The sequence below is a fragment of the Ruegeria sp. SATB045 genome (assembly GCF_059613525.1).
This window is the reverse complement of the sequence record NZ_JBXWSR010000019.1, coordinates 1-56,485: the sequence shown is the minus strand read 5'-3', so window position 1 is coordinate 56,485 and position 56,485 is coordinate 1. Positions and strand designations below refer to the sequence as shown.

At 58.0% G+C, this 56,485-nt stretch carries 56 protein-coding genes and 1 pseudogene (1 of these 57 cut by a window edge); 33 read left to right on the top strand and 24 right to left on the bottom strand.

Annotated features, from left to right (window positions below):
• The 3 genes from AC2FNR_RS05750 to AC2FNR_RS05740 all read left to right on the top strand — a co-directional run.
• On the top strand, positions 1–804 hold the 3' portion of the coding sequence (locus tag AC2FNR_RS05750; protein WP_496848373.1) for a hypothetical protein. The gene continues 606 nt to the left of window position 1, outside the view; only the last 804 of its 1,410 coding nucleotides appear in the window; its start codon lies off the left edge, out of view; the stop codon is at positions 802–804.
• A 170-nt stretch (positions 805–974) separates the two neighbouring features.
• Positions 975–1,577: a YrbL family protein gene (locus AC2FNR_RS05745; protein ID WP_170353040.1), complete on the top strand. Its 603-nt coding sequence runs from the start codon at positions 975–977 to the stop codon at positions 1,575–1,577.
• A 68-nt stretch (positions 1,578–1,645) separates the two neighbouring features.
• Complete coding sequence (locus AC2FNR_RS05740) at positions 1,646–2,650, top strand: GlxA family transcriptional regulator (protein ID WP_496848372.1); 1,005 nt, start codon at positions 1,646–1,648, stop codon at positions 2,648–2,650.
• Here AC2FNR_RS05740 and AC2FNR_RS05735 read toward each other — a convergent pair.
• From AC2FNR_RS05735 to AC2FNR_RS05715, 5 genes are all read right to left on the bottom strand, one after another.
• Entirely contained in the window at positions 2,647–3,207 is a 561-nt protein-coding gene (locus AC2FNR_RS05735) for a sarcosine oxidase subunit gamma (protein WP_496848371.1), read from the bottom strand. The genes AC2FNR_RS05740 and AC2FNR_RS05735 overlap by 4 nt on opposite strands.
• The gene (locus AC2FNR_RS05730) at positions 3,200–6,142 is read right to left on the bottom strand and encodes a sarcosine oxidase subunit alpha family protein (protein WP_496848370.1); all 2,943 of its coding nucleotides are present in this window, start codon (positions 6,140–6,142) and stop codon (positions 3,200–3,202) included. Before AC2FNR_RS05730 ends, AC2FNR_RS05735 begins: the two co-directional genes overlap by 8 nt.
• A complete protein-coding gene (locus AC2FNR_RS05725) occupies positions 6,139–6,426 on the bottom strand; it encodes a sarcosine oxidase subunit delta (RefSeq protein ID WP_480549901.1) in 288 nt (95 codons plus the stop codon). Before AC2FNR_RS05725 ends, AC2FNR_RS05730 begins: the two co-directional genes overlap by 4 nt.
• Before the next feature lie 14 nt (positions 6,427–6,440).
• Positions 6,441–7,691 (bottom strand): sarcosine oxidase subunit beta family protein, encoded by a 1,251-nt coding sequence (locus tag AC2FNR_RS05720; RefSeq protein WP_496848369.1) that lies wholly within the window; start codon positions 7,689–7,691, stop codon positions 6,441–6,443.
• A 77-nt stretch (positions 7,692–7,768) separates the two neighbouring features.
• Positions 7,769–8,608 (bottom strand): LysR family transcriptional regulator, encoded by an 840-nt coding sequence (locus AC2FNR_RS05715; RefSeq protein WP_496848368.1) that lies wholly within the window; start codon positions 8,606–8,608, stop codon positions 7,769–7,771.
• Positions 8,609–8,713: 105 nt separating this feature from the next.
• Here AC2FNR_RS05715 and AC2FNR_RS05710 point away from each other — a divergent pair, with 105 nt between their 5' ends.
• Genes AC2FNR_RS05710 through AC2FNR_RS05685 form a run of 6 tightly spaced genes read left to right on the top strand, consistent with a single transcriptional unit; the run spans position 8,714 to position 14,390 of the window.
• The gene (locus AC2FNR_RS05710) at positions 8,714–9,313 is read left to right on the top strand and encodes an amino acid synthesis family protein (RefSeq protein ID WP_496848367.1); all 600 of its coding nucleotides are present in this window, start codon (positions 8,714–8,716) and stop codon (positions 9,311–9,313) included.
• A complete protein-coding gene (locus tag AC2FNR_RS05705; protein ID WP_496848366.1) occupies positions 9,285–10,058 on the top strand; it encodes an alpha/beta fold hydrolase in 774 nt (257 codons plus the stop codon). The genes AC2FNR_RS05710 and AC2FNR_RS05705 overlap by 29 nt, the downstream gene beginning before the upstream one ends.
• Positions 10,058–10,975: a flavin reductase family protein gene (locus AC2FNR_RS05700; RefSeq protein ID WP_496848365.1), complete on the top strand. Its 918-nt coding sequence runs from the start codon at positions 10,058–10,060 to the stop codon at positions 10,973–10,975. The genes AC2FNR_RS05705 and AC2FNR_RS05700 overlap by 1 nt, the downstream gene beginning before the upstream one ends.
• A complete protein-coding gene (locus tag AC2FNR_RS05695; protein WP_496848364.1) occupies positions 10,975–12,009 on the top strand; it encodes an LLM class flavin-dependent oxidoreductase in 1,035 nt (344 codons plus the stop codon). Before AC2FNR_RS05700 ends, AC2FNR_RS05695 begins: the two co-directional genes overlap by 1 nt.
• Before the next feature lie 8 nt (positions 12,010–12,017).
• Positions 12,018–13,496, top strand: coding sequence for an aldehyde dehydrogenase (locus AC2FNR_RS05690; RefSeq protein WP_496848363.1), 1,479 nt, complete (start codon positions 12,018–12,020; stop codon positions 13,494–13,496).
• A gap of 27 nt (positions 13,497–13,523) precedes the next feature.
• On the top strand, positions 13,524–14,390 hold the full coding sequence (locus AC2FNR_RS05685; protein WP_496848362.1) for an urea carboxylase-associated family protein: 867 nt from the start codon (positions 13,524–13,526) through the stop codon (positions 14,388–14,390).
• On the opposite strand, the gene argE is transcribed toward AC2FNR_RS05685, so the two are convergent.
• Both argE and AC2FNR_RS05675 read right to left on the bottom strand, forming a co-directional pair.
• Positions 14,387–15,577: an acetylornithine deacetylase gene (gene argE, locus AC2FNR_RS05680; protein WP_496848564.1), complete on the bottom strand. Its 1,191-nt coding sequence runs from the start codon at positions 15,575–15,577 to the stop codon at positions 14,387–14,389. The genes AC2FNR_RS05685 and argE overlap by 4 nt on opposite strands.
• Entirely contained in the window at positions 15,541–16,725 is a 1,185-nt protein-coding gene (locus tag AC2FNR_RS05675) for a M24 family metallopeptidase (protein ID WP_496848361.1), read from the bottom strand. Before AC2FNR_RS05675 ends, argE begins: the two co-directional genes overlap by 37 nt.
• Positions 16,726–16,809: 84 nt before the next feature.
• Here AC2FNR_RS05675 and AC2FNR_RS05670 point away from each other — a divergent pair, with 84 nt between their 5' ends.
• From AC2FNR_RS05670 to AC2FNR_RS05635, 8 genes are all read left to right on the top strand, one after another.
• On the top strand, positions 16,810–17,853 hold the full coding sequence (locus AC2FNR_RS05670; protein ID WP_496848360.1) for a pyridoxal-phosphate dependent enzyme: 1,044 nt from the start codon (positions 16,810–16,812) through the stop codon (positions 17,851–17,853).
• Entirely contained in the window at positions 17,850–18,995 is a 1,146-nt protein-coding gene (locus tag AC2FNR_RS05665; protein WP_496848359.1) for a M24 family metallopeptidase, read from the top strand. Before AC2FNR_RS05670 ends, AC2FNR_RS05665 begins: the two co-directional genes overlap by 4 nt.
• Positions 18,992–19,699 carry a maleate cis-trans isomerase family protein gene (locus AC2FNR_RS05660; protein WP_496848358.1) on the top strand — a complete coding sequence of 236 codons (708 nt, stop codon included), beginning with the start codon at positions 18,992–18,994 and terminating at the stop codon, positions 19,697–19,699. The genes AC2FNR_RS05665 and AC2FNR_RS05660 overlap by 4 nt, the downstream gene beginning before the upstream one ends.
• Positions 19,700–19,847: 148 nt before the next feature.
• The gene (locus tag AC2FNR_RS05655) at positions 19,848–20,939 is read left to right on the top strand and encodes an ABC transporter ATP-binding protein (protein WP_170750912.1); all 1,092 of its coding nucleotides are present in this window, start codon (positions 19,848–19,850) and stop codon (positions 20,937–20,939) included.
• Between the two features lie 99 nt (positions 20,940–21,038).
• Positions 21,039–22,127 carry an extracellular solute-binding protein gene (locus tag AC2FNR_RS05650; RefSeq protein ID WP_170353070.1) on the top strand — a complete coding sequence of 363 codons (1,089 nt, stop codon included), beginning with the start codon at positions 21,039–21,041 and terminating at the stop codon, positions 22,125–22,127.
• 65 nt (positions 22,128–22,192) lie between these two features.
• A complete protein-coding gene (locus tag AC2FNR_RS05645) occupies positions 22,193–23,464 on the top strand; it encodes an ABC transporter permease (RefSeq protein ID WP_496848357.1) in 1,272 nt (423 codons plus the stop codon).
• A gap of 5 nt (positions 23,465–23,469) precedes the next feature.
• On the top strand, positions 23,470–24,681 hold the full coding sequence (locus AC2FNR_RS05640) for an ABC transporter permease (protein ID WP_209196442.1): 1,212 nt from the start codon (positions 23,470–23,472) through the stop codon (positions 24,679–24,681).
• A 162-nt stretch (positions 24,682–24,843) separates the two neighbouring features.
• A complete protein-coding gene (locus AC2FNR_RS05635; RefSeq protein WP_496848356.1) occupies positions 24,844–26,061 on the top strand; it encodes an aminopeptidase P family protein in 1,218 nt (405 codons plus the stop codon).
• Positions 26,062–26,082: 21 nt separating this feature from the next.
• On the opposite strand, the gene speB is transcribed toward AC2FNR_RS05635, so the two are convergent.
• On the bottom strand, positions 26,083–27,057 hold the full coding sequence (speB, locus tag AC2FNR_RS05630; RefSeq protein WP_496848355.1) for an agmatinase: 975 nt from the start codon (positions 27,055–27,057) through the stop codon (positions 26,083–26,085).
• A gap of 140 nt (positions 27,058–27,197) precedes the next feature.
• Here speB and AC2FNR_RS05625 point away from each other — a divergent pair, with 140 nt between their 5' ends.
• The 3 genes from AC2FNR_RS05625 (at position 27,198) to AC2FNR_RS05615 (ending at position 29,585) form a co-directional block, all read left to right on the top strand.
• A complete protein-coding gene (locus AC2FNR_RS05625; RefSeq protein WP_496848354.1) occupies positions 27,198–28,040 on the top strand; it encodes a glycosyltransferase family 25 protein in 843 nt (280 codons plus the stop codon).
• Between the two features lie 121 nt (positions 28,041–28,161).
• Complete coding sequence (locus tag AC2FNR_RS05620; RefSeq protein ID WP_170750924.1) at positions 28,162–28,530, top strand: group I truncated hemoglobin; 369 nt, start codon at positions 28,162–28,164, stop codon at positions 28,528–28,530.
• Positions 28,527–29,585 (top strand): adenylate/guanylate cyclase domain-containing protein, encoded by a 1,059-nt coding sequence (locus tag AC2FNR_RS05615; protein WP_170353077.1) that lies wholly within the window; start codon positions 28,527–28,529, stop codon positions 29,583–29,585. The genes AC2FNR_RS05620 and AC2FNR_RS05615 overlap by 4 nt, the downstream gene beginning before the upstream one ends.
• 6 nt (positions 29,586–29,591) lie before the next feature.
• On the opposite strand, the gene AC2FNR_RS05610 is transcribed toward AC2FNR_RS05615, so the two are convergent.
• From AC2FNR_RS05610 to guaA, 9 genes are all read right to left on the bottom strand, one after another.
• Positions 29,592–30,206, bottom strand: a complete 615-nt coding sequence (locus AC2FNR_RS05610; protein ID WP_353392948.1) for a TetR/AcrR family transcriptional regulator — start codon at positions 30,204–30,206, stop codon at positions 29,592–29,594.
• Between the two features lie 89 nt (positions 30,207–30,295).
• Positions 30,296–31,165, bottom strand: coding sequence for a polyphosphate kinase 2 (ppk2, locus tag AC2FNR_RS05605; protein WP_496848353.1), 870 nt, complete (start codon positions 31,163–31,165; stop codon positions 30,296–30,298).
• A 49-nt stretch (positions 31,166–31,214) separates the two neighbouring features.
• Complete coding sequence (locus AC2FNR_RS05600) at positions 31,215–32,168, bottom strand: alpha/beta fold hydrolase (RefSeq protein ID WP_496848352.1); 954 nt, start codon at positions 32,166–32,168, stop codon at positions 31,215–31,217.
• Positions 32,158–33,075, bottom strand: coding sequence for a homoserine O-acetyltransferase MetA (gene metA, locus AC2FNR_RS05595; protein ID WP_170353081.1), 918 nt, complete (start codon positions 33,073–33,075; stop codon positions 32,158–32,160). The genes AC2FNR_RS05600 and metA overlap by 11 nt, the downstream gene beginning before the upstream one ends.
• A 38-nt stretch (positions 33,076–33,113) precedes the next feature.
• Complete coding sequence (locus tag AC2FNR_RS05590; RefSeq protein ID WP_496848351.1) at positions 33,114–33,986, bottom strand: ATPase; 873 nt, start codon at positions 33,984–33,986, stop codon at positions 33,114–33,116.
• 49 nt (positions 33,987–34,035) lie between these two features.
• Positions 34,036–34,932 carry a DMT family transporter gene (locus tag AC2FNR_RS05585; RefSeq protein WP_496848350.1) on the bottom strand — a complete coding sequence of 299 codons (897 nt, stop codon included), beginning with the start codon at positions 34,930–34,932 and terminating at the stop codon, positions 34,036–34,038.
• A 99-nt stretch (positions 34,933–35,031) separates the two neighbouring features.
• The gene (locus AC2FNR_RS05580) at positions 35,032–36,162 is read right to left on the bottom strand and encodes an OmpP1/FadL family transporter (RefSeq protein WP_496848349.1); all 1,131 of its coding nucleotides are present in this window, start codon (positions 36,160–36,162) and stop codon (positions 35,032–35,034) included.
• Between the two features lie 128 nt (positions 36,163–36,290).
• Positions 36,291–37,196 (bottom strand): DMT family transporter, encoded by a 906-nt coding sequence (locus tag AC2FNR_RS05575; protein WP_496848348.1) that lies wholly within the window; start codon positions 37,194–37,196, stop codon positions 36,291–36,293.
• A gap of 98 nt (positions 37,197–37,294) precedes the next feature.
• The gene (gene guaA / locus AC2FNR_RS05570; protein WP_496848347.1) at positions 37,295–38,854 is read right to left on the bottom strand and encodes a glutamine-hydrolyzing GMP synthase; all 1,560 of its coding nucleotides are present in this window, start codon (positions 38,852–38,854) and stop codon (positions 37,295–37,297) included.
• Positions 38,855–38,935: 81 nt separating this feature from the next.
• On the opposite strand from guaA, the gene AC2FNR_RS05565 reads away from it, so the two are divergent.
• Positions 38,936–39,382, top strand: coding sequence for a GNAT family N-acetyltransferase (locus tag AC2FNR_RS05565; protein ID WP_496848346.1), 447 nt, complete (start codon positions 38,936–38,938; stop codon positions 39,380–39,382).
• Here AC2FNR_RS05565 and AC2FNR_RS05560 read toward each other — a convergent pair.
• Positions 39,379–40,080, bottom strand: coding sequence for a DUF2270 domain-containing protein (locus AC2FNR_RS05560; RefSeq protein WP_170353088.1), 702 nt, complete (start codon positions 40,078–40,080; stop codon positions 39,379–39,381). The genes AC2FNR_RS05565 and AC2FNR_RS05560 overlap by 4 nt on opposite strands.
• Positions 40,081–40,235: 155 nt before the next feature.
• On the opposite strand from AC2FNR_RS05560, the gene AC2FNR_RS05555 reads away from it, so the two are divergent.
• Complete coding sequence (locus tag AC2FNR_RS05555; RefSeq protein ID WP_496848345.1) at positions 40,236–41,780, top strand: trimethylamine methyltransferase family protein; 1,545 nt, start codon at positions 40,236–40,238, stop codon at positions 41,778–41,780.
• Here AC2FNR_RS05555 and AC2FNR_RS05550 read toward each other — a convergent pair whose 3' ends face one another.
• The gene (locus tag AC2FNR_RS05550; protein WP_496848344.1) at positions 41,781–42,080 is read right to left on the bottom strand and encodes a DUF6477 family protein; all 300 of its coding nucleotides are present in this window, start codon (positions 42,078–42,080) and stop codon (positions 41,781–41,783) included.
• A 242-nt stretch (positions 42,081–42,322) separates the two neighbouring features.
• Between AC2FNR_RS05550 and AC2FNR_RS05545 the strand changes: the two genes are divergently transcribed.
• Complete coding sequence (locus AC2FNR_RS05545) at positions 42,323–43,429, top strand: DUF6456 domain-containing protein (protein ID WP_496848343.1); 1,107 nt, start codon at positions 42,323–42,325, stop codon at positions 43,427–43,429.
• 49 nt (positions 43,430–43,478) lie between these two features.
• Positions 43,479–44,402 (top strand): hydrogen peroxide-inducible genes activator, encoded by a 924-nt coding sequence (locus AC2FNR_RS05540; protein ID WP_496848342.1) that lies wholly within the window; start codon positions 43,479–43,481, stop codon positions 44,400–44,402.
• Between the two features lie 48 nt (positions 44,403–44,450).
• Here AC2FNR_RS05540 and AC2FNR_RS05535 read toward each other — a convergent pair whose 3' ends face one another.
• Positions 44,451–44,999 carry a peroxiredoxin gene (locus tag AC2FNR_RS05535; protein WP_496848341.1) on the bottom strand — a complete coding sequence of 183 codons (549 nt, stop codon included), beginning with the start codon at positions 44,997–44,999 and terminating at the stop codon, positions 44,451–44,453.
• A gap of 264 nt (positions 45,000–45,263) precedes the next feature.
• Between AC2FNR_RS05535 and lipA the strand changes: the two genes are divergently transcribed.
• Positions 45,264–46,214: a lipoyl synthase gene (gene lipA / locus AC2FNR_RS05530; RefSeq protein ID WP_170353094.1), complete on the top strand. Its 951-nt coding sequence runs from the start codon at positions 45,264–45,266 to the stop codon at positions 46,212–46,214.
• Positions 46,211–47,353, top strand: coding sequence for an amidohydrolase (locus AC2FNR_RS05525; protein WP_496848340.1), 1,143 nt, complete (start codon positions 46,211–46,213; stop codon positions 47,351–47,353). Before lipA ends, AC2FNR_RS05525 begins: the two co-directional genes overlap by 4 nt.
• A gap of 4 nt (positions 47,354–47,357) precedes the next feature.
• Here AC2FNR_RS05525 and AC2FNR_RS05520 read toward each other — a convergent pair whose 3' ends face one another.
• Both AC2FNR_RS05520 and hpt read right to left on the bottom strand, forming a co-directional pair.
• Positions 47,358–47,717: a hypothetical protein gene (locus AC2FNR_RS05520; RefSeq protein WP_170353096.1), complete on the bottom strand. Its 360-nt coding sequence runs from the start codon at positions 47,715–47,717 to the stop codon at positions 47,358–47,360.
• A gap of 133 nt (positions 47,718–47,850) precedes the next feature.
• Positions 47,851–48,393 carry a hypoxanthine phosphoribosyltransferase gene (gene hpt / locus AC2FNR_RS05515; protein WP_170353097.1) on the bottom strand — a complete coding sequence of 181 codons (543 nt, stop codon included), beginning with the start codon at positions 48,391–48,393 and terminating at the stop codon, positions 47,851–47,853.
• Between the two features lie 73 nt (positions 48,394–48,466).
• Between hpt and AC2FNR_RS05510 the strand changes: the two genes are divergently transcribed.
• Both AC2FNR_RS05510 and AC2FNR_RS05505 read left to right on the top strand, forming a co-directional pair.
• Positions 48,467–48,913, top strand: a complete 447-nt coding sequence (locus AC2FNR_RS05510; protein ID WP_170353098.1) for a type II toxin-antitoxin system RatA family toxin — start codon at positions 48,467–48,469, stop codon at positions 48,911–48,913.
• A gap of 38 nt (positions 48,914–48,951) precedes the next feature.
• Entirely contained in the window at positions 48,952–50,247 is a 1,296-nt protein-coding gene (locus AC2FNR_RS05505; protein ID WP_496848339.1) for an MmgE/PrpD family protein, read from the top strand.
• Here the strand turns inward: AC2FNR_RS05505 and pyrC are convergent.
• Positions 50,244–51,281: a dihydroorotase gene (pyrC, locus tag AC2FNR_RS05500; RefSeq protein ID WP_496848338.1), complete on the bottom strand. Its 1,038-nt coding sequence runs from the start codon at positions 51,279–51,281 to the stop codon at positions 50,244–50,246. The two genes, AC2FNR_RS05505 and pyrC, sit on opposite strands and share 4 nt — an antisense overlap.
• 152 nt (positions 51,282–51,433) lie before the next feature.
• Here pyrC and AC2FNR_RS05495 point away from each other — a divergent pair, with 152 nt between their 5' ends.
• A complete protein-coding gene (locus tag AC2FNR_RS05495; RefSeq protein ID WP_480502907.1) occupies positions 51,434–52,342 on the top strand; it encodes an AAA family ATPase in 909 nt (302 codons plus the stop codon).
• On the top strand, positions 52,342–53,598 hold the full coding sequence (locus AC2FNR_RS05490) for a vWA domain-containing protein (RefSeq protein ID WP_496848337.1): 1,257 nt from the start codon (positions 52,342–52,344) through the stop codon (positions 53,596–53,598). The genes AC2FNR_RS05495 and AC2FNR_RS05490 overlap by 1 nt, the downstream gene beginning before the upstream one ends.
• Positions 53,599–53,600: 2 nt before the next feature.
• Here AC2FNR_RS05490 and AC2FNR_RS05485 read toward each other — a convergent pair whose 3' ends face one another.
• Positions 53,601–54,101: a hypothetical protein gene (locus tag AC2FNR_RS05485; RefSeq protein ID WP_170353103.1), complete on the bottom strand. Its 501-nt coding sequence runs from the start codon at positions 54,099–54,101 to the stop codon at positions 53,601–53,603.
• A 224-nt stretch (positions 54,102–54,325) separates the two neighbouring features.
• On the opposite strand from AC2FNR_RS05485, the gene AC2FNR_RS05480 reads away from it, so the two are divergent.
• The 3 genes and pseudogenes from AC2FNR_RS05480 to AC2FNR_RS05470 all read left to right on the top strand — a co-directional run.
• A complete protein-coding gene (locus AC2FNR_RS05480) occupies positions 54,326–55,294 on the top strand; it encodes an XdhC family protein (protein ID WP_496848336.1) in 969 nt (322 codons plus the stop codon).
• Positions 55,291–56,292, top strand: a complete 1,002-nt coding sequence (locus tag AC2FNR_RS05475) for a molybdopterin-binding protein (RefSeq protein WP_496848335.1) — start codon at positions 55,291–55,293, stop codon at positions 56,290–56,292. The genes AC2FNR_RS05480 and AC2FNR_RS05475 overlap by 4 nt, the downstream gene beginning before the upstream one ends.
• Before the next feature lie 109 nt (positions 56,293–56,401).
• Positions 56,402–56,485 (top strand): annotated as a pseudogene (locus AC2FNR_RS05470) ((2Fe-2S)-binding protein); the annotation flags it as partial.

Below are 56,485 nucleotides of genomic sequence, written 5' to 3'. Positions count from 1 at the left end.
GCGGTCGTGTCGGTTTACTCGCTCAATTATCTCTACCACGGGGTTTTCGGTATCCCCATAGCCGAGTGGCGGGCTCCGACAGAAGCCAAAACGCTGGATGACCTGATAGTAAATCTGGGCAAGCTAAAAAGGTTTCTAGTGATGACCGTCCGCCAATTCGGGGGTGGGACTGCAGGAACCGGAGCTGTGCTGTTGCTGTTTTTCGGTGGGGCATGGGTTTGCTTGTTTCGATGGCAACGGTTCACTGCCATAGCCGTTTTGGCCGCGGCGCTGGCCGGTCTTGCACCTTTGTTCGCAAAGACACTGATGTCTGGCGTGTTGGTGCCTGTGCGCGCCTATGGCTGGATTTGGATCCTCATCGGATTTACCTTTACCGCAGCAACCTTGCACATGGCCAAAACGCCAGGCAGGTGGGCGAGTATCGCGCGGATTACAATAATGTATGTGCTGTTGATCAAGTTGATCCTATTTGGACGCGCGACTTACCTTCAAATTCCGGAATGGCAAAAAACCACCCGCGATTTGGCAGCGTCCATTCCTGAAGGCACGAGCGCGATCCATATTTATGGTGAATTTCTTGGCTTGAACGGCGCGCGTTCGGCTGGAATCCAGTTTTCGCGTGGGCTGCAACTGCGCTTGGCTTATCTAACCGGGGCCGAGGTTTTCATCTGTCATAAGCAACCTGAAGATTGCGAAAAGGAAACGCCTCCTTTCGACCCTAGGGATTGGACACATGTTCCGGTAGTTGAAAGCCGGGGCGAGGTCAGCTTTCTTCTGTTGCCTTCGCCTCCGGTCGGGCCGTAACAGGACGGTATGAACTAACTACGCCCCGTATTTCCCGACGGGGCGTTTTTCATTTGGTGTGGGCAAAAGTCATTTGTAACAATTCTAAGAAGGTTTTATTAAGCCAATTCCGGTTTGACACTTTATTCCGAATGACGCGACCGTCGTCTTCTATCATAGGGCAACACTAAATGATTGATCTCAGTGGGCGTAAGCCTTTGCGAGAAAGTCGCAACTACCTGATTTTCGAGCACCCCGATCACGAAGACGCGCTGCTAAAGGTCAGAGCGGACATTCCTGTCAGAAATCACGCTGTCCAGCGCTATGCCGAAAGACGATACGGCAATTTACGCCAATGGAACCGCGAGGCTAACGAATACCTCGCCGCGCTGCACAGGGGGTGTCCAGAAATTGAGCGCCTTGCGCTGTTTATGGGTTATGCACCAACCTCATTAGGGCCAGCCATGGCCGTAGAAAAACTGACAGGTCCCGATGGCGGGTTGGCGCCGACGGTTTACAGTGAGTGGCTGTTGGTCAAAGACGATCCCGTTGGTCTGAAGCGTTTGCACGATGATTTCGCCGAGCTAATGGACGATCTGGAACGTGGACGGATCATCGTCGGAGACATGAGCCATGAAAACGTAGTGCGCGCTCAAGAGCGTGGCGGAAAGTTGACTGTCATCGACGGCGTCGGTGAGAGGGTTCTGCTTCCGCTGGCTCTGGTCAGTGATTTAGCTTTTCGCAAGTCGATACAACGTCGACGTGAGAGGATGCTTGGCATGCTGCGCCCATAATTCGTCAGGGTTATTTCCGTTCGTGAAGAATATGTTCACGGATGCGGACTTTCGGCCAGGATAATCCAATGTGCAGAGATGACAGAATCGAGATTGGTTTTCTGCTGTTTGATGGCTTTCCGATGGCTTGCCTGACTTCGGTTATCGAACCTTTGCGTGCCGCCAACGAGATCGCAGGGCAGGAGACCTTTTGTTGGACGTTACTGTCCGAGCGCGGACAAAAGGTACGTTCTAGCGCCGAGGTGGGATTTGACGCAATGCGTGGCTTGCTGGATCACGGTGAATTCGACATTCTGTTCCTGCTAAGTAGCCCGACCTCGAGGTTTGAAAACGCCAGCGCAGGAAATGCCGCTCTGCGCAGCCTCGGGCGACACGGTACAATTCTGGGTGGGATCAGCGGTGGTGTGTTCCCGCTTGTTCGCTCGGGCACGATGCAAGGGCAACCGGTCTCGGTCCATTGGTGCTATGAAGCGGCGTTCGAGGCCGAGTTTCCCGATTTTGATGCCCGGAGTGAAGTCATCGTCAGAACCGCAACGCGCTACACCGCCGCCGGGGCCGCAGCAGGGTTTGATCTGGCATTGCATCTGATTCAGGATCGTCTTGGAGCGGAAATAGCGCATGAGGTTGCGTGTTGGTTTCAGCACCCCATGATGCGTGGAGCCGGGGTGCGCCAACAGGTGCCCAGTGCCACACAACCGGAAACGGGCGACAGTCTTCCGCCGCTTGTCGCGCGTTGCGTTACGCTGTTTGGGCAGGATATGAGCGAACCAGTCTCGATCGCCGACGTCGCGCGGGAAATAGGCGTCACGCCGCGCCAAATTGAACGTGCCTTCAAACGGGCAACCGGCAAAAGCCCCAGTCACTACTACAGGGCCATGCGTATGAAGGCCGCGCGGCAGATGGTGATGTATACAGCGGATCCGATCCCCGAGATCGCTGCATCGGTCGGCTATAGTTCCGCCGCGCCTTTGGTGACACATTACCGGGCTGCATTCGGACTCAGCCCGGCCGAGGATCGCCGCCGGATCAACCGGTTCCGGGTCGAGGGCAACGCGCCACTGCCATCAGTTTAGTAGACCGATCGCATCGAGGTCAGCACAGCGTGATGTAGCGACCCGGCCGAGGATCGTGGGCCGTATATGCTGTAATGATCTGCATCGCGGCACAAAAGGTAACACCCGACATGGTGGATCGAACAGCGTGCTGCGGTGCCGGGGGGTAGGCGGCGCAGGTCCAGTTGGCTTAGCAATTCCAACACTGACGGAATGCCATCGCCGCGCAGGTCGAACCGCACCCAGGCGTCGGTCTGTTCGGTGACGGACGCCGTATTCCCTACGGCTTCCTTAACCTGATCCGCAAGGTCGTGGTGGCCTTTATATGGGGCCTCGACCACCCATTGATCGGGGCCGGACCAAAAGGCGGTTTTTTCGCCACCTGCTATGCGCTGGATGTCGGGTGCAGGCGCGCCGATCACGTTGGCCAGTACCTCACGTGCCTTGGCTTCCTGTCCCAACCGGGCCGCGACCGAGGTCAGCGCCACGTCGGGCACCTCGGCACATGTGACCGGCCCGACCGTGTCAACGCGCGGCGCGGCCCCGCCGAGGGCGGTTATTGCTACAAGATCATGCACGCAGACGTTCTCCTTCGGGGTCAATGAAATGGGCCGAGACAATTTCGACCTCGACCGTCAGGTCTGTCAGTGGCGACACAAGGCGCATCTTCTCACCCATCCGCGCATCACCGCGTTTCAGCAGGCCCAGCCCGATATTGCTGTTCAGATTGGGCGAATAGGCCGCCGAGGTCACATAGCCCTGATCATGCGCGGAATCGACCGGCCCATCCGTGTTCATCAAGTGGCCGCCAGCGGTGATCTTTTCCTCGGGGTTGACCGGTTTCAGCCCGACCAGTTTAAGCACATCGTGCGCGATCAGGGCCTCGCGTTCGCATAGAACCGATCCAATGCTGTCTTTCTTCTTTGATACCATCTTGCGCAGACCAAGATTCAGCGCCGTGGTGGTGCCGTTCAACTCATTGCCGACCGGGTGGCCCTTTTCGATGCGCATCACGCTCAGCGCCTCGGTGCCATAGGGGGTGACGTCGAACTCTTTGCCTTCGATCATCAACCGCCGCATCAGTGCGTCGCCATAGCGCGACGGGACGGCGATCTCGAACGCCAATTCGCCGGAGAACGAGATACGGAACAGCCGCGCCCGTAATCCACCACAGACGGTGATCTTGCCGCAGGCCATGAAGGGAAACGCCTCGTTCGAAATATCAAATTCCGGGTCCACGATCTTTTGCAAAAGCTTGCGGGAATTTGGCCCTGCCACCGCGTATTGAGCCCAGCCATCGGTGGTCGAGATAAGCTGCACATCCATATCCGGGAACAGGCATTGGCGCACAAATTCCATGTGGCGATAGACACTTACAGCATTTGCGGTTGTGGTGGTGACGACGAAATGATCCTCGGCCAGCCGCGCGGCGGTGCCGTCATCCATGACCATGCCATCTTCGCGCAACATCAGCCCATAGCGGGTTTTGCCCACCGCCAGCTTGGCAAAGCCGTTGGCGTAGACGCGGTTGAGGAACTCGGCGGCATCCGTGCCCTGCACGTCGATCTTGCCCAGCGTGGTGCAATCGCACACCCCGACCGAGGCGCGGGTTTGGCGCACCTCACGGTCGACGGACTCGCGCCAATGCGTCTCACCGGGCAGGGGGAACCACTGCGCGCGTAGCCAGTTCCCGGCCTCGACAAACACTGCGCCACGCTCCTTGGCCCAGTGGTGAGACGGGGTCAGGCGGGTCGGGTGGAAGTCTTTGCCCGTCATTCGGCCGGCGAACGCGCCGATGGGCACGGGGGTATAGGGCGGGCGGAAAATGGTGGTGCCGGTTTCGGGGATCGACTTGCCCGCAACCTCGGCCATGATCGCAAGACCCGTGATGTTGGAAGTCTTACCCTGATCAGTTGCCATGCCCAGCGTGGTATAGCGTTTCAGATGCTCAACCGAGCGGAAGCCTTCCTGATAGCTGAGCTTCACATCCTTGACAGTCACGTCGTTCTGTTGATCGACCCAGGCGCGTTTGCAGCCCTGCACATACCAGAACGGCTTTAGCGCAATGGGCGCGTCCTCGGCTTCTGGCAGGTCGGGCAGGGTGGTCAGGTCCAGCACGGCAGCGGCCGCTTCGGCTCCCGAGCGCAGTGCGCCATGGGTTGACATGACGCCATTGGCAGAACCCGCGACGGACATGCCAACCGGTAGGTTTTCTCCTGGAACGAAAGCAGCAAGGGCTTCGTTCCAAACAGGGCGTCCGCGTTGGTGGCAAGTCAGATGAACATTCGCGTTCCAGCCGCCGGACACGCCCAGCGCGCCACAATCCAGTGTCCGGGTCGAACCATCGGGCAAGGCGACCTCGACAAAGCTCAAGCCCAGACGGCCTTTGGTGTTCACGACCTGCGCGCCTTTCAGCACCTCATAGTCATAGCTGAGGGGGGCATCTTCGCGCACATCGACCACGGCGGCGATCTTGACGCCTTTGGCGTGAAGGTCCGAGGCCGTGCGGTGGCCGTCATCATTGTTGGTAAAGATCGCAACCCGAGGCGAAGCTGTCACCGCAAAGCGATTGACATAAGTCCGCAGCGCGCTGGCTGTCATGATGCCGGGTCGGTCATTATTTTCAAACGCAATCGGCCGCTCGGTCGCCCCAGCACAGAGCAGCGCATTTTGGCTATAGATCCGCCACAGGATCTGGCGTGGTTTGCCGGTGGGCAGCGAAGGCAGGTGATCTCCGGTGCGTTCGACGGCCCCGTATATGCCGTGGTCGAAAGCTCCGATCACCGTGGTGCGCGGCATCAGCCGGACGTTCGGCATTGCCGACAGTTCGGCCACAGCCTGTGCTGCCCAATCGGGCGCGCTGTGGTCGCCGACCGAGAAGGTTTCGCTGTTCAGACGTCCGCCCAGCGTGAAATCCTCGTCTGCCAGTATGACATCTGCGCCCGCACGCCCGGCGGTCAGCGCTGCCATCAGACCCGCAGGCCCGGCACCGATGATCAGCAGATCGCAGTGACGAAACCCTTTGTCGTATTCATCCGGGTCCGCCTGCATCGACAGTGAGCCAAGGCCAGCAGCGCGGCGGATGATCGGCTCGTACAGCTTCTCCCAAAACGCGGCGGGCCACATAAAGGTTTTGTAGTAGAACCCCGCCGACAGGAAGTTAGAAAACATGTCATTCACGGCCAACGCGTCGAACCGAAGACTTGGCCAGCGGTTTTGAGAGTTTGCGATCAACCCGTCAAACATCTCGATCGTCGTGGCGCGGGTGTTGGGTTCCTTGCGGGCACCTGCGCGCAGTTCCACCATGCCGTTGGGTTCCTCGGATCCCGCCGTCAGCAGCCCGCGTGGGCGGTGGTATTTGAACGACCGCCCGATCAGTCGCACATTATTGGCCAGCAGCGCAGAAGCCAGAGTATCGCCGGGATGCGCCGTATAGCTGCGCCCGTCGAAGTAGAAGTTCAGGGTCGTATCGCGGTCGATCTGCCCGCCGGTCAGCCGGTCCACTTGTGTCATTTCGAACGCCCCCGCGCGCGGGCCACATCGCGGGCCAGTTCAACCTTGGAAATCTCGTGGGTCAGAGTGTTGCGGGTGACAACTAGCCAAGACCGGTCCCCGGCTTCGTGATACCACAGCTCGCGGTGTTCACCGGCGGGATTGTCGCGCAGATAGGCATAGTCATAGAACGCATCGGCGGCATTCTCGGCCATCCCGTCGGGCCGGTCGATCAGGGATGCATCGCCCAGATAGGTGAACTCTGAGGCATCGCGAGGCCCAAGCAGAGGGTGGTTGATGATCATATCCGTGGTCCCCTCTAGTGCAGGTTGGGCTGGTTGCCCGCGCCTTTTTCGTCGATCATCCGGCCAGTACGGAACCGGTCCAGACGATAGGCGGTGGCAACGGGGTGTGGTTCATCTTTTGCCAGCAAATGCGCAAAGCAATAGCCCGAGGCAGGCGTGGCCTTGAACCCGCCGTAGCACCAGCCGCCGTTGAAATAGAGTCCTTGAACCGGTGTGCGGTCTATGATGGGTGAGCCGTCCATCGACATGTCCATTACACCGCCCCACATCCGCAGCAGCCGCGCGCGGCCGATCATGGGCATCAGGGCCATGCCGCCCTCGCACACATCCTCGACCACGGGCAGGTTGCCGCGTTGGGCATAGGTGTTATAGCCGTCGATATCGCCGCCAAAGACAAGCCCGCCCTTGTCGGATTGGCTGACATAGAAATGGCCCGCACCAAAGGTGATGACGCTGGGCAGAACGGGCTTCAGCCCCTCGGACACAAACGCCTGCAACACATGGCTTTCAATGGGCAGCCGCATCCCGGCCATGCCCATCACGCGGCCCGAGTTTCCAGCGACCGCACAGCCCACTTTGCTGGCTCCGATAAAGCCTTTTGAGGTTTCGACGCCCAAGCAGGTGCCGTTTTCAATCCGCAGGCCCGTTACTTCGCAATTCTGGATAATGTCGACACCATGCAAATCCGCCGACCGCGCATAGCCCCAGGCCACCGCGTCGTGGCGTGCCGTGCCCGCGCGACGCTGGACCAGACCGCCTTTGATCGGAAGCCGGGCGTCGTCAAAATTCAGATAGGGATGCTCGGCCCGGACCTGATCGGCGTCCAGCAGTTCCGCATCCGCACCGTTCAGGATCATCGCATTGCCGCGTCTGATATACGAATCGCGCTGGCCGTCGGTATGGAACAGGTTGATGATCCCGCGCTGGCTCATCATGGCGTTATAGTTGACGTCCTGCTCCAGCCCCTCCCACAGTTTCAGCGAAAACTCGTAGAACGGCTCATTCCCGTCCAGCATATAGTTCGAGCGCACAATGGTCGTGTTCCGCCCCACATTGCCGCCCCCAATCCAGCCTTTCTCGACCACGGCTACATTGCGCTGACCGTAGACTTTGGACAGATAGTGGGCCGTGGCTAGCCCGTGACCGCCGCCGCCAATAATGATGACGTCGTAATGGGATTTGGGCTCAGGCTCGCGCCAGGCCGGTTTCCAGCCCTTGTGGCCGGTCAGTGCCTCTTTGATGACTCGAAAGCCGGAATATCGCATGGATCAGACCTTTTTCGCCAGAATTCACTATTTTGGCGCGGTTTGATATCCTCGGATGCGACATAGACATGTCTGAATCAGACCCTTAGCAAGTCGGAAAACCACGCGGTGAAGGCGTCTATCTCGGCTGACCGGCGTTGGACGGCCAGAAAATACCCCTCGGTCGCGGAGGCAGTATGGTCCGAGGCCCGCACCACTTGCCCAGAACCCAGCGCGTGTGCGGCGATCAGTTGGTTGACCAAAGCGACCCCGTTGCCGGACGCCGCCATCTGCAGCGCCAGGCCATAGGAATCCACGAAATAAGTCGGGGTGCCCATGGTTTGGCCTGTTGTCTCGGCCCAAGTGACCCAGCTGTCCGAGGTGCCCACGGATTCGATCAGCGGCAGGGCCTCGCCCGCAAGCGCCGGGGATTTCACCGGCACAAGCCGATTAGGTTGTAGGGCCACCGCGTCCTTGCCCACCTGTTTCGCCGACCCAAAGCGGATTTCCACATCAGCACGCGCAGCGGCGTATTCGTCGGGCCAGATCGTGCTGACAAAGCGAACCGATGTCTCGGGGTGTTGCGCCTGAAACGCGGGCAGCGCGGGGGCGATCACCCATTCGATGATACTGATCGAGGCAGCAACTGTGATGTGGCGTGCCTTCTCCTCGGTCAGATAGGGAGAGGCAGCGGTTTCCAGCATCTCAAGCGCGGCCTCGACCTGCGGCAGCAATTTGCGCCCTTCGTCCGTCAGAGACAAACCGCGCGCGTGGCGGTGGAACAATACAACGCCCAGCCGCGTTTCCAGCGCTCGGATCTGCTGGCTGACGGCGGATTGGGTCAACCCGATCTCATCGGCAGCGGCGGTGGAACTTAGCCGTCGGGCGGCGGCCTCGAAGGATCTGAACCATGTCAGCGGGGGCAGAGTTTTGGCCATCGGTAACCTACCTAGTAGTGATGTTAATACCTAAGGCTGAACTTCTTTCATTTGTCAAAACATGACTCTGCCGTGGATATTCCGCGCAACACGCAGGAGGACACCGTGCAGCCAGAAATCCGCAAAATTGTGACGTATGACGAAGAGGTTCTGATCGAAGGTTTCCGCCCGGCGGACCGCCCGTGGCGGATGTTCGCCGTAGCCGCTGTGATCAAGAACCCTTGGGCCGGACGGTATGTCGAAGACCTGCGCCCCGAAATTCTGGCCTATGGTCCGGTGCTAGGCGAGATGATGACCGAGCGGATGGTGGCGCTGGCCGGTAGCGGTGAGGCGATCGAAGCCTATGGCAAGGCGGCCGTGGTGGGTTTGGATGGTGAGGTTGAACATGCCTCGGGCCTGATCCACACGCTGCATTTCGGCAATTTCTACCGGCAGGCAGTGGGGGCCAAATCCTACCTGTCCTTCACCAACACGCGCGGCCCGGCGAATACGCCGATCATGGTGCCGATGATGGACAAGAACGATGCGGGCCGCCGGTCGCATTACTTGACGCTACAATTCTCCGTCCCTGATGCGCCTCGCGCAGATGAGGTCGTGGTGGTGCTGGGCGGGGCGACGACGGGGCGGCCACATCATCGCATCGGAGACCGCTACAAAGACCTGAAGGATCTGGGACATGACGTGGACAACCCGGCCTCGGTCTGAGATCGGCGGCCTCGCCGCGATTGACGCGGGTGAGGGGCCGCTGGTCATCCTGTTGCACGGTGTTGGCCTGCGGGCCGAGGCGTGGTGCGCGCAGATTGACGCTCTGGTCGCGGCTGGGTTCCGGGTGCTGTGCCCGGACATGCCGGGGCACGGGGACTCAGCGTTTAACCCGGTGGAGGGACTAGAGAGCTATGCCGCACCCGTGGCGGCGCTGATCGACCAACCGGCCGTTTTGATCGGGCATTCGATGGGCGCACTGATCGCAACCCGGATTGCTGCAGAGGGCGGAAAGGTCAAAGGCGTGGCCGCGCTGAACGCGATTTTCCAGCGCTCGGAAGAAGCCCGTACGGCGGTTCTGGCGCGGGCTCAGGCGCTGGATGGCGAGCGGGCCAATGACCCCTCGACCACGTTGCAGCGCTGGTTCGATGACAAGGCATCCCCCGAGCGGGACGCCTGCGATAGCTGGCTGCAACAGGTCGGGCCACGCGCCTACAAGGCCGCCTATACCGTCTTCGCCGAAAGCGACGGACCGACTGCTGAGCAACTTGCCGCGATCACCTGTCCGGCCCTGTTTCTGACGGGCGAGGATGAGCCAAACTCGACCCCGCGCATGTCGCGAGACATGGCCGCGCTTGCCCCGAACGGGCGGGCCGAGATCATCCCGAACGCGGCTCACATGATGCCGATGACACATTCCCAACAGGTCAACGCGACTCTGTTGTCGTTTGTTAAGGAGTGCCATTGATGACGCTTGATCCCCGCGCGCTGCGCGACGCTTTCGGCAGTTTCATGACCGGTGTGACCGTGGTGACGACCCGCGATGCATCAGGCAACCCAGTCGGGTTCACGGCCAATTCGTTCTCGTCCGTCTCGCTGGATCCGCCTTTGTTGCTGGTCTGTCCGGGAAAATTCCTGTCGAGTTATGAGGTGTTTGCGGGTTGTAGCCACTTTGCCGTCAACATTCTGGCCGAGGGGCAGCAGGACGCCTCGAACACATTCGCAAGCTATAAGGGCGACCGTTTCGCCAAGGTGGCCCACAGCACAGGGGCCCATGATCTGCCGCTGATCGACGGTGCGCTGGCGCAGTTCTGTTGCTCGACTCATCAGACGATCCCGGCGGGTGACCATACGGTGCTGATCGGGCAGGTCACGGATTTCTCGCATGCCGGGGGCCGGGGGCTCGGTTATGTGGGCGGCTCGTATTTCAGCCTTGGGCTGGAACAGGAGATGGACAGCGATCAGCCCACCATCTGCGGCGCGATCATCCGGGCCGGCGACGCGGTTCTGATGGAGCGGCGGGGGACCACGCACAGCCCCTTCCACATCGCCGGTGCCGAGCCCGGCGGGCAGCGTCTGCGGTTGGCGCAGGGTCTGGCGGACCGGGGGATCAAGGCGCGGCTAGAGCAAGTCTATTCCTCGTTCAACGATGCGACGACCAAGCTGCATTACACGTTCTTTCTGGCGTCATTCGCCGGGGCAGCGATCCCCGAAGGGACCGAGTGGATCGCCATCGAACACCTGCCCAACCTGACATACGCCACCCCGTCGGTGGGCAAAATGATGAGACGCTTTGCGCTGGAAGCGCGAGAAGGGGATTTTTCGCTCTACCTTGGCGATGCCGACCGGGGTGAGCTGCACAGTTTCGACAAAGGAGCCGGTTGATGGAGTTTTCTCTCTTTGCCCATATGGAACGTCTGACACCCGATCAGCCCCATGACGTGTTGCATGATGAGTTCGTGAGCCTCGTGAAAATGGCCGATGATGGCGGCATGCGCGCGGTCTGGACGGGTGAACATCACGGGATGGAATTTACCATCGCGCCGAATCCGTTCCTGTCTCTGGTCGATCTGGCGCATCACACCAAGAATGTGCGCTTGGGCACTGGTACGGTGATCGCGCCCTTCTGGCATCCGATCAAGCTGGCCGGTGAGGCCGCGGCTGCGGATCAGATGACCAAGGGCCGGATCGAGCTGGGGATCGCGCGCGGGGCCTATTCCTATGAATACGAGCGACTGATGCCCGGCATGGACGCGTGGGAGGCCGGGCAGCGCATGCGCGAATGCACCCCTCTGGTGCCGCAAATCTGGCGCGGGGATTGTGCGCATGAGGGCGAGTTTTATTCGTTCCCGGCGGCCACCTCGGCCCCGAAACCGTATCAGGAAGGTGGCCCCCCGATCTGGATCGCCGCGCGTGATCCCAACAGCCACGAATTCGGAGTTCACAACGGGTTCAACATTCAGGTCACGCCGCTGTGGCAGGGCATGGAAGAGATTGAGACGCTGATGGGCCGTTTCAATGCCGCCTGCGAAAGCTATTCCGGCCCACGCCCCAAGATCATGCTGTTGCATCACACCTATGTAGGTGCGGATGAAGATGACGTGGCGCAGGGTGTGCAGGAATTGCGCCGTTATTACAACTACTTCGGCGCATGGTTCCTGAACAAGCGGCCCATACAGCAAGGGTTGATCCAACCGATCTCGGATCAGGAGATGGACGCCAACCTGATGTATACGACCGAGAAACTGGGCCAGGATCTGACCGTTGGCACAACGCAGCAGGTGATCGACAGGATCAAACGGTACGAGGATTTGGGATATGATGAGTTCTCGTTCTGGGTCGATAGCGGCATGACCAATGACCGCAAGCGCGCCTCGTTGGCGCGGTTCATCGACGAAGTCATGCCAGCCTTTCAGTGAGGAACACTATGGGAAACCTTCCACATTTTCAGCTTTTCATTGACGGCGTATGGTCCGAGGGCGCGGATGCGCAGGTCATGACCTCGGAAAACCCGGCCACCGGGCAGGGCTGGGCTACGTTCGCTTGCGCCGCGCCCGATGACGTGAACCGCGCTGTGGCTGCGGCCAAGCGCGTGTTGGACGACCCTGCATGGCGCGACATGACGGCGACAGCGCGCGGTAAGTTACTCTACCGGCTGGCTGATCTGGTGGCGGAGCACGCACAGAAGTTGGGAGAGCTGGAGACCACCGACAGCGGCAAGCTGCTGGCGGAAACGGCGATGCAGACGGGCTATGTGGCTGACTATTATCGCTATTTCGCGGGGCTTGCGGACAAGGTCGAAGGCACTGTCTTGCCCATCGATAAGCCCGACATGCATGTGTTCACCACGCGCGAACCAATCGGTGTTGTCGCCGCCATCGTGCCGTGGAATGCGCAGATGTTTCTGACAGCCACCAAGCTGGGCCCGGCGCTTGCGGCGGGGTGCTCGGTTGTGCTGAAAGCTTCGGAAATCGCTCCCGCGCCGATGTTGGAATTCGCGCGGCTGATCGAATTGGCCGGGTTCCCGCCCGGCGTTGTTTCGGTCATCACCGGTGATGCCCAGAACTGCGCCATCCCGCTGACTCGCCACGCGGATGTGGACCGCATTGCCTTTACCGGAGGGCCCGAGACTGCACGCCACGTGGTGCGCAACTCGGCCGAGAATTTCGCGGTGACCTCGCTGGAACTGGGCGGCAAATCTCCGATCCTTGTGTTTGACGACTCCGATCTGGACGGGGCCGCAAACGGGCTGATCGCCGGGAATTTCGGGGCCTCGGGTCAAAGCTGTGTGGCGGGAACACGGGGGTTGGTGCATCGTTCGATCCTTGAGCCGCTGATCGAAAAGATTTCACAAAAGGCCAGCGCCATTCGGCTGGGCGATCCGCTGCAGCCCGACACCCATGTCGGCCCGCTATGCACCGCCGCGCAGGTCAGAAAGATTGAGGCGACACTGGCCACAGCCCAAGGGCAGGGGGCGAGGATTCGCTTTGGCGGCGCGCCCGCAGATCGTCCGGGCAATTACATGACGCCCACGCTGGTCGAATGCGCAGTGCCTGAGACCGAGACGCTGAAGGTCGAGATGTTCGGTCCGGTCATGTCTCTGCTGCCGTTCGAGACCGAAGAAGAGGCCATCGCGCTTGCCAATTCCACGCCTTACGGTCTGGGGTCCGGCGTCTTCACGCAGAACCTTGCGCGCGCGCATCGGGTGTCGAAACGCATCCGCGCGGGGATTTGCTGGGTGAATACCTATCGTGCGATTTCCCCGATTGCGCCCTTTGGCGGGTTCAATCAGTCAGGTTACGGGCGCGAGGCCGGGGTTGAGGCGATCCTGGACTACACCCGCACGAAAACCACCTGGATCAGCACCGCGCAAGAGCCGATGGCGAACCCGTTTGTGATGCGCTAAACCTGTGGAAACACAGGGAGAGCGCGCATGAAACTGAAGACACCCCACTTTCCGACCCCCGCAGATGCGGGGGCGCGTAAGGACATCCCTCCGCTCGTCTGCTATCCGCCGGATACGCTGCCCCAACCCGATATCGCCGGGCTGAACACCCTGCGGCAAAGCGCGGTTAAAACGGCTGAGGCCACGGCGGCCCCGCGCGATGCGGCCTGTATCGAGGTGCCCGCCGGGGCCTTTGTGCGCGTGGTGTCGGTGGATGGCCCGCAGGTCGGCGATCTGAACATGTGGAACAAGCATGACCTGACCGAGCGGTTCTATTCCGGCAAAACCCGCGCGTTGCACGGTACGCACCTTTCGACCGGCGACCGCATGTGGTCCAGCTTTCCCAACATGCGCCCGATGGCAACCATCGTGGGGGACACGCTGGATTGGTACGGGTTCGATGCCTATGGCGGCTCGGTCCATGATGTGATCGGGACGCGCTGTGATCCCTATACGGGGCGGCTGCTGTCGGGGGACGACTATCACTATTGCTGCCATTCCAACCTGACCCGCGCTTTGGCCGATCATTGCGATCTGCCGCTGCACGAGGCCGAGATGCTTGTGCATGACGTACTGAACGTCTTTATGTGCACGGGCTTTACCCGCGATACCGGTCAGTACTTTATGAAGGCCAGCCCGGTGCGCCCGGGCGACTACCTTGAATTCTACGCCGAGATTGACCTGATCGTGGGCCTTTCGGCCTGTCCCGGCGGCGATTGTTCCTCCGAGCATTCCTCGGACGTCGCCGCCTGTTACCCTTTGTTGATGGAGGTCTATGACCCCGGCGAGGATGCCCGCGCGGCCCATGTTCAGCCGCCGCGATCCGCCTATGACCGGACCCACGGCACGGGCTAGGCGATCAGGCGGCGGCCCAATCGGTCGAGCATCCGGCAACACAGGTCCAGCTGCTCGATCTCGACATATTCGTCGGCCCTGTGCGCCTGTGTGATCGAGCCCGGGCCGCAGACGATAGCGTGAACGCCAAGCTGCTGGAACAGACCGGCCTCGGTGGCGAAGGCGACCGTGCCGGTGCCATTGGCGCCGGTCAGCTCGGCCACCAGTTTGCGGGCGGCGTTGTCCTCCATCGGCTCGAGCCCTTGCACCTCGGCCACCACGTCTTGGGTGATGCTGGCCTCGGGGTGGACGGCCTTCATCTCGGGGAGCAGGGTGTGGGTCACGTAATCGCTGAGCGTCTGGTTGACGAGGTCGGCGTCACTGGCCTGCACCGGGCGCATTTCCCAACCGATCTCGGCTTTGCTGGCGATCACGTTATGGGCCACGCCGCCGTTGAAGAACCCGACATTGATCGTGGTCCATGGGGGTTCAAACAAGCTGCCCGCAGGGGCGCGGGATTTCAGAACATGGCGTAATTCCAACAGCTTTCCGACATAGCGTGCGGCGTATTCGGCAGCGTTCACGCCGTCATCGGGGGCCGAGCTGTGACCCTCCAGCCCGGTAAACCGCGTGGTGTATTCAAAGCAACCCTTATGGCCTTCGATCACCCGCATCTCGGTCGGTTCGCCGATGATTGCGATGTCGGGCACGATGCCACGTTCGGACAGGTCATTGACCAAATTCTGCGCGCCCAGACAGCCGGTTTCCTCATCATAGGTAAAGGCGAAATGCAGCGGTTGGGTCAGTTTTTCGACGTCTAACGCTTCGGCAAAGGCCAGAGACGCCGCAATAAACCCCTTCATATCGCAGGTGCCGCGCCCATACAGGCGGCCATCACGCTCAACCATTTCGAACGGGTCCGTGGTCCAGTCCTGATCGGCCACGGGCACGACATCTGTATGGCCGGACAGCAGGATGCCGCCGGGCATGTCCGGGCCGAGTGTGGCAAAGACATTGGCCTTCTTGCCTGTCTCGTCGCGTGTCTCGATACAGCGCGCACCCAAGGCCTGAAGGTGGTTGGTCAGGTATCGGATGATCTCAAGGTTGCTGTCAGCGGATACCGTTTCAAAGGCGATTAGATCGGCGAGGATTTTGGTGGTTCTGGTCAGGGTCATGGTTTTACGAACAGTTTGCGAGGCCGGTTGCATAGGCATTCTGCAGGGCCGGAATCGGTGATCAGGATGGTCTCGGTGATTTCAAGGCCCCAGTCGTCCATCCACAGGCCCGGCATAAAGTGGAACGTCATGCCGGGTTCCAGCACCGTCTCATCCTCGGGGCGCAGCGAGATTGTCCGCTCACCCCAGTCCGGCGGATAGCTGAGGCCCACCGGATAGCCGCAGCGCGCACCGCGCTCGATTCCGGCGCGTTCCAGCGGAGCGGCCAGCGCCAGCGCGATGTCGCGCGCCTGATTGCCCGCACGGGCGGCGTCCAGCCCGGCCTCAAGCCCTTCGACCAGTGCGGCTTCGGCCCTTAGCAGGTGGTCGGGCGGCTGACCCAGAAAGACCGACCGGCAGAAAGGTGCGTGATAGCGGCGATAGCAGCCCGAGAGTTCGAAGAAGGTGCATTCCCCGGTTTTGAATGGCGCGCCGTCCCATGTCAGATGCGGGGCGGCGGCATCAGGCCCCGAAGGCAGCAGGGGCACGATGGCGGCATAGTCTCCCCAATCCTCACCCACGCCCGAGATCGCATCGTGATAAATCTGCGCCACCAGCTCATTCTTGCGCAGGCCGGGTTCGATCCGCTCCAACACCCCATCAATCACATGTTCCGATATCCGTGCGGCTTTGCGCATCAGGGCGATCTCTTCGCTGGATTTCACGGCACGCTGCCAGTTTACCAAAGCGTTGCCATCTGCCAACGTGGCCTGAGGCAATTCGGCGGCCAATGTCAGATGCGCCTTGGCCGAGTAGTAGTAATTGTCTAGTTCAACCCCGATACGCGCCTGCCCAAGGCCACTCTCAAGCAGCAACTGAGCGAGGTCTTGCATCGGGTGCCGCTCGGTCGATTGAACATAATTATCTGCATAGCCGTGAATGCGGTCATCGCTCATCCAAACCGTGCGCCGCGCGCCGTTGGCATCCTGATTGCGCCCCCACCAGATTGGATCGGTATCGTGTAGAACGACGACGCCCTGATGCACGTAGAAGGACCAGCCCTCATAACCGGTCAGCCACGCCATATTCGATGGGTCCTGCACAAACAGGGCATTTAAACCAGCGGCTGCCATTGCGGAACGCGTCTTGGCAAGTCGGCGATCATATTCGGCGCGTGAAAAGGCCGGATTGGCATGAGGCATAGCAGCTCCAGTCGTGTTCGAGTTATGTTGACAGAACTGGACGAATGCAGTCACGTCAATGGGCAACTCAGGAAAGACGCCCCATTGAAGATCACACTCAATCCACATCGCGGAGGCCGGAAACTTGCCGCTTCTGCTCCGTACCCGTCCATTGATGCAGCCCGCGTAGCCGATCTTCTGTCGCAATGCCCCGCTGCGGGTGAAACTCCATTGGTCGATGCAAAAGAGCTTGCCGACGTGGCCAATCTTTGGATCAAGGACGAGCGCGGCCGCATGAATCTTGGGTCTTTCAAGGCGCTTGGGGCGGCCTACGTAATCGCGCGACATGCGGCCGAGGCAACGGATGCGCCGGACTGCAATACATTGAACAGTCGAACCTATGTGACGGCCAGTGCAGGAAACCATGGCATGAGCGTCGCCGCAGGCGCGCGGGTATTTGGCGCGCAGGCGGTCGTCTATATCGCCGAAACTGTACCGGAGAGTTTCGCGGACCGCCTCCGTGCGCAAAAGGCGCAGGTTGTGCGGCAAGGCGTCGATTATGCCGCCAGTATGGAGGCCGCCAGCCAAGCCGCGCAGGATAACGGGTGGACGCTGCTGTCCGACAGTTCTTGGGACGGATATATCGAAATTCCGCATATGCTTATGGAGGGGTATCTGCAGATGGCTGCCGAGGCCGTGCGTCAATGTCCGGAAATGCCCAGCCATATCATGCTGCAGGCCGGGGTTGGCGGGCTGGCGGGCGCGGTGGCGGCCTATGCGCGCCATGTCTGGGGTGACGCGCCCAAAATCATCGTGGTCGAGCCCGAGTCCGCCCCCGCGCTACAAGCCAGTATCGAGGCCGGAGCCTGCGTTTTCGCGGATGGCCCTGACAGCATAATGGGACGTCTGGATTGCAAAGAACCTTCGTTGATCGCTCTGAACGGCTTGGCCAGAGATGCCGACGCTTTTTTGACTTTGACCGATGACGAGGTCGTTCAACATTTGCCCGCAATGGCGGCGGCCGGGGTGGCAACGACGGCATCCGGAGGGGCAGGGATTGCCGCTTCCATGAATGCCCAAGTGCTGCAGCGTTTAGGAATTGGTGCAGACGCCAAGGTTCTGTGCTTTCTGTCCGAGATTGCGGAATGAGAGGGTTCGACACTGCTGAGTTCACCGCCCGGTTGCAGCGTGCGCAAAAGATGATGGCCCAATTGGACTTGTCTGCCTTGCTGCTGACAACTGAACCCGAGATTCGGTACTTTACCGGCTACTTGACCCGGTTTTGGGAAAGCCCGACCCGACCTTGGTTTCTGGTGGTTCCGGTCAGTGGAAAACCGATTGCCGTTATCCCCTCTATTGGTGCTGCACTGATGGGGCAAACCTGGATCGACGATATCCGAACCTGGAGCTCTCCGGACTTGTTGGATGACGGCGTTAGTCTGTTGGCGGAAACCCTGATCGAGGTCACTCCGACCGATGCCACTATTGGTTTGCCTGATGGGCACGAAACCCATGTCCGTATGCCGATGGCCGATTTGTTGCGCCTTCAATCGCTATTGGGCTCGCGGAGGGTTGCTGGCGATGCGGAACTTATGCGCGGCCTTCGGATGATCAAATCAACGGCGGAGATCGCGAAAATCGAAACCGCCTGCGCGATTGCCGCGCGGGCTTTTCAGCGTGTTCCTGAAATCGCAGGATCTCGCATTGCCGTTGATGAGGTGTTTAGAAAGTTCCAAATGCTGTGTCTGGAGGAAGGCGCCGATTGGGTGCCCTATCTTGCGGGCGGTGCCGAGCAGGGGGGATATACGGATGTAATCTCTCCGGCCCGAGATACGGCGATGGAGGCCGGAGATGTCCTGATGTTGGACACTGGTTTGGTGTGGGACGGGTATTTTTGTGACTACGACCGAAACTGGTCGATTGGTCCGGCCTCGACGTCAGTGCGTTCTGCGTATGCAACCTTGATTGAGGCGTCAGATGCAGCATTCGAGATTGCAAAGCCGGGCGCGACCGCTTCTGACCTTCATCATGCAATGAATAGTGTTCTGTCACGTCAAAATGCGGATACGGGGGCTGGGCGTCTGGGGCATGGTCTGGGGATGTCCCTCACAGAATGGCCTTCGTTGATTCCCGACGATCATACTGCCTTGCAACCCGGCATGGTTTTGACGCTCGAACCCGGAATAGCCGTTGGCGATAAAATTCTGGTTCATGAAGAGAACATCGTGATTACCGAAGATGCGCCGCGGTTCATCAGCCCTCGGCTTGGGCCGGAGTTGCCTGTGATATGAGCTATTTACCCTATGAACTGGAAGAGGACGACCCGCAGCTCAACCCGATGGGCTTGATCGTCTTGCAGACGGACGAAACGATTGAACCGGAATTCAGCGCTTACTTCGCAAATTGCCGCGCGCCGATTTACGTTTCCAGAATTCCCAGCGGCGCAGAGGTGACAAAGGACACGCTGGCCCAGATGGAGAACGCCCTTCCTGCGGCCTCAGATCTATTGCCCAAAGTCCGGCCTTATAAGGTTGTGGGGTATGGCTGCACCTCGGCCAGCTCCGTGATCGGTTCAGCTATGGTCGAGCGCATGGTTCAAAAGACCTGCAACGTTGCGACCGTCACGAATCCGCTGCGTGCAGCTTCCGCCTGCGCTGCGGAAAAAGGTGTTTCCAAGTTCGCTTTGCTGTCGCCCTATATCGAAGAAGTGAACGATCCATTACGCCGTGCCTTCGCAAAAAACGGAGTGACAATGGACGTTTTTGGCTCATTCGGTGAGTCCGAGGAATCCAAGGTTGTTCGAATATCCCGCCAATCGCTAGTCGACGCGGCGCTTAACCTGGGCTCTGATTCGGCAGTTGAGGGTGTTTTTATAAGCTGTACGAATCTAAGGACTTTTGATGCTTTGCCAGAAATTGAAAGTCGGTTGGGAAAGCCGGTTCTTTCAAGCAATCAAAGCCTTGCGTGGCACATGCGACGCTTGAATGACGCCTGAATATCAGGCGTGTGGCGCTTTCTTTGTCATTCTCCTGACATATTTTGGTTGCGTCGCCCGTCCTGCTTGTCCTTAAATGGGGTCTGACAGGTCCTTGAGATCCGGATAAACCGGGCAAGCAAGGACAGACAGGGGAGCCAAGTTGGTAATGTCTAATGACGCAGCGTTCGTCGAGTTTCAGCGTGTCCAGAAATCTTACGACGGCGAGATCCTTGTCGTAAAAGATCTAAACCTTTCAATGCCTAAAGGTGAGTTCCTGACAATGCTCGGCCCGTCCGGGTCAGGCAAAACCACTTGCCTTATGATGTTGGCCGGGTTCGAAACAGCAACCCATGGCGAGATCATGTTGGATGGTCGTCCGATCAACAATATTCCGCCCCACAAGCGGGGGATCGGCATGGTTTTTCAGAACTATGCGCTTTTCCCGCACATGACGGTTGCCGAAAATCTCGCTTTCCCGCTGGAAGTTCGAAAAATCGGGAAGGACGAGCGCGAAGAAAAAGTGAAGCGCGCCCTAGATATGGTTCAGATGGGGGCATTTGGCAGCCGGCGCCCCGCTCAGTTGTCCGGTGGTCAACAGCAGCGGATCGCATTGGCCCGCGCACTAGTTTTTGAACCCGAGCTTGTTTTGATGGACGAGCCGTTGGGTGCGTTGGATAAACAGTTGCGCGAGCATATGCAGTTCGAAATCACGCGTCTGGCGCATGAGCTGGGTATTACCACTGTTTACGTAACCCACGACCAGACCGAAGCGTTGACCATGTCGGACCGTGTGGCTGTTTTCGACGACGGACGAATTCAGCAACTTGCGCCGCCCGATTTGCTTTATGAAGAGCCGGAAAACAGCTTTGTGGCTCAATTTATTGGTGAAAACAACACATTGGAAGGTGTCGTTAAGTCGATTGACGGCGACTCGTGTGTTGTTGCGCTGGACGATGGGTCTGAGATTGACGCTAAACCGGTGAATGTGACAGCTGCGGGTGAGCGCACCAAAGTGTCGATCCGTCCCGAACGGGTTGAATTCAACAAAGATCGTCTGCACGCTGATGCACATACGCTTAAAGCAACGGTGAAAGAGTTCATCTATATGGGCGACGTGTTCCGCTTTCGTCTGTCGGTTGCTGGGAACGATGACTTCATCATCAAAACCCGCAACGCGCCGGACGCGGTACGCCTGTCTCCCGGTCAGGAGGTCGAAATCGGCTGGCTGGCCCATGACTGCAGGGCGCTGGACGCCTGAGTCACAAATACCCTGAATGTTTGGGGTAAGAGTTGGCCGGTTTGCCCCGTGATCCGGCTTAAGCAAAGTAAAAGTAACGGGTATAACAGGGAGTTAAACATGAAAGTTAAAACCACTCTTATGGCAAGTGCGGTTGCTGCCGTAGCCGGTGGTGCGATGGCCGAAGAAATGACCATCGTGTCCTGGGGCGGTGCCTATTCCAAGTCGCAGCTGAAAGCATATCACGAGCCCTATTCGGAAAAGACAGGCGTCACCATCCTGAACGATGACAGCTCGGCTGAGGCGGTGGCTAAACTGCGCGCGATGAACGAAGCGGGCAACATCACTTGGGATGTGGTGGATGTTGTTGCAGCGGATGCGATCCGTTTGTGCGACGAAGGTCTGGCGATGGAGATCGATTTCGACAGCCAACTGGCCGCCGCACCGGACGGGACACCAGCATCCGAAGATTTCGGCGATCTGTTGGTCAGTGACTGCTTTATCCCGCAGATCGTGTACTCGACCACTTTCGGCTATCGTACCGATCTGGTGGGTGACACGCCTCCGACCGAGATCTGCGCCGTGTTCGATCTGGAAAACTATCCCGGCAAACGTTCGCTGGAAAAGCGTCCGATCAACAATATGGAATGGGCGCTTCTGTGTGATGGCGTAGCCAAGGACGACGTCTATGACGTTCTGGCGACACCGGAAGGTCAGGATCAGGCTCTGGCCAAGCTGGATACTATTAAAGACAGCGTAGTCTGGTGGTCTGCCGGTGCCGACACACCGCAGTTGCTGGCCGACGGCGAAGTCATCATGGGCTCGACCTATAACGGTCGTCTGTTCAGCGTGATCGAAGAGCAGAAACAGCCCGTCGCCATGCTGTGGGACGCGCAGGTATTCGATCTGGATGGCTGGATCATCCCCGCCGGTCTGAGCGAAGAGCGTCAGCAGCGCGCGCTGGACTACATCATGTTCGCAACTGACACCCAGCGTCTGGCGGATCAGGCCAAGTACATCTCGTACGGTCCGGCCCGTGCCTCGTCGGCGCCGCTGGTTGGTCAGCACGCCGATCTGGGCATCGACATGGCACCGCACATGCCGACCGACCCGGAAAACGCCAAGAATACGTTCCTGTATAACTACGAGTTCTGGGCGGACTACCGCGACGACATCGACGCCAAGTTCCAGGCGTGGCTGGCACAATAAGCCTTTTGTGACAAATGGTTGGGGCCGGTTTTGGCCCCAACCCACCAAAAGACCAAGGGACGCAGATGACTGACGCAACTCAATCCGGTCCGATGCTGGCCGCTGACGGCACGCCTCTGAAGAAATCGCTGGCACGGTCGTTGAGACGTCGCAAACTTAGGGCGCTGGCCCTTATTGCGCCGTTGCTGCTGTTTGTGCTGTTGTCCTTTGTGATCCCGATCGTGTCCATGTTGTTCCGTTCGGTCGAGAACGGGATTGTGGCTGATACGCTGCCCCTGACCGTGGTCGAGTTGAAGAACTGGGATGCGGAAAGCGGCGAACTACCGGATGAGGCATTATACGCCGCGTTCACCAAAGATATGCTCGTTGCCATTGACGAAAAGACACACACCCGGCTTGGCTCGCGCCTGAACTATGAGCAGACGGGTATGTCCTCGATGTTCCGTCGCTCGGGCCGCCAGATTAAAAAACTGGACCCTGAAACCGATGGCCCGTTCAAGGACAAGCTGATCGACATTCACGACGGTTGGGGGGATGTCGAAACCTGGCGCACCATCAAGACCCACGCTGTTCCGATCACCAACGGATATTTCCTGAACGCAATTGACATGCGCCGCACGCCCGAAGGTGCGCAGGCGCAGCCTGAAGACAAACAGATCCTGATCAAGCTGTTTGGCCGTACGCTGATGATGTCGCTGATCATCACTGCTTCGTGCATCCTACTTGCCTATCCGGTGTCATATATCCTGGCGACCCTGCCGATGCGGGTGTCGAACCTGCTGATGATCCTTGTGTTGCTGCCGTTCTGGACATCACTTCTGGTGCGAACGTCTGCGTGGAAGGTGATGTTGCAGCAGCAGGGGGTGATCAACGAAACGCTGGTCTGGCTGGGGTTGGTCGCGGATGACGCGCGATTGGTGATCATCAACAACCAGTTCGGCACGATCATCGCGATGACGCATATCCTGCTGCCGTTCATGATATTACCGATGTATTCGGTGATGCAGACCATTCCTGAATCCTACACCCGCGCCGCGAAATCCATGGGCGCAACGAACTGGACGACTTTCTGGCGCATCTACTTCCCGCAATCTATCCCGGGCATTGGTGCGGGCTCGATCCTCGTGTTCATCCTTGCCATCGGCTACTACATCACGCCGGAGATCGTTGGCGGGACCAAGGGTGTCTTCATCTCGAACCGGATTGCGTACCACATCTCATCCTCGCTGAACTGGGGATTGGCGGCTGCGCTCGGGACGATCCTGCTGGCGGTCGTTCTGTTACTCTACTGGTGCTATGACAAGATCGTAGGCATCGACAACGTGAAGCTGGGATAAAGACGATGGCAGCACTAACACCAATATCCCGCAAACCCATGTCGGTGGTTCTGCCCGCTGTGGCCATCGCCGGAGGTTTCGTCGGTATGTTCGTCGGCGCCGGGCAGGGCAGCGTCCTGCTCGGGATCGTGATCGGAGCCGCTCTTATGGCGGGTCTGGCCTGGCTTTACATGAATGTCCTGGACAATGAACGTGTCGCCCGCTGGATCACGATCCTTGGGATGGGCGTGTTGGGCTTTGTGTTCGCTGGGGCGACTGGTCTGATCATCGGCCTTCTGGTTGGGTGGTTTTTTGCCTTCTTCATCTTCTGGCTTTACGAGGGTCGATACCGCCAAAAACTGCTGCCCTATATGACCGGGCGACAGGTGTTCTGGCACTATACGTTCCGGGTGATCTGTGGCGCGATCTTCGTGTTCCTGATCACACCGATCCTTGTGGTTCTGCCACTGTCGTTCAACGCGCAGGATTTCTTTACCTTCACGCCCGAAATGCTGCGACTGGACCCCGAGGGGTATTCGCTGAAGCATTACCGCGACTTCTTTACAAACAATGAATGGCAGCGCAGCTTCAAGAACTCGCTGATCATCGCGCCGATTGCGACGATCATCTCGGTGTCGCTGGGGACGCTGGCGGCCATCGGCCTCAGCCAGAGCCACGTGCCGGGGAAACGGGCGATCATGGGTATCCTGATTTCACCCATGATCGTGCCGCTGATCATCTCGGCCACCGGCATGTTCTTTTTCTACAGCGATATCGGCCGGTTCCTTGAAGGAACGCTGGGCATGGACAAGAACTTTGTGGGCTATGTGAAGGTTATCCTTGCCCACGCGGTTCTGGGTATTCCGTTCGTGATCATCACTGTGACGGCGACCTTGGTCGGCTTTGACCAGTCGCTCACCCGTGCAGCGGCGAACATGGGGGCAGGGCCGGTGCGGACCTTCTTCAAGATTCAGATGCCGTTGATTCTGCCGGGTGTAATCTCGGGTGGCTTGTTCGCCTTTATCACTTCGTTTGATGAAGTGGTTGTGGTGCTGTTCGTCGGCTCGGCCAGCCAGAAAACGCTGCCATGGCAGATGTTCACAGGTCTGCGCGAACAGATCAGCCCGACCATTCTGGCGGTGGCCACGATCCTTGTCGTGATCTCGATCGCGCTGTTGACCACGGTTGAATTGCTGCGCCGCCGGTCCGAGCGTCTGCGGGGTCTTTCCCCCGCTTGACGCGCGCCGCGCCGTGATTTAGCCATTGCGATATGCAGCCCGGTCACGATGGCGTCGTGACAGTCAAACGGGCGCATGGCTCTCGGTTCCCGAGGCCGCTTGTCCTGAACGCCGGGACTTGTGGCTGGGCACCTTTCGTCCGGCATTGCAGGAGAGAGCATGATGACAGACCTGACAAACCGCCCCGAGTTCTTCACCAGCCACAATGGCGATAAGGCCCCGTTGCCGTTCAGCAAGGCCGAATATAACCGCCGCCTGTCGGGCCTGCGCGCCATGATGGCGGCACGGGATATTCCGGCGGTGTTGCTGACTTCGATGCACAATATCGCCTATTACTCGGGCTTTCTGTATTGCGCCTTTGGCCGTCCTTATGGCTGCGTGGTGACGCAGGATGCGTGTACGACGGTGTCGGCGAATATTGACGCGGGCCAGCCGTGGCGACGCTCGGTCGAAGAAAACGTGATCTACACCGACTGGAAGCGCGACAATTACTGGCGCGCGGTGGCCAGCCTGATCGGCGGTGCCAAGCGGATCGGGATCGAAGGAGACCACATGACGCTGGCCGCGCGTGACACGGCGCTGGCGATGCTGGGGCAGCCCGAGCTGGTGGATGTGGCCGCTGATACTATGGCCGCTCGCATGGTGAAATCGGCAGAAGAGATCGAGTTGATCAAGGGCGGTGCGCGCACGGCGGATGTGGGCGGTGCTGCGATCCACGCTGCGATCCGTGAAGGCGCGACCGAGATCGATATCGCCATGGCCGGCCGCGACGCGATGGAGGCTGAGATTGCCCGCGCCTACCCGGATGCCGAATACCGGGACACCTGGGTCTGGTTCCAGTCAGGCCTGAATACGGACGGCGCGCATAATCCCGTAACCAAGCGGGCGCTGCAAAAGGGCGATATCCTGTCGCTGAACACCTTCCCGATGATCTCGGGCTATTACACCGCGCTGGAACGTACCCTGTTTCTGGGCGAACCCGACGCCGACAGCTTGCGCATCTGGAAGGCCAATGTGGCCGCGCATGAGCTTGGCCTAAGCCTGATCAAACCCGGCGCGACTTGCTCGGGCATCACCGCCGAGATCAACCGCTTCTTTGCCGATGAGGGGCTGCTGCAATATCGCTCCTTCGGCTATGGCCACTCGTTTGGCGTCCTCAGCCACTACTATGGGCGCGAGGCAGGGCTGGAGCTGCGTGAAGATATCGACACGGTGTTGGAACCCGGCATGGTCGTGTCAATCGAGCCGATGTTGTGGATTCCCGAAGGTCAGCCCGGTGCGGGTGGCTATCGTGAGCATGACATTCTGGTTGTCGGCGATGATGGGGCCGAGAACATCACCGGGTTCCCCTATGGGCCGGAACATAACACAATCAACTGACCCGAAGGGCAGGAGGGGCGCTTAGCCCCTCTTGCTACGTTCGTGGAAAATGAAGCCGATGAAATTCAGCAGTACCTGCGCCGCCAGAATCTGCGTGCTCTCAGTAGGGTCGTAATTCGGCGCGACCTCGACCAGATCAATGCCGACCACATCGCCGCGTTGCGCCAGACCTTGCAGGATTTCCAGCACGTCATAATACAGAAACCCCCCGTGGCTGGGCGTGCCGGTGCCTGACGCAATCGATGGGCAAAAAGCGTCGATATCAATCGTCACATAATACCGCGCGCCTTCGGGGATGCGGGCCAAGACACCCTCGGTTCCCAGTTTGCGGACCTGTCGCACAGACAGGATATCGGACCCTCGGGCGCGGGCATCCTCATAGCCTTCCTTTGCGGTTGAGGACACATTGCGGATGCCCAACTGCGTCATGCCCGAGACATAGTCTTTCTCAATCGCGCGCCGCATCGGATTGCCGTGACCGGCAGTGACCCCGTGGCGTTCATCCACGAAATCCAGATGGGCGTCGATCTGAACCACATGGATCGGACCATTTTCCGCGCAATCGTCAGAAAAAGCATTGATGCAGGGGATGTTGATTGAGTGATCTCCGCCGATGGTGACGGGCAGGGCGCCTGCGTCCAGAATCTTCTGGACCCCGAATTGGATATTGGCGTGGCTTTCCTCGGTCTTGGTGTGGATGATGTCCGCATCGCCGATATCGACCATCCGGACCGAGCTATCCAGATAGGTCGCGTCATCCTCGTGATCATACGCCCCGGCATGGCCAAAGCTGAACAGTGTCGACGCCTCACGCACCGCACGTGGCCCGAACCGAGCGCCGGATCTCCATTGTGTGCCGAAATCGAAGGGTGCGCCCATGATCGCCACATCCGCGTCGATCTGGTCCCAATCCTCGACATAAGGTGACTTGCCAAAGGTCGAAATCCCGACGAATGGCAGGTTCAGACGGCCACTTGCATACCCATGAGACGACATAGCGCGATTCCCGTTTCTTGTTTGTCCGTTGCAGCTTAGAAGCGTTGCCTTAAGCAGGATAGGTTTCTTTGAGGGGTGGATGGGTTGAATGTCGCCCGCCAAGGGTGTCTATCTGAGCGAAAGGTCTGAAAGGAATTGCCGTGGGACAGCACGAACTGCCACCCAAGACAGGTGTGTTCTACATCAATCTGGATCGTGTTCCCGCCCGTCGGGATTTTATGGAACGGCAGTTCGCGCACGCTGGCCTGTCCGCTGCCGTCCGTTTCAGTGCCGTTGACGGGCAGCGAACTGGCGCGTTGGACCAGAACAGCTATGTTCCCGGCACTGGTAGCCGTTGGGGGCTGAAGCAGAGCGAGATCGCCTGTTTCGAAAGCCATCGTGCCGTTTGGCAAGCCGCCGTCGATCAGGACTTGAGGGCTGTGGCTGTTTTTGAGGATGACGTGGAAATGTCCAGCAGTGCAGGGCGCGTTGTCACCAATATTCTGAATGAAAGTTCCAAGTTTGATTTTGTGAAGCTTGATTATTCCCCCCGAGAGTTGCGATTTGGGACCCTTCAGACCGTTGGCGTAGTTGACGTGCGACCGATGTTGGAGATGGCACCAAGCGCTGCTGCGTATGTCTTGTCGAATGCCGCCTGCCGTAAGCTATTGGCCTGGTCCACCGCCTATTCCGACCATCTGGATGACTTCGTCTCGATCCCGCGTGCGGATTGGCGCATGTTTCAGAGCTTTCCGGCCGTCGGTGTGCAGGTTATCTGGTCTCAGCATCAGGAACAGACGCAAGAGGATGTTAAGGTCAGCGAACGCTCTAGGGATCGAAAAACCAACAGCGGCCTGGACAAAGGGCCCACTTGGTTCCGCTTGCGACGAGAGCTTTTGGCCGCACAGCGGAAACTGTATTGGCGGATGGGTGGCCAAAAGCGGCTGATCCGGCAGGGCGGCTTTGTTGGCTTTATTCCTTGTGCGGGCGATCTCAACGTTTAGGCGCGTCGTTTTGTGGCGCCGCGAGCCCATTCGGTGCTTTCCGCACGTATTAGCGTTAACAAAACTGTCAGTTTGATATAACGTTGTGGTGTTGTTTACGGGTGGCGCACGGGTTCGCAGCATGAGTCAGACGATTTACGAACGCTACGGTGGGTTCAAAACGATCAGTCGGATCGTTATGACGTTCTATGAAATGGCCTTGGATTCCGATCAGATCGGAGGGCATTTTGAAGATATCGATATGCCACGTCTGATCGACCACCAGACCAAATTTGTATCTTCTTTGGTCGGTGGACCCGCTTCGTTCAGCGATGAGCGTATCGAGGCCGTGCATCGGCACCTCAATATTTCACACGAGGATTTCGATGAGATGGCTGCGCTGTTTGCGCAGGCGCTTGAAATGCACGGGATGGATGACTCTCATGTTAAAATCGCGCTAGGGGCCATTGAATCGAAACGCAGAATAATCGTTACACGCAGCGCGGCATGAGCATTTTAGCGATAAATGAGCAACTGTTACGCGCTATCGGAGTCGGTGTTGCGGTTGTTCGCGCCTCGGACCTTGGCTTTGTCTTTTACAATGGTCCGTTTTCAGAATGGTTCGGCACACCGGCTGAGGGCCAAACTCTGTTGGACGTTTTCCCGACCCTTGATCAGCGTGAGTTGGAAGACGTCAAGCAATCGGGGTTGCGCTATTCCTTCGAAATGCAACTGAAGCCAAAGCGCAGGACTTTGGTTTTTGCGACGGCCATTTCATTGGCCAACGGCGCGGAAGAGCAGCTTTTGGTCATTGAGTGCCAGAACATCACCCGCATTCGTGAATTGGAAAGCATGATCGACAGCTACTCGACCATGGTGGAACGCAATACGCGCGAATTGGAGCGGGAAAAAGAGCGGGTTGAGCGGCTTTTGCTAAATCTGATGCCGCGCGCTGTGTATGAAGAATTTAAGACGTTTGGCGTTGTCACGCCTCAGCTTTACGATCAGGTTTCAGTTGTTATGCTTGATTTCGTGGGCTTCACCGACTTTGCCGCCAAGACGGATCCGACGGTTACACTGAGTGAATTGAACGACATTTTCACAGCTTTTGACCGCATCGTCGAACAATTTGGCTGCGAGAGGATCAAGACTATCGGCGACGCGTATCTTGCTGTATCCGGGATGCCGGATGCTACGCCGGACCATGCGACCGCAGTTGCACATTGTGCAGTCCGGTTCTTGCGGTACTTGGAACGTCGCAACGAAAGCCACCCGCACAAGTGGCAGGCAAGAATTGGTCTGGGAATGGGCCCCGCCGTGGGATCTGTGGTTGGGATTCAGAAATACGTCTACGATGTGTTCGGACCTGCGGTTAACATTGCGTCTCGGCTGCAAGTCTTTGCCAACCCAATGAATATTGTCGCTCCGGAAGAGATGAAATATGCGTTGATCGACGAGTTTCAGGTCTCCGACTTAGGACGCGTTGACATCAAGGGTATGGGCGAGATGGATCTGATCAATGTGACGTCGGGGTTGAGCATGCCACAGCCCCGGCATTTGTTTTAGTCATCGTCATTCGTCGGGTGGCACCAGTCCCAGTCCGCGCAAATAGATGCCTATCCCTGATTCCAACAAGTCCTCGGGTGGGAACGGAGAGCTTGCACCAGTATTGCGCGCAAATAGCTCTACCACCCCGTGGCTCATGGCCCAGATATGAGCGCTGAACATCGAGGCCGGAGGGCGCTTTTCTGGTGGGATATGTTGGGACAGGTCAGAGGCGGCCTTTTCAAGTACGCTTTTGGCGCGGTTCGCGGCCAGTGAAAGTTCCGGCGTACGATTGAGCGAAATGCCACTTTCGAACATCGCGATATAGTGACCGGGATGCTTGCGGGCAAAAGCCAGATAGGCCCGCCCGGTGGCCTCGAACGCAGCCAAAGCTGACGGCTGCCCTTTGTCGTAGGCATATTGCATCAGATCCGCGAACATCTCGAAACCCTGACGAGCTGCCTCGGCAATCAGATCCTCGCGACCCTGATAGTGCCTATACACTGCAGCGGGTGTAACCCCGGCAGTCTTTGCGGCCTCGGATAAGGTGAAGCCGGTCGGGCCCTTCTTTTCAATCAGCGACAAAGCAGCCTCGATCAGCGCTTGTTTTAGATTGCCGTGGTGATACCCGCGTTTCGTCATCTCCTGATCAGCTGCCTTTGTTGTCGTTGTTTGTTGTTATTTCGACATAATCCGTGACCGGGCTTCGTCCAATAGCAACAGTGGAACACTCATGCATCCCAGATGTCCGGACCGCCACAGATTTTCGGGTCATTTTCACCGATGGCATCTGCGTCTTTTTCATCATAGTCGATCGCGTGCAGAACCGTCCGGATTGCAGCCAAACGCGCGCGTTTCTTGTCGTCGGAACGAACGATCGTCCAGGGACAGTGGTCAGAATGGCTGCGGGTCAGTGTTTCGCTGATCGATTGCGTGTACTCGTCCCACTTACTAAGCCCAGCGACATCAATTGGACTAAGTTTCCATTGTTTGAGGGGGTCAGTTTCGCGCGCAAGAAACCGGTTTAACTGTTCGGCGCGACCGACATTCAACCAGAACTTAAACAACTGGATACCGTCATTGACCAGCCCGGTCTCAAGCGGCAGGACCTGTCGGAAAAATCTTTCGCGCTCAACAGCTTCGCAAAAACCGAAAACGTTTTCGACAACGCCGCGGTTGTACCAGCTGCGGTCAAAAAACACGATTTCTCCCGCCGCAGGTAGATGTTGGATATAGCGCTGGAAATACCACTGGCTGCGTTCCTGATCCGAGGGTTTACTGAGCGCAACATTGCGTGCCCCGCGCGGGTTAAGATTTTCTTGGAACCGTTTGATTGTACCGCCTTTACCTGCGGCATCGCGGCCTTCGAAAATAAGCGCAATGCGGCTGCCGGATTCTTTTACCCAAGATTGCATTTTGACCAGCTCGACCTGCAGAGCCTCGATCTGCTTGTCATAGTCCTTACGCTTCATGCGCTCGTTGTAAGGGTATGATGGATTGAGGATGTCGTCTTTGTCGGATTTCTCGATGGCCGAGCGGACATCCTTTGGCGCTTCTTTACGAAAGTATTTTTCAATAGAGCCTTTTTCAGACCGGGCCATACCTCACCTCACAATAAAACCCATAACTTACTATGGATTAGCCGGCGAATTAACGCAAACCTGCCCTTTGGGCTGCGCGATCAATGGCTGCGGCGACTTCGGGGGCTGCGACGACCTGCGGCATGTGGCCAATGCCCTCAAGCTCGATCAGCTCTGCGCCGGGAATCTGTTCGATCAAGCGATGTGAGTGCCAACCAAGACCCACGGTGTCATCCGCAGTGCCGTGTACGATCTCGGTCGGTACGTCGATGTTCTTATAGCTGGGTTGCAGGGCGCGCACTTCTTCCAGAAGGTTGGCACGTTGTTTGGCGTTGGCGTGCATCGAAGCACGACGGATCGTTAAGCCGGTGCCAAAATGGTCTGCATATCCTTCAGGGGCCGTTTGAGGCGCGAAGACGCGATCCAAAGCTTGTTCGACATACCATTCCGGAACAAACGCACTGATCAGCGGCAGCGCCAGCACATTTCCTGTTGGTGTTGAGGCCATCTTGTTGAACTCATCTAGAGGTGTCTCCCACGGGATGGCAGCCGGCGCGATCAGGACCAGCGCTGAAAGGTTATCAGGACGCTTCACTGCCCATGCCAGAGACACAGCCCCCCCATAGCTTTGCCCTGCTACTACAGGTTTCTTGGCGCCAATTTTTTCAGCCGCTTTTTGCAAGATTTCTGCTTGTTCTACAATAGTTTCTCCGTCGGGATTAAAGCTATCGCTATATCCCAGGCCGGGACGGTCGAATACGATAACCCGGTAATTTTTGGCAAGGATCGGCGCCAGCGCAAAGGTCATGTCGCGTGTGTTGCCACTCGATCCATGGATCAAAACAACATCGGGGCCATTACCCATTATGACAGCGTGAATGCCGACGCCATCAACGTCGATGATCTGGCCCTCTGGTGGGAAAGCAGTTTCCGCGCGCGCCTTGTTGTGCGACTCGCGCCAAGTGGTGATGACGGCAAGCCCAATGACGAGCAAAAGAACTGCTATAAGCGCTTTAACGGCCAATGTTTTCCATCTCGAACGGGGTGGACTGATAAATTTCGTTGACCCAGTTACCGTAGAGCAAATGCGCATGGCTGCGCCACCGGTTCTGCGGCGGGCGACTTGGATCGTCGTCAGGGTAGTAGTTCATTGGAACGTTGATTGGGGTACCGTTGGCCACGTCGCGGTCATATTCCTGTTTCAGCGTATCACTGTCATATTCGAAGTGATTAAAGATATAGATCGCGCGGTGAGCTTGATCCTCGACAAGGCACGGTCCGACTTCGTCACTGCCCAAAAGCGTCTTTAACCCCGAGGCGGTGTCGATTTCGGATTGCTTCATTTCTGTCCAACGGCTGACAGGGATAACGCAATCGTCCGAAAAACCCCGTAAGAAGGGCGACGCTGGTGCAAGATTACTGTGACGGAAACAACCAAACGCCTTGGCGTCCAGGATGTGCTTTTTGACGCCGTGGAAATGATTGATCATCGCCATTCCACCCCAACAAACGCCAAAAGTCGAATGGACATTGGTCTGAGTCCACTCAAAGACTTCGCTGATTTCGTCCCAGTAGGTAACATCATTGAACTCAAGATGTTCGATAGGTGCACCGGTGATGATCAGGCCATCAAATTTCTGATCTTTGACCTCCTGAAACGGGCGGTAGAACTCAGCCATGTGTTCGGCCGCAGTATTTTTCGTGCGATGCTCGGTCATGCGGATCAACGACAGGTCGATCTGCAAAGGCGTCGCGCCAATCAGGCGGGCGAATTGGTTTTCGGTCTGAATCTTTTTCGGCATCAGGTTCAGCAACCCGATCCGCAAAGGGCGAATATCCTGACGCATTGCCTGATCCTCGGCCATGACCATGACACCCTCTTTCGAGAGGACGTCAAATGCGGGCAGGTCGGAGGGAATCTTGATTGGCATCAGTGCAAGCCTTTGGAGTTACAGTGTAGAGGCGGTAATTAAGCGTGGTTAGCGCGGGTCTCAAGGGTACGTTCGATCAACTCATCGAAATCACCCGCGTCACGAACGCTGTGCATATCATTTGCAGTGACCGTCACGCCCCAATTGTCGGCCATCGCCTGATAGCGCGGTTGCCGATGCGCTAACGCGCGCGCATAGGTCCACCGAACAAAAGCATCTGGATCGACCTCGGTCGCGCTGCAGCCTTGTTCTGCAAGATATTCCTCCCAAACTCGTGTCAGGAACTCTGGCTGGTAGGACATCGGTTTAGGGGCTTTGTCAAACCTGCGGACCAACTCGGCGGTGTGATCCTCATCGCCTTTTAACCAGATCATCAATGTCTGGTGCGACAATTCCGACAAGACCGGATCGCGCGCATCATCGGGATCAACCCACTCGCAAATAGAACCGCCCGTGTCGCAAATGAAATGCGGATATTGGTACAGGCGCTTGGCACGATCAATGAAATACTCGGTGTCCAGAAGAGCGTGAATTTCGGCCAGGCGAAACTGCTCTTGTCGGCGGCGATACTCCGACAGCTCCAACCCGCCGAGCGCAGGATTGCCCGGCTTGCCCAGGTAAGCGGCAACAGGGGTCAGGTTTTCGAACGAGATATTCGAGCCAATGTAAATCGAATCCGACAACAGAAGATCGCGCAGAAAAGGGACCTTCATGGCTTGGGCTTTGGCGTTATCGATAATGTATTCGCCCATGTAGCGTGTGCCGATGCGATAATCGATCGAGTAGTGAAACCAGTCTCCAGAATCCCTCAGGACATTCGAGACATAGGTTTTGCCAAGCCCTGACATGCCGAAGAAAAGCACTTTCTTCCGCTCTGCGTCCCGCCACTCTTTCGCCGAATTGTAGATCATCGACCGCTATCCCTTTTTTCGACCTTGCTAATTCGGGGCAGCGGCGGCGTCAATCGCGCGCAGCGGATCGGTTAAGTATTAGCAGCCCAAGCCCGAGAACCGCAAAACCTAGATATGCTTGTACCGGAAGGACTTCGTCCCTCAGGACACTGCCCAGCAGAATGGCGATGGGCGGAATGACAAGTGTTACTAACATCAGGTTTCCTGCACCCGCCATAGCCAGAACGCGGTAATACAAAAGGTACGCACCTGCGGTCGCGACCAGGGCGTAATATGTGATCGCGACCCACGTTATCGCAGGCAGATTGAGCACGGGTATCCCGTCGGTCATCAAGGTTATGGGAAGGATCACCACCGTAGCTCCAGTTAACATCCCCGCTGCTGCAACGGTTGGGGGAAGATGCGAAAGCGCAACTCTCGCCCATGCGCTGGCGAAAGCGTATGACAGGGCGCCGGCAATGATCGCCAGTTGGGCGACGTTTTGTATGTTAAAGCTCGCAAAGTTCCGCCAGCCAATGGCGATAGTGACACCCAGAAAACCTAACCCGACACCAAGGGCGCGGGCTTTAGTCAGCCTTTCGTCCCGGAACAGCATAGCGGCAACCAATACACCGAAAACCGCCGTGGCCGCGTTGAGGATCGAGGTCAGCCCGGTGTCGATATACAACTGACCCCATGCCATAAGGGTGAATGGGATAGCGTTATTCAGCAGCCCCATGACAAGAAACGCACCCCATGTACGCAGGTCGGTCGGGACGCTTTGTTGTTTTGCCCAGACTATTAGCCACAAAGCTAGCATCGCCCAGAACACACGATGCAGAACAGAAGTCATCACAGGGATTGTGTCCAAAGCGATGCGGATCGCCAAAAAGGATGCACCCCAGATCAGCCCCAGAAGTAAAAGCTCGACCCATGCGCGGCCAGAGAGATGTTTTTGATCAGCCATATGTTTGTTTCTCATATCGCCAAGGCTGGAGGCGACCCGAAACATGCGAAAAAGCCCCACCGATTGGGCGGGGCCTTTGAATGGTTTGGATTAATCTGATTAGTCCAGCGCGTAGGTCAGCTGCAGACCGACGCTCCAGGCCGAGTTTCCGCTGAACTCGCCGCCAGTGGTTGTGGTCGCGTCGCCGATATCAGTGTAGCGAATACCGCCCGAGATCTGAGCTTTCTCAATCGAGTAGGTGCCACCGACGCCGACGCTCCAGAAACCGTTGGTCGGGCCCAGGTTGGACACCTCGGAGCCTGTGTCTCTTTCATAGCCCAAGGAGAATGCTCCGGAGAATTCATCCGAGAACTGATAGCCCACACCCAGCGTGTATGTGAACGTTTCGTCAGCAAAGCTCACAAGTGGATCACTGTTGGGCGGCAGCGCTGTGAACGCCTGAGGCGAAACGTCAGCCTGCGGCCAATCAACCCAACGCACGGAGCCGAAGACCAGAGTTTTAGGTGCAACGCCGGTTTGGAAATCCAAGTTGATGGACTGAGGCGTCTCGACTCTGGTTGTTGAGTCCTCGGTCAGGAGAACAACACCTGTCGGTCCCAAGGCATTGAAAGATTCAGTAGTGCCTATGTCGTGGGTGATCTTAGAATTGTAGACCAAAGAAACACGCGCGGCAATTTCAGGACGCTCCCAAGCAACACCTACCAGATATCCAAAATCCGTTGTGTTGTCGAAATCCACTTCGTAACCCAAGACAGCGGGAACAGCTACGTTTGCATCAATTCGCTGACCTCGGATACCACCAAGCGCGCTGAAACCGTTTCCAACTTTGTAACGAAGCACGGCGGTGATGGCATCGACATCGGCTTCTGCACGCAGAACATCAGTTCGTCCACCAAATGGTGCAAGGGGGTTTAAAGAAAGCGGGTAATTCGACGGGTACTCAACGTCTGCACCAAAGGGCTGATCATAAAGAAGCGCAAAATCCAATTTATCCGTCAGGGCCCGTTTGTAGCCCAGACCCGGAGAGAAAAAGCTTTCACCGACGTTTCCGGAATCCACACCATTCTGCTCACCGCTGATATCGGGGTTTGCGTAACCCAGGCGCGCCTGGACCACCGAACCGTCTTCGAAAATCAGGTTGATGCCCTGACCGCTGCGATCAAGTCCTGCGGCATGCACGCCAGTCGCGCCAACGCACAAAGCGCACGCCTGTAGAAGCGCCTTTTTCATGAATTTCCTCCCTTATACTTTCCTGTATGCTGCGCAGTGCTGTGATGTGAGTGCGCGCAGTGTGGTGTTTACTTATGATGCTCAATATTCACTCGGGGTTCATTTTAGCGTCAACTGGTGACGGTGCGTTACTTGCGCTGAGTGTCGCGAGGAACTGTTGCTAAACTGTTACGATTTTCGGCGTGAACGTTCAGAAAGATACCTGCAAAGATCACAACGGCCCCTAAAAGCGTCCAGTGATCCAGTGGTTCTTGGTAGAGAATCACCCCGACAATCGCGATTGTCGGCAGTCTGGCGAAGTCGAAAGGCACCACAACTGTGGCCGGAGCAATCGCCAGAGCGTTCGTAATACAGAAATGCGCAAGCAACCCAGCCAGCCCGACGAGCAGCAGGAAAGGGGCGGTTGATAATGTCGGCAGGGTGATCTGGCCATCGAATGCAGAAGCGGCAAACCCGAGGCCGGCCTGAATAACAGTCAGCCAGAACATAATGCACCCGATGCTTGCGAATTGGGTCAGTTTTTTTGTCGAGATCGTCGTCAGGGCAAAGAAGATCGCAGACATGGCGGCGGCCACTACGCCCGCGCTGAGGGGAACGGCCCCCGGACGCGCCACGATGAGGATACCGAGGAATCCGATCAGGGCCGACAGGACGCGAATTGTGGTCAAACGCTCACCCAGCAGGAGCGGGGACAACAGGATCACCCAGATGGGCTGCGTAAATTCCAGTGCAAACACTTGCGCCAGCGGAACTACCGAAACGGCGTAGAACCACAGATTTTGCCCGGTGAAATGCAACACGTTCCGAACGCCGTGCAGCCCCAGCCTGTGCGTTGAGACCTGATGCCAATTACCGGTTGCCGTAAGAACAAGGCCGACCACCAAGATGCCGACAATGCTGCGGTAGAACATGATTTCGAACGTGTCATGCGTCACGCTCAGCTCGCGTCCGGCCACCGCCATTGAAGAAAACGAAGCGATCGCACCGAGCATCCATAAAGCGGCCTTGCCGATTTGCGGTCTGGAAGTTTCCATGCAAGGCCCTGTTAACTCTGATGTGTATTGTTCTGATACGTAACCGGAAATCTGTCGCGCAGAAACAAAAAAGCCGGGCGATGGCCCGGCTTTTTGCGTCATTCCCACTCGATTGTGCCCGGAGGCTTCGAGGTGATGTCATAAGTGCATCTGTTGATCCCCTTGACCTCGTTGATGATCCGCGTGGCCGTCTCGCCCAGGAATTCATGGGTGAAGGGATAATAATCTGCGGTCATTCCATCGACCGAGGTCACGGCCCGCAGGGCGCAGGCATAGTCATAAGTGCGTCCGTCACCCATTACACCCACGGTGCGCACGGGCAGGATCGCCACGAAGGCCTGCCAAATCTCGTCGTAAAGGCCGTGTTTACGAATTTGGTCGATATAGACGGCATCTGCCTCGCGTAGAATTTCCAGCTTTTCGCGGGTGATTTCGCCAGGGCAGCGGATCGCCAGGCCGGGGCCGGGGAAGGGGTGACGACCGATGAAACTCTGAGGCAGGCCCAGTTCGCGGCCCAAAGCGCGGACCTCGTCCTTGAACAGTTCGCGCAGCGGCTCGACAAGTTTCAGGCCCATTTTCTCGGGCAGGCCGCCGACATTGTGGTGCGACTTGATCGTGACCGAGGGGCCGCCGGAAAAGGACACCGATTCAATGACATCCGGGTAGAGCGTACCTTGTGCTAGGAACTCGGCCCCGTCGATGGTGTCGGCGTGTTTCTGGAACACGTCGATGAACAGCTTGCCGATGATCTTGCGTTTGGTCTCGGGGTCGGACTGGCCTTCCAGCTCACCAAGGAACAGCTCGCTTTCATCGGCGTGGATTAGCTGGATGTTATAGTTGTCGCGGAACATGCCGACGACTTCCTCGGCCTCGTTCTTGCGCAGCAACCCATGGTCGACGAACACACAGGTCAACTGGTCGCCGATCGCCTCGTGGATCAGGATCGCGGCGACCGAGCTGTCGACGCCGCCGGACAGACCGCAAATGACTTTCTTGTCGCCCACCTGTTCGCGGATTTGTTCGATCATCTGCTCGCGATAGGCGCCCATGGTCCAGTCGCCGTTGAACCCAGCCAGCCTGACGAAATTCTCATACAGTTTCGCACCTTTGGGGGTGTGGTGCACCTCGGGGTGGAACTGTACTGCATAGAAATGGCGCGAGCTGTCGGCGGTGATGGCAAAGGGCGCATTTGGAGACGTCCCGAACACCTCAAACCCCGGAGCGATTTCACTGACGTGATCGCCATGGCTCATCCAGACCTGCTCGTCACCCTCGGCGAACCAACCGTCCAGAATGTCCAGCTGACCCTTGGGAGTGACGAAGGCACGACCGAATTCGGCAGTACCGTGGCCGCTTTCGACCTTGCCACCCAGTTGGTGCATCATCACTTGCTGGCCGTAGCAGATACCAAGGATCGGCACGCCATAGTCGAAAATTTCTTGCGGGGCGCGGGGTGAGCCCTCGCGTGTGACGCTGTCCGGTCCGCCTGAGAAGATTACAGCCTTGGGTGCCATCTGGCGCACAAAGTCCATAGTAACATTCTGGTAGGGGTGGATTTCGCAGTAGACGTTAAGCTCGCGCAGGCGACGGGCGATAAGCTGCGTTACCTGGCTGCCGAAGTCGATGATCAATAGGCGGTCATGGGATGTCTGGCTCATGGTTGGCTATTAGGTTGCACGGCGGGTATGTGCAAGCGTTATGAGGTGTTTCTGACCAGATACGAGAGGGAGATTGGATCAATGACTGCCATTCGTTTCGCGAACGCGACTCAGAAAGACGCCACGGCGATCACTGATTGCATAAATGCGGCTTATTTAAGCGCGCGTGAATACCTTACCGATTTACCGGATGTGACTGCGGGTATTGATCAGGATATCGCTGACAATAGGGTGGTTATTGCCGTTTCAGATGACCGTTTGGCGGGGGTGATCATTTTTGCACGGCAAGGCGCCGAGATGAAGGTTTTCAATCTGGCCGTGTCACCAAAGGCGCAAGGGCAGGGAATTGCCGGAAAGCTGCTTGCCCGGGTTGAGGCCGAAGCGCGCGAAGCCGAATGCACCCTGATGGTATTGCGCACGCATCGGCTGATGCGAGATACCCGCGCGATCTATGCGCATCTGGGTTGGATTGAAACGGAAGTCAGCGGAAATTCCGTGGCCATGCAAAAAACACTCGAAGCAGATTAGCCCATCGATTCCGATTTTTCGCGACCTCGATGAGAGGCACGGCTGACATCTGCCCGGTAACTCCAGATCGCGATGAGGGACCAGCAAAGTATGTAGAAAATGCCTGTGAGGATAAGAAACTCACCGGGAATGGGGCCGACATCGGCTCGATCGAGGGCCTGATGAAAACTTTCAACCGGTGTCGGATGGACCGAAATCTTGACGCAAAAGGCAAGGCTCTGGATCAATAATATCCACAGATAATTCCTTCGGATTCGCCGCCCGATCGCGATCATCAGGCTGACGTGGTAGCGTGGGTGTAAATAGTCCTGAGCCAAAACCTTTTGCCAGTTCTCTTCCATGTGAAGATCGCCGTCATACAGAAGTGGTGCATAGAAATGGGTTTCCAGCCATCTGGCCCGGGCGCGCCACACATTGAAATACCGGTAGCGCCGCGCTTCGAGCATCAGGAAAAGGATAATCAGAACGCCAACAAGTACCAGTGGAAGCGGTGAAGCCTCGGGCGATGAAAAAGAAATCGACAGCGCAACGCCCAATGTGACAACTGCCCAGTTGGTCGTGGTGTCCAGTCGTGTGCGCCAGATCGTGCTCCGGTAAACTTCGCCGCGGTAAAGGTGCGCAACTGCACCAATCTCGGCCGCGTCCAGACTTTTTCGTTCCGCAGATGGGCCCGCGGCGTGAGGCGTTTCCGAATCCATGCTTACATTTTGAGCATTCGTGAAATTGGGTCAAAACAAAAGCGAATGGCTGATCATGTCGCTTTTACCCCTATTGCGACGTAATCCACGTCTGGTGACTCCGGCTGTTCCGGTAACACAATGTCCAACGTGAACATGTTTAACGGGATCATCTCATGACAGAGGCAAACACCCGACGCAGAGCCAGAAGCGGTGGCGGAGCCGCCCGCCGGGCCGAGCGTACCGCGGTTCGTATCGAAACGGCGAAGTATATCGAGCGCAACATTCCGAATTTTGAAGTTCTGAACGAGGAAGCGCTAGAAATTATCGAAAGCAACGCTGAAACCATTCTGGCCGAGGTTGGCGTCAACTTTGTCGACAACCCCGCTGCACTAGAGCGCTGGAAGAACGCCGGTGCCGACATTGATGGCGAGCGTGTGCGTATCCCCCGAGGGTTGGCGCGTGAACTGATCAAAACCGCGCCCAGCGAATTCACGCAGCACGCGCGAAACCCCGAAAAATCGGTGGTTGTCGGCGGCCGCAAACTGGTTCTTGCACCAGTTTATGGCCCTCCATTTGTGCGTGATGCTCAGGGTGGTCGTCGTTATGCGACCATGGATGATTTCAACAAGTTCGTGAAACTGGCCTACATGTCCAAGTGGTTGCACCACTCGGGTGGTACGGTCTGCGAACCGACAGATGTGCCGGTGAACAAGCGCCACCTGGATATGTTGATGGCGCACATGACTTTGTCGGACAAACCCTTCATGGGTTCGGTTACTGATCCAAGCCGCGCGCAGGACTCGGTCGAGATGTGCGAGATTCTGTTCGGTAAAGAGTTCGTGCAGGAAAACACCGTCATGACCTCGTTGACCAACATCAACTCGCCGATGACCTTCGACGATGTGATGATGGGCTCGCTGGAGGTGTACGCCGCGAACAATCAAGCCTGCATCATTTCGCCCTTCATCGTGGGCGGTGCGATGGCTCCGGTTTCGGTAGCGGGGACGCTGACGCAAGTTCTGGCCGAGGTTCTGGCCGGTGTCGCCTATAGCCAGATCATCCGTCCCGGCGCACCAGCGATCTTTGGCGCGTTTGTGTCGTCGATTGACATGAATTCGGGCGCGCCAACCTTCGGGACGCCTGAGGCGTCTTTGGTTACCTATGGTGCGGGTCAGTTGGCGCGACGCCTTGGGTTGCCATACCGGTCAGCAGGGTCGTTCTGCGGCTCGAAACTGCCTGACGCGCAGGCCGCATATGAAACCGCGAACTCGCTGAACATGGGGCTGATGGCCGGTGTTAACTTTATGCTGCATTCCTGCGGCTGGCTGGAAGGTGGTCTGGTGGCGGACTTTGAAAAGTTCGTCATGGATGCTGACCAGTTGGGTGTTCTGCACGGCGTGGCCAAAGGCGTCGCCTTTGACGACAACGCACAGGCGATGGATGCGATCCGCGAAGTGGGCCCCGGTGGTCACTACCTTGGCTGCGCCCACACGCAGGCCAACTTCAAGGACGCGTTCTGGAAATCGGAACTGCTTGACTACAAGCCATTCGAGACCTGGGAAGATGAAGGCGGTCGGGATACACGGCAACTGGCCACTTCGCGGGTCGAACATCTGCTGGCAAACTACCAGCAGCCGCAGCTCGACCCGGCGATCCATGCCGCTCTGAATGAGTATATCGAGAAGAAAAAGGCCTCTATGCCGGATGCCTTTGCCTGATCACTGATATTGCGCGGCGCGGCTGGCCTTGTACAGCTGCGCCTCGCCCAGTAACGCGATCAACAGGTCCAGATGGCGGACCAGAGAATAGGCGGCGTCTTCGGCCAGCCTTTGCGCGTTTACATCTTTCTCCTTTTCCATCAACTGCATGAGTGCCGCGCCAGATCCGGGCAGTGTACCATAGCCCAACAGACGTTGAAGATGACGATCTCGATCGTAGTCCTGCGCTCCGTGTTTTGCAGCCCGCGCAAGCAAACGAGGGCGGCGAAGGGCAGCTATCATGGTCATCAGGTCCTGCATGTCGGGGTTCCTTGGTCCGAGTAAAAGTTGCCCTCTTTGTCACACAACCTAAGCGGGCGTTGCCTTAACAGCATTCCCTCCGAACGATGGTTTCATGAGTGTTTATGATTTTGAAGCAAATCTGGTTTTCGTCCCTGTTGGTTAACGAACGAGTAACGAAAGCGGCTCTAGTTAGAATTGGTTAACACATTTATCGGGGGCGATTGGGAACGGAATTGTTTTGTCGACGAGGGCAAGTAACTATGGAAAATAACGTGGCTTTTACCATTCCGGCTTGGGTACCCGAAGGGGCGCAGAGGTATCTCGCGCATACCGAAACCGGTCAGTCGATCCGCGATATAGCGCGGTCAGCGGGGTGCCATGCGTCGACCATACTCAGACAAATTCGCCGGATTGAGATGCGGCGAGACGATCCGCTGGTGGATGCTGCGCTTCAGACGCTGGCGGAAGCTCATTTTTCGGACACAGCTCAACAGAGTTGCACCTTTCCGGCCGCTCAGGAAGTCGATCTTGCTGCGGCCGAGGAAAAATTCAATCGAGAGGCGATGCGCGTTCTCAGGCGGCTTTGCGAAACTGGGTCAGTTCTAGCCGTGGCCGAAGAAATGGATAAGGCCGTTGTAGTGCGCGATGCGGGTGACAGCGGTACCACGCGTACGGCTGTAGTGGATTGCAAAACCGCTCAAGCCTTGGCTTTGAAGGACTGGATCACGTGCGATAACCCCGGACGAATTTCACGTTATCGGATTTCGACTTCGGGTCGTGCTGCGCTAAGCCAGCTTGTGGCCGAGGCGGAAAACAAGGCACGTAACCGAAATGATTTCGGGTTGGCCGAGGCACAAGCGCCGTTTCAGCCGGCCTCATCCCTTGCGCAAGTGGGCGCTACAAAGACAGAACGTCCGCGGCGCATACGGTACAGCGCCGCTGAAAGCCCTCTGATCGCCTTGGCGCGGCGTCGGGATCGGGACGGAAAGCCTTTTCTGGACGAAGCACTGGTTCGGGCGGGTGAGAGGCTGCGTGAGGATTTTGAACTTGCTCAGATCGGTCCTCAGGTCGCGCAGAACTGGGATCATTTCCTGACGGCAGGAGGGCGCGGCAGTTTTGGCGCGGGTGTGAAGGACGGGCGGGGCTCTTCCGATGCGCGCGATCGGGTCGAACGGGCTCTGTCCGATCTGGGGCCGGGCCTCAGCGATGTTGCACTGCGCTGCTGTTGTTATCTGGAGGGTTTGGAACTGGCCGAGAAACGCATGGGGTGGTCTGCACGCTCGGGCAAAATTGTGCTGCGGATTGCACGTCAACGGTTGAAACGCCACTATGAGAGCCAAGCCGAAAAGAGCCGGATGATAGGCTAGCGCGATAATTTGCGGTTGCGGATAATGCGCATTGAGATAATCAGGGGTTATGAATTTTACGCTCCGACAACTTCAATATTTCAGCGCAGTGGCCGAACAGCGAAATTTCGGCAGGGCGGCGCAGAAATGCAACGTGTCACAACCCGCCCTGTCAGTGCAGATCAAAACGCTTGAGGAAACGCTGGGCGGCCCGCTGTTTGAACGACAAGCGCGCGACATCCTGTTAACCCCGTTGGGGCGGGATGTTCTGGACTATGCGCAGCAGGTTTTGGGGGCCGCTAGTCGTCTCGACCAGTTTGCTCGAGATCATTCGGGCGGTCACCGTTCGTTGTCGATCGGGATCATCCCGACGATTGCACCCTATATTCTGCCCGGTGTCTTAGCAGGATTGCGGACGATGGACGTTTCGTTGCGCGTGCAGATTCGCGAGGCGCGAACCGATCGACTGTTGGACATGCTACGGGCTGGTGACATTGATGCGGGGGTCATGGCTCTGCCCTCGGGCGGCTCTGAGTTGTTCGAGCAGCCTTTGTTCGAAGACAGGTTTTTACTGGCGGGCAGTGCTGGCCGGTTGGAAACCATGCAGCGCGACACCGAGGCTTTGCGACCGGTGGACCTTCAAACCACTCAGTTGATGCTTTTGGACGACGGGCATTGCCTGACAGATCAAGCGCTTGAGGTCTGCGGTCAGGACCGCAGCAGCGGCTTGATTAATATGGGAGCTTCTTCGCTGGCGACATTGTCGCGTCTTGTTGCCGAGGGATTTGGTTTGACCTTGATGCCGGAACTGGCCGCGCAGGCCGAGATTGGTGCTGTGCGAGGTCTAAGCTTAAAGCGTTTCGGCGCACCACAACCCTTCCGGACTGTAGGGTTGGTGCGTCGGATTTCTACCCGGGGTGAAGACTGGTTTGACAGTCTGGCCGGGGTCATCCGAGCCGTCGGAACGGATATCGTTTCAGCCACGCGGACATGAAAAGACCCGCCAACAGGGCGGGTCTTGCAGAGGTACTCAAAGTCGCGATCAGGCCAGAGTTAGCTCTTTCTCTGCTTCCAGATGCGTCATCAGATTTTCCGGAGATGATACGCCATAGGGGTCTTCGGGGCAGTTATCCATCAGTCCGGGCTCTTCGAACCACGCTTCGACAACGCCGTCGGTGATGATGGCCGCATAGCGCCACGAACGCATTCCGAATCCCAGATTGTCTTTGTCGACCAGCATCCCCATCTTTCGTGTGAACTCACCCGATCCATCGGGAATGACCTTGACGTTCTTCAAGCCCTGATCTTGCGCCCATTTGTTCATGACAAAGCTGTCATTGACCGACATGCAGTAGATCTCATCAATGCCGTTTTCCTTGAAGTCGGCAAAGCCGTTTTCAAAACCGGGCAGTTGGTAGGTCGAGCAGGTGGGCGTGAATGCACCTGGCAACGAGAACAGGATCACGCGCTTGCCGGCGAAGTAATCTGCGGTGGTCTTGTCTTCCCAGCGATAGGGGTTGGGGCCTTCGACGGCCTCGTCACGCACTCGGGTGCGGAAGGTCACTTTCGGCAGCTCGGTCCCGGTCTTCATGTTCAAATTCCTGTGATTCCTGTGTGAATTGAGGCGGATTTAAAACAGTTCTAAATGTGCTTCAATGGGCTTGTTTTCGCAGATGCGAATTTTCTGATATTTATTGGAAGACGCGGAAATATCGCGATAATCGACGAAATCAGTACAGTCAGTATTCTGCAGATGCATGGTGCGCGGTCATGGCAGCTATGCACGGGTGGGCTAGCTTGTTACACAGGAATGTACTAAATCCCACCCAAGTGACCCTAAGTCAGGAAAGCCGCCGTGCGTGATCTGAAGATCCCCGAACAACGTCATCCCGAAAAAGCGCATCGTCAGGACAATGCGCAGCCGAAAAAACCGAAATGGATTCGGGTGCGGGCACCGGGGGGCAAGGGCTATGCAGAAACGCACAAGATTATGCGTGAAAACAATTTGGTCACCGTCTGCGAAGAAGCCGGGTGCCCCAATGTCGGTGAATGCTGGAGCCAGGGCCACGCCACCATGATGATCATGGGCGAAATCTGTACCCGTGGCTGCACCTTCTGCAACATCGCCACTGGCCGCCCTGATGAACTGGACGCGTTCGAGCCGGGCCGCGTGGCCCATGCGGTGCAAAAGCTGGGGCTAAACCACGTGGTTATCACTTCGGTGGACCGTGATGATCTTGCCGATGGTGGGGCCGAGCATTTTGCGCAGACCATCCGCGCCGTGCGTCATCGCTCGCCCAAGACCACGATCGAGATTCTGACCCCCGATTTTCTGAAGTGTGATCCTGCGGTTCTGGAAACCGTGGTCGAGGCCAAGCCGGATGTGTTCAACCACAATCTGGAAACCGTTCCCGGCCTCTATCCGCAAGTTCGCCCCGGTGCGCGCTATTTCCACAGCCTGCGCCTGTTGCAGCGTGTTAAAGAGATGGACCCCTCGATCTTCACCAAATCCGGCATCATGGTTGGTCTGGGTGAGGGCGAGCAAGAGGTTCGGCAGGTTATGGATGACATGCGCGCTGCCGATATCGATTTCCTGACCATTGGCCAATACCTACAGCCGACGCCAAAACATCACGGTGTTGACCGCTTTGTAACGCCCGAGGAGTTCGCTTCATACGAGAAGGCTGCTTTTGGTAAAGGTTTCCTGATGGTATCGGCGACTCCGCTAACACGTTCGTCATATCACGCAGGTGACGACTTTGCGCGCCTGCGTGACGCTCGTCAGGCAAAGCTCGAACAAGGGTGAGCCCCGAGGCGTTGGCCCGGCTGACCCGGCTGCGGCACGAATTGCATCAATATCCTGAATTGTCCGGGCAGGAGGCCGAAACGGCCGCCCGGATCGCTGATGAATTGCGCGCGCGCGATGCCGATCAGGTATTGACCGGGATCGGCGGGCATGGCGTGGCTGGAATATTCGACAGCGGCCAGCCCGGGCCCACAGTGGCGATAAGGTGCGAGTTGGACGGGCTGCCGATTCAGGAAATATCGGATGCAGGCTATGCCTCGCGCGTGGTGGGCAAGGGGCATCTGTGTGGACATGATGGCCATATGGTCATGGTTCTGGGCGTAGCTGATCATCTGGCGGAGACCCGCCCGAAAAGGGGCCGGGTGGTTCTGATCTTTCAACCCGCCGAGGAGACCGGGCAGGGGGCTGCAGGCTTTCGCGCTCATCCCCAGTTCGCGTCCATCGCGCCGGACCATGTATTTTCGTTGCACAATCTGCCCGGCCTCGCGCTGGGTGAGGTGTCGTTGTGTGCAGGCCCTGCCAACTGTGCGTCACGTGGGATGAGAGTGGTGCTTAAGGGTAAGACCTCGCACGCAGCGGAACCGCAGGATGGAGTCTCTCCGGCAAAAGCGCTTGCGTCTTTGATTCCGCAACTGGCAGGTTTGGGATCGGGCGGCGCACTGAATGCCGATTTCGCCCTTACCACTGTGACTCATGCCCGGCTGGGCGAACCCACGTTTGGCGTGGCCCCGGGCGAGGCCGAGCTGTGGGTGACGCTGCGCACCGTATCCGACGCTCGGATGCAGAACCTGATTGCTGAAGCCGAAGGGCTTGTCACTCAAACCGCAGAAACCCAGGGTCTTGCGGTTGAAATCACCTATGAGGATGTGTTCGAGGCCTGCACAAACAACGCGCAGGCGGTAGCCACTGTAGCTGAGGCCTGCGCCGCGCTCGGCGTTCCTTGTACTTTTACGACAGAACCCCAGAAATTTTCCGAGGACTTCGGCCAGTTTGGCAAAAGCGCCGCGGCGGCGATGTTTTGGCTGGGTGCCGGACAAACGCACCCGCAATTGCACAACCCGGACTATGATTTTCCGGATGCGCTGATCCCTGTAGGGGTAGATGTATTCAGTGCGGTAATTCGATCTCTTGTAGGCTGAGCCCTCAGTTTACAAGATCACCGACGATTCCAACGGCATCAATAACTGTCTTTGTGTCATCGGATATCGACAGGATTTCGTCGTCTACGCGGATATACCTCTGACCGGCGGGCAGGGGTTTCAACTTCCAACCATCCAGATCGTCAAGATAGTCAAAATCCAAGTCATTAGGGATTTTCTGACCTCGCGTATAGCGCTTGATTTGTCCGGGCGGTACACCGACGCCTTTATTTGTTTTTAGCGACTTTTCAATTTTCGACTTGTCGGGGCCTTTACCTTTGCCTTTGTTGTCTTTTGCATCCGCAATTCCAACTGTTGCGCCTAGCGCGAAAGCCGCCAGAATCCCAATAGACAGTGTTTTCATATGTATAAAACCTCCCAAAGTACTCGAATGGTAGTCTCTTGCTGGGAGAAATGTCCAATAATATTCCAATAGATGAATTTTTAGGAAGCTTAACCACTGCTACTTGCACAAGATGGATAGGTCAGAAGGCCGCTCAGTCTTCGACAAATCGAACCTTACCGATAAACGGCAGGTTGCGATTGCGCTGCGCGTAGTCGATGCCGTAGCCCACGACAAACTCATCAGGTATTTCAAACCCGATCCAGTCTGAGCGGAAATCGACCTCGCGCCTGCTGGGCTTGTCGAGCAAGGCGATGGATTTCAGCCGCGCGGGTTTACGGCTGCGCAACAGTTTGGTCACGTGGTTCAGGGTATGGCCAGTATCGACGATATCTTCGACGACCAGCACATCGCGTCCTTCAATTGCGCCGCGCAAGTCCTTGAGAATGCGTACTTCACGGCTGCTCTCCATCGAGTCGCCGTACGAGGACGCCTCAAGGAAATCCACCTCGATTGGCAGATCCAGTTCGCGCACCAGATCTGCGATGAACACAAAACTGCCGCGCAACAGACCCACAACAACCAACTTGTCGGTGTTGCCGAATTCCTGCGTGATCTCGCGGCAAAGTTCTTCGATCCGGGCGGCGATGGCCTTGGCCGAGATCATCTCATCTATCACATATGCGCGGTCTGTCATCACTGCCCCCTTGATCTTTGGCGCGCAACATACGACATGACGCGCCATTGTCACCTGCAAATAGCGGACCGCCATGCCGACCCATTCCGAGACACGTCACCTGCCGTATACCGCTCAGCAGATGTATGACCTTGTCGCAGATGTGGCGAAATATCCGCAGTTTTTGCCGTGGTGCGCGGCGGCCCGGATCAGGCGCACTTATGCGGCGGGCGAGGCCCAGGTGCTGGAGGCCGATCTTGTGATTTCCTTCAAAGTGTTCCGCGAACGGTTCGGCAGCCGTGTGACGCTACACGCCGAGGATCGCCGGATCGACACCGAGTATCTGGACGGGCCGTTCAAATACATGAAATCCGACTGGCGGTTCGAAGACGCGGCTGATGGGGGCTGCAACATCTCGTTCCATGTGGATTTCGAGTTCAAGAATGCCATCCTGCAGGGCATCATCGGCGTCGTGTTCAACGAGGCCATGCAGCGGGTGGTCAAAGCCTTCGAGGCCCGCGCCGCAGATTTGTACAGCTGAGGCTTTACCCATTCCCGGCGCACGCTAGACTGCGCCGCATGAGTGATTTTACCAACGCCTTGGCCGGGTTCGCGGCCAGTCCCGTATCTACGTCGCAGCAGGCTCGGATTGTAACGTCTTTGTCCGTTCTGGATTGGCTGGCCGTAGGGCGGGCTGGAGAAGACGAGCCCGTTTCGAAATCCGTACGCGCGCTGGTTCTTGACGAGGGCGGCGAAGCACAGGCGCATCTGTTCGGCGGTGGGGCCGCGCCCTTGCGAGGTGCGGCACTGGTTAACGGGACGGTGTCCCATGCGCTGGATTATGACGACACGCATTTCGCCTATATCGGGCATCCGTCCGTGGCTATTCTGCCTGTGGCCCTTGCGGTCGGCGAGTGGGATGACCGCATTCTGGTAGATGTCCTCGAGGCGGCTTTGGTGGGGATGGAGATCTCGATCCGCGTGGGCCTGTGGTTGGGGCGCGACCATTATCAGGCCGGGTTTCATCAGACCGCGACCGCCGGGGCATTTGGGGCAGCTGTCGCAGCGGGCCGAATCCTTCGGTTCGATGAGGGTCAGATGCGCAAGGTTCTGGGTCTGACGGCCACACGTGCGGCGGGGCTCAAGGCGCAGTTCGGGACGATGGGCAAACCCTATAACGCCGGGCTTGCCGCCTCTGCCGGGGTCGAGGCGGCGCTACTGATCGCCAAAGGGTTCGACCCTAACGCGGATGCGCTAGAGGGCCCCCGTGGGTTCGGGGCTACGCATCAGGGGCAAGGTGACGCACAACCTGCGCTGGACGGATTGGGTGATGACTGGCTGTTTGAATCCGTCAGCCACAAGTTCCACGCCTGCTGCCACGGTTTGCACGCGGCACTTGAGGCCGCGCGCGCGTTGGACATTGCAGAACCCGAAGTGGCCGAGATCGCGGTTAAGACCCATCCGCGCTGGATGAGCGTGTGCAACCAGATGTCTCCGACCACCGGGCTGGGCGCAAAGTTCTCATATCGGACAGTGATTGCGATGCAGGCGCTGGGATATGACACCGCCTTGCCCGCCAGCTATTCCGAGAAAACCTGCGCCGATCCGCGCCTGACATCGCTGCGCGACCGCGTCACGGTTGAGGAGGATGAAACGCTGTCCGAGACGCAAGCCCACCTGACCCTGTTGCGCCGTGACGGCGCGCGCAAAGAGGCCAGTCATGATCTTCTGACCCCGTTGCCCTTGTCCGAGCGTGAGGATCGGGTGCGTGGCAAGGCTGCCAAGCTGATCGGAGGTGACGAGGCGGACGCGATCTGGTCGATGCTGCGCACCGGAGGCCGCGCCCGCGATCTGGCGGCATTGCTAGCGGATTAGACCACGCGCCAATGCAGCGGGAATCCTGGGTCGAACACCGTGACAGGCCCGTCACCAGAGTCGATTTTTTCGGGATACACGACCGGTTCGCCCTTGGTTAGTGTGATCGTGTCCTCATTCACCGGCAGGCCATAGAAACCGGGGCCATTGAGCGAGGTGAACCCTTCCAGCTTGTCCAACGCCCCTTCACGGTCGAACATCTCGGCCACTAGTGACATCGTGTTCGTCGCGGTGAAGCACCCGGCACAGCCACAGGCCATTTCCTTGTTCGCATCCGTATGCGGCGCGCTGTCGGTGCCCAAAAAGAACCTTGCATCACCCGAGGTCGCAGCAGCCAAAAGCGCCAGCCGGTGTTCTTCGCGCTTGGCGACGGGCAGGCAGTAGTAATGCGGTTTGATCCCGCCAACCAGAATATGGTTACGGTTGATGATCAGGTGATGGGCCGTGATCGTTGCGCCCAGATCGGTGTCATTGGCCTTGACGTAGTCCACACCGTTTGCGGTGGTGATATGCTCCATCACCACGCGCAAGCCGGGGGTCGACTTACGGATCGGGTCCAGAACACGGTCGATAAACACGGCCTCGCGGTCGAAAATGTCGATATCCGCATCCGTGACCTCGCCATGCACACACATGGGCAGGCCAATCTCGGCCATCTTTTCCAGCACCGGGCGTATCTTGCCGAAATCCCTCACGCCCGAGGCCGAATTGGTCGTGGCCCCAGCCGGATACAGCTTGCACGCTTTGATCAGCCCGCTGGCTTGGGCTGCGGCGACGTCTTCGGCATCCGTGTCCTCGGTCAGATAGAGGGTCATCAGCGGCTCAAACGTCATGCCTTCGGGCAAGGCGGCCAGAATGCGGTCGCGATAGGCGGCGGCCTGATCGCCGCGCACCACGGGCGGCACGAGGTTCGGCATGATGATCGCGCGGGCGAAATGACGCGCGGTTTCGGGCAGGACGGCCTCAAGCATCGCGCCATCGCGCAGATGCAGGTGCCAGTCGTCGGGGCGGCGGATCGTCAGGGTATCGGTCATGGCCCCCGGCTAGCACAGTGCGCGCAGCCGTGAAAGGCCCCGAATGCACGGCTGCCCCTTGTCAATATGCCCGAACGTCGTAACTCCTTGCAAAGCCCTGGTCTTGACGCGCGCCCGCCGTCGTGACCTCTTGTGCCCCGAGGGAGATCGCCATGACGCAGCCAAATTCCATCGACGCCGTTCAGACTATGCTGGGCGATCAGGGCTATGTCTGCGGGCGGGCCTTGGCCACGGTCGTCTTCCTGTCGCTGAAACTGGGCCGCCCGTTGTTTCTGGAGGGTGAGGCCGGGGTCGGCAAGACCGAGATCGCCAAGGCGCTGGCCGCCGGGCTGAACCGCCGCCTGATCCGACTGCAGTGTTACGAGGGGCTGGATGCGTCCTCGGCTGTCTACGAATGGAACTTCCCGGCGCAAATGGTGGCAATCCGCACCGCCGAAGCCTCGGGCGGCGCCGACAGGGGTGCCCTGCAATCCGAGCTGTTCTCGGACGACTACCTGATCGAACGCCCGCTGTTGCAGGCTATGCGCCCAGATGAACACGGCGCGCCGGTCCTGCTAATCGACGAACTTGACCGCACGGATGAACCGTTCGAGGCGTTCCTGCTGGAGGCGCTCAGCGATTTTCAGGTTACAATCCCCGAACTGGGCACTGTTAAAGCGCCCGAACCGCCCATTGTCATCGTCACCTCGAACCGCACGCGCGAGGTGCATGACGCCCTGAAACGCCGTTGCCTCTATCATTGGGTCGACTACCCCGATTTCGAGCGCGAGATCGAAATCCTCCACGCCCGCGCACCCGAAGCGGCACAGGAACTCAGCCGCGAAGTGGTGGCCTTCGTCCAGCATTTGCGCACCGAAGACCTGTTCAAGAAACCCGGCGTTGCAGAGACGATCGATTGGGCCAAATGCCTCCTGGCGCTTGATGTGATCAACCTCAGCCCCGAAGTGATCGGCGATACGCTGGGCGCGATCCTGAAGTACCAGGACGACATCCAGAAACTCCAAGGGTCTGAGGCAAAACGTATTCTGGACGAAGCCAAAGCCACGCTCGAACCGGTGTGATGGCGGAGCAGCTTCCCCTAGATATCCCAGATGACCCCAAACTGGCGCAGAACATCACCCATTTCGCGCGGGCCCTGCGCAAGGCGGGATTGCCCATAGGTACGGGCCGTGTTGTCGATGCCATCCGCGCGGTGCAGGCTGCCGGGTTCTCGGAAAAGCAGGATTTCTACTGGACCCTGCACGCCTGTTTCGTGAACCGTCCCGAACATCGCACAGTGTTCGCGCAGGTCTTTCGCATGTATTGGCGCGACCCGCGGTATATGGAGCATATGATGGCCATGATGCTGCCTGCGATCCGTGGTGTTCAGGAAGACCGCAAGGCCGACGCGGGCGAAAAGCGCGCGGCCGAGGCGCTGCTGGATGGTGTCGAACGCGATCAGCCAGAGACGCAAGACACGGGCGAAGAAACTGAGCTTGAGATCGACGCTTCTCAAACCGCCTCGTCCGAGGAACGCCTGCGCAGTCTGGACTTTGAACAGATGAGCACCGCCGAGATCGCTCAGGCCAAGCGCATATTGGCCCGTATGACGCTACCCGTAAAACCAATCGAATCCCGGCGCGGTCAAGCCAGCCATGTTGGGCAAAGGATAGACCGCGCCCGCACCTTGCGCGCCGCCATGCGCCAGGGCGGAGAGTTGCACGAAATCGCCCGTCAGAAACCCCGAACCCGCTGGCCAAATCTGGTGGTGCTGTGTGATATCTCGGGCTCGATGAGCCAATACAGCCGCATTATCCTTCATTTTCTGCACTCGGTCTCGAACGCGAAGGGCGCGGGATGGGCCAAGGTTCACGCGTTCACTTTCGGGACGCGGCTGACCAATATCACCCGCCACCTGCATCAGCGCGATGTGGACGCCGCTTTGGCCGCCGCTGGGGCGGAAGCGCAGGATTGGGAGGGCGGCACCCGCATCGGCGAATGCCTGCACGCGTTCAACCGCGACTGGTCGCGGCGCGTCATGGGGCAGGGTGCGGTGGTTCTGCTGATCTCGGACGGATTGGACCGGGGCGAACCGCAATCGCTGGGAAAAGAGATGGAGCGTCTGCACCTTTCCGCCCGCCGTCTGATCTGGCTGAACCCACTGCTGCGCTGGGACGGGTTTGCACCTAAGGCGCAGGGCGTGGCCGCGATGCTGCCGCATGTGGACAGCTTTCGGGCCGGGCATTCTATTGCCTCGCTCGAAGATCTGGCCGAGGTCATCTCGAAACCCGATGACATGGGTGAGAAAGCGCGGCTGATGACCGCGCTTTCGAGTTAGGGTTAACTCAGCTGTTCTTCATTGCACTTGCGGGCCATTTCCATGGCCTTGTAGGTGCCAGTCAGATCCACGGTGAAGGCAAATTCCTTCTCGGGGAAGACAAGCATCACCTTTTGCTTGGCAATGTCTTCAGCGAATTGGGGATCATTGGACAGAACGTAACCGCCCGAATACCCCTTGGTGATGTTACCCTTCATGCCGGTGGCTTCACCGATATAGAGGTTGTCGCCCAGCAGAATTGCCACAGCCTCGGTATCGCCGCGCTTGATGTCGGTTTTTTCTTTGGTGAAGACGCCCACATAGCCAACGCCGCGATCTTCGGTTAGCCCCATCTGAACCACGTTTTCGGAGTCATCTATAGCCTCAATCAGGCAGGATTTTTTGTCCTGATCAATGAATACCTTCCAGCCCTCGACCTCGCCATAGCGCAGGAATGTATCTGCACTGACTGCCGTGGATGCCAAAAGTCCGATTGCTGTTCCGAGTGCAAAAATGCGTTTCAACTCTTTGTCTCCCTTGTGAAAATTAAATATGCGCATACTGGAATGCAGTAGATGTATGTGTAGGCTAGAATCTGCTCTGTAGACAATCAATGCTTTGCAGAAAATGGTAAAAACTCAGCCAATTCGCGCCGAAGCCTGACTGCGGCGTCTGACCTTAAAGTCGGGGTTCCTTTTCATCTGGCCAAACCTGCCTATGTTGGGTCAAAGCACTATGGGAGGGCGCAATGGACAGATTCGACAACAGCCCAGAAACTGCGCTGCGCTGGTTCAGCAATGGCAAAAAGGCCGCGCTCGCCACCGTGGTTGAGACTTGGGGAAGCGCCCCGCGCCGTGTGGGCGCGCAGTTGGTCATTGGCGGCGATGGTCGTATCGAAGGCTCGGTTTCGGGCGGTTGTGTCGAAGGCGCTGTGATCGTCGAAGCGCTTGAGGCCATAGATGAAGGCGAAGCACGTCTGTTGGAATTTGGTGTCAGCGACGAAGATGCGTTCGCTGTTGGTCTGGCCTGTGGAGGGACGATTCGGGTGCTGGTCGAGCCCATCGGAAGCGTTCTGCTCGAACCCATGCTTCGTGATCTGGTCGAGGCGCGGGCCGCGCGAGAACCACTCGCCTATGAGGTCAATGTCGAGACCGGCCACCGCGCGCTGCGTCGCAACGCGTATGCCGACCGGCTGCGCATGGATCGCTCGGGGTTCGAAGAGGACGGCAAGACCTTTGTGGCTGTTCACAACCCACCTTTGCGCCTGATTGTCGTGGGTGCGGTTCATATTGCGCAGGCGCTGGTGCCGATGGCACGGATTGCAGGGTATGACCCCGCGATTATCGACCCACGGGATGCTTTTGCGTCCAGCGCCCGTTTTCCGGGTGAAAACATACTGACTGATTGGCCGGATGAGGCTGTTGCCAAGCTGGGTCTGGATTCGCGCACCGCTGTGGTGTTGTTGACCCACGACCCCAAGCTGGACGACCCGGCACTGGAATCAGCGTTGGCCGCCGGGGTGTTTTACATCGGTGCTCTGGGCTCGACCCGGACCCATGCCAAACGCGTGGCTCGTATGACCGAGGCCGGGTTCACCGAAGATCAGATTGCCCGCATTCATGGTCCGGTTGGTCTGGATATCGGGGCTGCCGATCCGTCCGAAATTGCAGTCGCCATATTGGCACAGATGACCGCCGTGTTACGAGGCAAAGCGTGAAGTTCGGTCCTGTCCCCGTTGCCGAGGCCGTCGGCACGATCCTAGCCCATTCGATCAAGGTCGGTGACCGTAAGCTGCGCAAAGGCATCGCGCTGACGGCAGACCACATCGAAGACCTGACCGAGGCTGGCTTTGGCTCCGTCACTGTCGCGCGACTTGAACCGGGTGACTGTCACGAGGATGAGGCCGCCCAGATGCTGGCTGCCGCTCTGGTTCCGAACCCAACCGAGGCGGGTTTACGCGTGACCCAACCTTTTACCGGTCGCGTGAATCTGCTGGCGGATGGACCGGGCGTCGCCGTGCTGGATGTTGAGGCGTTGGAGGCCTTCAATCGCGTCAACCCGATGATCACCGTGGCGACTGTTCCGCAATACCAGCAGATGGGCGAAGGCGGCATGGTGGCGACGATCAAGGTTATCTCTTATGCCGTGCCCGGAGGCGATGTGATGCACGCGGCACGTCTGGCGCAGGCATCGATCCGTATGGTCTCGCCGATCCACAAAACTGCGGGTCTAGTGGTGACTGATATTCCCGGCGGCCCGTCGAATGACAAAGGGATTGCCGCGATCAGGGGGCGTGTCGAAGCCTTGGGGATGGAACTGTCAGACGTTCGGATCGTCCCGCATCAGGCGGAACCTTTGTCCTTGGCTGTGTCCGACTCTGAAGGGGATATCGTCATGATCCTGACCGGCTCGGCCACGTCTGACGTGTACGACGTGGCACCCGAGGCGGTACGCGCCGCCGGAGGGCAAGTGGACCGGTTCGGAATGCCGGTCGACCCGGGCAACCTTCTGTTTCTCGGCGCGCTTGGCGACCGACCGGTGATTGGTCTGCCGGGCTGTGCACGTTCACCCGCGTTGAACGGCGCAGATTGGGTTTTGTCCCGCGTGGCCTGTGGGGTCGAAACAACAGGGCTTGATATCGCTGGAATGGGGGTCGGCGGCTTGCTGAAAGAGATCCCGACACGCCCGCAGCCCCGGTCTTCGCGAAAGCCCTGATGTGGTGGGCTCGCCCGACAATCCTCTGAACCGTCTCAGATTTTTGTTCTCAAATGAAAACCCGCGTGTTTAACTCGACCCGAGGAACAACACGAAACGGGAGGATTTCATGGCACAGGTTTCGATGACTGTGAACGGCGTAGCTGTGAGCGGTGATGTTGAGGGTCGGACGTTATTGTCTGGATTTTTGCGT

Bases quoted from the DNA above. Each gene is read 5' to 3' on its own strand.
- AC2FNR_RS05645 (WP_496848357.1), top strand. From the start codon at position 22,193: ATGACTGACGCAACTCAATCCGGTCCGATGCTGGCCGCTGACGGCACG.
- AC2FNR_RS05575 (WP_496848348.1), bottom strand. From the start codon at position 37,196: ATGGAAACTTCCAGACCGCAAATCGGCAAGGCCGCTTTATGGATGCTC.
- AC2FNR_RS05690 (WP_496848363.1), top strand. From the start codon at position 12,018: ATGGGAAACCTTCCACATTTTCAGCTTTTCATTGACGGCGTATGGTCC.
- AC2FNR_RS05495 (WP_480502907.1), top strand. From the start codon at position 51,434: ATGACGCAGCCAAATTCCATCGACGCCGTTCAGACTATGCTGGGCGAT.
- AC2FNR_RS05745 (WP_170353040.1), top strand. From the start codon at position 975: ATGATTGATCTCAGTGGGCGTAAGCCTTTGCGAGAAAGTCGCAACTAC.
- AC2FNR_RS05545 (WP_496848343.1), top strand. From the start codon at position 42,323: ATGGAAAATAACGTGGCTTTTACCATTCCGGCTTGGGTACCCGAAGGG.
- AC2FNR_RS05550 (WP_496848344.1), bottom strand. From the start codon at position 42,080: ATGCAGGACCTGATGACCATGATAGCTGCCCTTCGCCGCCCTCGTTTG.
- AC2FNR_RS05505 (WP_496848339.1), top strand. From the start codon at position 48,952: ATGAGTGATTTTACCAACGCCTTGGCCGGGTTCGCGGCCAGTCCCGTA.
- AC2FNR_RS05665 (WP_496848359.1), top strand. From the start codon at position 17,850: ATGAGAGGGTTCGACACTGCTGAGTTCACCGCCCGGTTGCAGCGTGCG.
- AC2FNR_RS05655 (WP_170750912.1), top strand. From the start codon at position 19,848: ATGTCTAATGACGCAGCGTTCGTCGAGTTTCAGCGTGTCCAGAAATCT.
- AC2FNR_RS05560 (WP_170353088.1), bottom strand. From the start codon at position 40,080: ATGGATTCGGAAACGCCTCACGCCGCGGGCCCATCTGCGGAACGAAAA.
- AC2FNR_RS05720 (WP_496848369.1), bottom strand. From the start codon at position 7,691: ATGCGATATTCCGGCTTTCGAGTCATCAAAGAGGCACTGACCGGCCAC.
- AC2FNR_RS05635 (WP_496848356.1), top strand. From the start codon at position 24,844: ATGACAGACCTGACAAACCGCCCCGAGTTCTTCACCAGCCACAATGGC.
- AC2FNR_RS05705 (WP_496848366.1), top strand. From the start codon at position 9,285: ATGACGTGGACAACCCGGCCTCGGTCTGAGATCGGCGGCCTCGCCGCG.
- guaA (WP_496848347.1), bottom strand. From the start codon at position 38,854: ATGAGCCAGACATCCCATGACCGCCTATTGATCATCGACTTCGGCAGC.
- AC2FNR_RS05490 (WP_496848337.1), top strand. From the start codon at position 52,342: ATGGCGGAGCAGCTTCCCCTAGATATCCCAGATGACCCCAAACTGGCG.
- AC2FNR_RS05610 (WP_353392948.1), bottom strand. From the start codon at position 30,206: ATGACGAAACGCGGGTATCACCACGGCAATCTAAAACAAGCGCTGATC.
- AC2FNR_RS05580 (WP_496848349.1), bottom strand. From the start codon at position 36,162: ATGAAAAAGGCGCTTCTACAGGCGTGCGCTTTGTGCGTTGGCGCGACT.
- AC2FNR_RS05675 (WP_496848361.1), bottom strand. From the start codon at position 16,725: ATGCCTCATGCCAATCCGGCCTTTTCACGCGCCGAATATGATCGCCGA.
- AC2FNR_RS05540 (WP_496848342.1), top strand. From the start codon at position 43,479: ATGAATTTTACGCTCCGACAACTTCAATATTTCAGCGCAGTGGCCGAA.
- AC2FNR_RS05565 (WP_496848346.1), top strand. From the start codon at position 38,936: ATGACTGCCATTCGTTTCGCGAACGCGACTCAGAAAGACGCCACGGCG.
- AC2FNR_RS05700 (WP_496848365.1), top strand. From the start codon at position 10,058: ATGACGCTTGATCCCCGCGCGCTGCGCGACGCTTTCGGCAGTTTCATG.
- AC2FNR_RS05650 (WP_170353070.1), top strand. From the start codon at position 21,039: ATGAAAGTTAAAACCACTCTTATGGCAAGTGCGGTTGCTGCCGTAGCC.
- AC2FNR_RS05520 (WP_170353096.1), bottom strand. From the start codon at position 47,717: ATGAAAACACTGTCTATTGGGATTCTGGCGGCTTTCGCGCTAGGCGCA.
- AC2FNR_RS05725 (WP_480549901.1), bottom strand. From the start codon at position 6,426: ATGATCATCAACCACCCTCTGCTTGGGCCTCGCGATGCCTCAGAGTTC.
- hpt (WP_170353097.1), bottom strand. From the start codon at position 48,393: ATGACAGACCGCGCATATGTGATAGATGAGATGATCTCGGCCAAGGCC.
- AC2FNR_RS05640 (WP_209196442.1), top strand. From the start codon at position 23,470: ATGGCAGCACTAACACCAATATCCCGCAAACCCATGTCGGTGGTTCTG.
- speB (WP_496848355.1), bottom strand. From the start codon at position 27,057: ATGTCGTCTCATGGGTATGCAAGTGGCCGTCTGAACCTGCCATTCGTC.
- AC2FNR_RS05480 (WP_496848336.1), top strand. From the start codon at position 54,326: ATGGACAGATTCGACAACAGCCCAGAAACTGCGCTGCGCTGGTTCAGC.
- AC2FNR_RS05730 (WP_496848370.1), bottom strand. From the start codon at position 6,142: ATGACACAAGTGGACCGGCTGACCGGCGGGCAGATCGACCGCGATACG.
- AC2FNR_RS05585 (WP_496848350.1), bottom strand. From the start codon at position 34,932: ATGGCTGATCAAAAACATCTCTCTGGCCGCGCATGGGTCGAGCTTTTA.
- ppk2 (WP_496848353.1), bottom strand. From the start codon at position 31,165: ATGGCCCGGTCTGAAAAAGGCTCTATTGAAAAATACTTTCGTAAAGAA.
- AC2FNR_RS05535 (WP_496848341.1), bottom strand. From the start codon at position 44,999: ATGAAGACCGGGACCGAGCTGCCGAAAGTGACCTTCCGCACCCGAGTG.
- AC2FNR_RS05620 (WP_170750924.1), top strand. From the start codon at position 28,162: ATGAGTCAGACGATTTACGAACGCTACGGTGGGTTCAAAACGATCAGT.
- metA (WP_170353081.1), bottom strand. From the start codon at position 33,075: ATGCCAATCAAGATTCCCTCCGACCTGCCCGCATTTGACGTCCTCTCG.
- AC2FNR_RS05555 (WP_496848345.1), top strand. From the start codon at position 40,236: ATGACAGAGGCAAACACCCGACGCAGAGCCAGAAGCGGTGGCGGAGCC.
- AC2FNR_RS05615 (WP_170353077.1), top strand. From the start codon at position 28,527: ATGAGCATTTTAGCGATAAATGAGCAACTGTTACGCGCTATCGGAGTC.
- AC2FNR_RS05715 (WP_496848368.1), bottom strand. From the start codon at position 8,608: ATGGCCAAAACTCTGCCCCCGCTGACATGGTTCAGATCCTTCGAGGCC.
- AC2FNR_RS05740 (WP_496848372.1), top strand. From the start codon at position 1,646: ATGTGCAGAGATGACAGAATCGAGATTGGTTTTCTGCTGTTTGATGGC.
- AC2FNR_RS05685 (WP_496848362.1), top strand. From the start codon at position 13,524: ATGAAACTGAAGACACCCCACTTTCCGACCCCCGCAGATGCGGGGGCG.
- argE (WP_496848564.1), bottom strand. From the start codon at position 15,577: ATGCAACCGGCCTCGCAAACTGTTCGTAAAACCATGACCCTGACCAGA.
- AC2FNR_RS05695 (WP_496848364.1), top strand. From the start codon at position 10,975: ATGGAGTTTTCTCTCTTTGCCCATATGGAACGTCTGACACCCGATCAG.
- AC2FNR_RS05510 (WP_170353098.1), top strand. From the start codon at position 48,467: ATGCCGACCCATTCCGAGACACGTCACCTGCCGTATACCGCTCAGCAG.
- AC2FNR_RS05660 (WP_496848358.1), top strand. From the start codon at position 18,992: ATGAGCTATTTACCCTATGAACTGGAAGAGGACGACCCGCAGCTCAAC.
- AC2FNR_RS05590 (WP_496848351.1), bottom strand. From the start codon at position 33,986: ATGATCTACAATTCGGCGAAAGAGTGGCGGGACGCAGAGCGGAAGAAA.
- pyrC (WP_496848338.1), bottom strand. From the start codon at position 51,281: ATGACCGATACCCTGACGATCCGCCGCCCCGACGACTGGCACCTGCAT.